Raw genomic sequence first — 56183 nt, 5'->3', positions numbered from 1 at the left:
AGCCGTGGCGCCAGGGTGCGGCCGATGACCGTGTCGGCGGTGCCCTGGAGCGTCACGGTGGGCGGCTCGGCGGGATGCGGCGGCAGGCTGGCGCAGGCGGCGCCCAGCATGGCCACGGTGGCCACCAGTGCCCGGCCGGCCAGCCGGCGCCACGCCACATGCGATACGAACCTGGCTTCCATCACACGACTCCCGAAAGGGCCCTGGCGGGGCCTGGACAGGGTCTGGAGCGCGCCAGTAGCGGCAGCAATTGTTCCAGAACGATCAATGCAGATGTACGGATTCGACGGTTAGCGATGTTACTCCCCGCTGCTATTCTTTCGATGCTTGCAAGTTGAAAGTCTCATAACCGCACCAAATATCTTTATGCCAACGCTATTTGATCCTCTCCAACTTGGCGATTTGCAACTGCCCAATCGCATCGTCATGGCACCGTTGACGCGCCTGCGCGCCGCCGACCCCGTTTCCGTGCCGAATGCCCTGATGGCCGAGTACTACGCGCAGCGCGCGCCCGCCGGCCTGCTGATCTCGGAAGGCGTGCCCGTCTCCGAAGACGGCGTCGGCTACCAGAACGTGCCAGGCCTGTGGTCCGACGAGCAAGTGGAAGGCTGGAAGATCGTCACGAATGCCGTCCGCAAGGCCGGTGGCCGCATCGTCGCGCAGCTGTGGCACGTCGGCCGCGTCTCGGACCCCAGCCTGCTGCAGGGCCGGTTGCCGGTAGCGCCGAGCCCGATCGCGGCCGGCGGCAATGTCAGCCTGCTGCGACCGCAGCGCCCGTTCGTGGTGCCGCGTGAACTGACGCGCGAGGAAATCCAGGGTGTCGTGGCCGACTTCGGCCGTGCCGCCGCCAATGCCAGGGCCGCGGGCTTCGACGGCGTGACGATCCACGCCGCCAATGGCTACCTGCTCGACCAGTTCCTGCAGGACGGCACCAATGTGCGCAGCGATGAATACGGCGGCTCGATCGAAAACCGGGCGCGCATCCTGCTGGAAGTGACCGATGCCGTGACCGCCACGTGGGACCCCAAGCGCGTAGGCGTACATCTGGCGCCCCGTTCGCCGAGCCATTCGATGGCGGAAAGCCAGCCTGCGCAAACCTTCGGCCATGTGGCGCGCGCATTGGGCCAGCGCGGCGTGGGTTTCCTGTTCATCCGCGAATCGCGCGGCGAAGGCGCATTGCTGCCGCTGCTCAAGCGCGAATTCGGCGGCGCGATCATCGCCAATGATGGCTTTGACCAGGACGCCGCCGCCGCGGTGCTGGCCGAGGGCGATGCCGACGCGGTGGCCTTTGGCCGCGCGTATATCGCCAACCCGGACCTGGTCGAACGTCTGCGCCTGCGTGCCGAACTGAACGCGGTGGACCCGGCCACGCTGTATGACACGACTGGCCTGGGCGCGCGCGGCTACACAGACTACCCGACGCTGGCCGCCTCGTAACACCAGCCGGCCAGAAAGGAGCGTGCCACGCACTTTTCCTGACCGATGAGGTGTTTGCGGTGTTTAGCGGGGTTATTCACCGCATAAAATGCGGTGAATAACTTGTCCTCGCGGGGAATGCGGACCATAATCTCCGCATGAATCGCGGCGAATACACCTATATCTGGCAGGCTCCCGACTGGCCCGTCTGGCGGTACGACCTGAGTGCGTTGGCCTCGCCCATGGCCGAGGTCAGCCGGGCCCAAGGCATGTTGATGGGCCGGTTGGCAGACCTCGGCGTGGGGCTGCGGGATCAGGCCTGCCTTGCGGCACTGACCGACGACGTCGTCAAGACCAGCGAGATCGAGGGCGAGCATCTCAACGTCTATTCGGTTCGCTCGTCTATCGCGCGGAGGCTGGGTGTCGACATTGGCGCGCTGGCGCCCGTGGACCGTCACGTTGAAGGGGTGGTCGAGATGGTGCTCGACGCAACCTCCAACAGCCAGGCGCCAGTCATGAAAGAGCGCCTGTTCGGCTGGCATGCGGCGCTGTTCCCCACCGGCTACTCTGGCCTGTCAAGAATCAACGTCGCCCAATGGCGTGACGATTCGGCCGGTCCCATGCAGGTGGTTTCCGGCCCGATCAGCCGGCAGCGCGTCCATTTTGAGGCGCCGCCCGCCGAACGTCTGGCGGCAGAGACCGCGCGATTCATCGAGTGGGTCAACGCTGCGCCCACCGAACCGCCCCTGATCCGCGCCGGGCTTGCACATCTCTGGTTCGTTACGCTTCACCCGTTTGACGACGGCAATGGCCGTATCGCGCGTGCCATCGGCGACCTGATGCTTGCGCGGGCGGATGGCAGTTCACAACGCTTCTACAGCCTGTCAGCACAGATCCAGCGCGAGCGCAGCGCGTACTACGAAATCCTCGAACGCACCCAGAAGGATTCGATGGACGTCACGCCGTGGTTGTCGTGGTTCTTCGAAACGCTGCACCGCGCGGTAGACCAGGCGCAGGTCACGCTCGACGACGTACTCGCCAAAGCGCGTTTCTGGCACCACTGGGGAATGAAGGCGCTCAATGCCCGGCAGGCGAAGGTGCTGAACCGGATGCTGGACGGTTTCGACGGGAAGCTCACGAGCAGCAAGTGGGCGGCCATCGCCAAGTGCTCCGGTGATACGGCACTGCGGGACATCAACGACCTGGTGGAGCGCGGCGTCCTACGCAAGGCGGCCGGGGGCGGGCGAAGCACCAGCTATGAGCTGAACAATGTGCTACCCGGCGCGGACGGGGACGAAAGGGGTTGAAATTTGAAGGCGCGGCGCACTGTTGTACCTCAGTGCTGACCGCGCCGGTGGATCGGGATCACGGTGCGGCCGCCGCACTCACGCAGCAGCTCGCGTAGTTCCTTGATGACCGGGAACACCTCGTGGTTCCAGTCCTCGCCCTGGCTGTCGTGCGCGGCCTGCTCCATTTCCACGATCTCGCGGTCTTCCTTGAAGATGCGCTCGGTGAACCAGACCAGCAGCGGCCAGGCCATGTCCAGCGCGAACGGCACGCCCGGCCGGCGAATGGACAGCATGCCGAACGTGCGATTGGTGCGCTGCGCCGCGTCCAGCGGCACGTAGGCGATCCACAGGTCCATGACCAGCGTGCCGCTGCCCGAGCGGATCTGCAGCGTCTGGTAGGGATACCCCGTCCGCACGGTCATCACGTCCTTGTTGTTCTGGCCGCCGTCCTTGCTGAACACCAGCGCCTCGCCCATCGGCTGCTTGCCGCCTTCGCGCGTGAAGGTGTAGTCGACCTCGACGAAGCCCTCGCCGCGCCGGCGACCGAGCGACCGCGCGCGCATCATGCCCATCTGGCGGCGATGCAGGAACTGATGGTTCATGTCCATCAGGTTCTCGTGCATGAACGAGTAATGGCACTTCACCTCGCGGCCGAAGCGGCGGGTCTTGTAGTGCTTGTCGGCGACGGAGGCAAACGCCGGCAACGGCTTCCCGTCCGCCAGCGCGGGATCGCCGGTGAACACGAAGATCAGGCCGGCGGTCTCGCGGCACGGATAGGCGCGCACGCCATTGGGCAGGCGCTCCTTGCCCAGGTAGGGCACATCGATGCAGTGACCCGAGCAATCGTAGGTCCAGCCGTGATAGCAGCAGCGAATCGACTCGCCCTCCACCACGCCGGCATGCAGCGGCACCTGACGGTGCGCGCAACGGTCTTCCAGCGCGAAGACCGAGCCCGATTCGGTGCGGACGAGGACGATCGGGTCCCCGGCAAAGGTCACGCCGTGCGCCTTGCCGCGCTTGACTTCGCGCGACCAGGCCAGCGGGTACCAGTGATCGGGATGGATGGGGACGCGACGCAGGTCGCGAACTGACGCATCGCCCCGGGAAACGGCGGGCGTGACGGGGGGCTCGGCGGCGGGCGTGACAGCGGGTGGATCGATGGTAGTGCGGTCAAGCGCAGACTCTGCATACATGCGGGGCGTCTCCTTGCGTCCTGGGACTCGGGTCATCGGCGCCAGTCGGGCATCGAATCCGGCGAGTCTACCCGATCACAGCGTCCCGGTCTGTCCGCGTTTCTCCGACCGGGGCCGCCACACTTCAAGCATAGGCCGACGGCAGACCCGATGCCGGAATCTCGGGATACCTCGATGCCCGGCACCACCGCACGCGTATTGTCTGCCTGACCAGTCAGGCACCGAAACGCCCGGCAGCGCGGTCAGCGAGCCGGCATCAGCTGGCGCAGGTCGTCCATCGAGACGGCGCCGGTCGATCGCGTGGCGGCGGCCATCGGTGCTGGCGCCACCGGCCGGGCGGCGACAGGAGCGACGGGGGCTACAGCGGCGGACACGGCCGGCGCTGCCTGCGACCGCGCGGATGCAGGCTGCACGGCTGGCGCCATCGTCATCGCCGGCGCGGGCGTGCTGGCGGCGGGCGCGGCGCCTGTGCGGAGTTCCGGTGCGCTGGCCAGCGCGGCCTGCAACTTCTTGAGCATGTTCTCGCTGGCGCGCTGGGCGGACAGCGCGAAGTTGTGGCGGAACTCGGCGAATTCGGCGTTGCCCTCGCCCGTCACCGTCTTCTTGAGCACGACCGTGCCGTTCAGGTCGGTCACGGTGCAGGTCAGGTTGACCGTGAACTGCGTGGGCGGCCAGGTGAAGCTGCTCGTCGACGACGAATCGGTCGTGATCTCCGGGGTGATGATGTAGCCGACCTGCCCCTTCTGGATCGCCGCGGTGTCGTTGGCCGCGCGCAGCTTAGTGGCATTGGCGAACACGCTCGAGAGCGTGGTGTAGAGCGGCAACTCGAGGTCGCGGTACGGCAGGTAGCTGACCTTGTCGCCGCCGCCGCCCGGCGTCACGACTTCCCTGGTCAGCAGCGCGTCCGGTATGACAAAGCCGACGTTCTTGTCGATCTTCTGGGCCGGCGGAGTGGCGGGCGCCGATTTCTCGGTAGCGATGAGAATCGGGTGGGCGCATCCGGCCAGCACCGCAGTGCCGATCAGGACGGTGGCGAGTTTGATCCATGCTCGCATGGTGGCGTCTCCAGGTCTGGGGTTATTTCAGGGCGTCGAGGAAAGCGGCATCGGCGTACAGCAAGGCCAGCAGCGCCTGCACGGTGTAGCCATACTCGGTGGCGGCCTTCGGAATGGCGACGGCGCCGGCAAACGACGATTCCCATTCGCGGTGGACCGACTTCACCTGGTCGTAGCGCACGGCACCGGCTTTGCGGACGACGAATCGCGCCGAAATATCGCCGGTGCCCGTGCCGATGGCCGCATCCAGTTCATTGCGCAGCAGGGTGCCGGAAACCTCCACGTCCGAGGTCGGCGACAGCCTGCCCGCCATCGCCAGTTCGCGGGTGACGGCCTCGGATAGGTAGGCGGAGAACGTGCCACCCGTGCCGCCATACGGCGAGCGCAGCGTGTTGGCGCGCAGTTGGATCGGGTTCGGCGTGGCGGGGCCCGGCGTGGTGGTAAACGTCCCGACCCGGGCCGGCGCGGAGCCGCTGGTGCGCAGCGCCTGGATGTTGTCGACGGAAGGGGAATAAGCCGGCGCAACCATGCTGCAGCCGGACACGGCGAAGCCCAGCGCGGCCAGCGCCAGGGAAGTGACGATGCGACCCACGAAAGTACCCTCGTTATTGTCTTGTTGTTTTGATGGCCTGCCCGCGGCATCGATGCGCCCCGCCTGGCGGCCGTGCCAGGGGGCAGCCACCCCGCCAGCGATCGCTGATTTTGCATCAGACGGAGCCATCCGGCGCACCCACATGAGCCCTGCCCCCGTGTCTGTTGCGGCACGCGGACACCCGCCTTCGGTAGGGTGTCCGCCGCATGGCATCGACCCGATCCACGCGGGGCTTGCGCCACATCCGGGCAGGCCCCGGCACCCTGGCGCGACAACACAGGTATGCTTGGCACAAACACGTGTTGTCACCCTCCATGCCCCGCTCCTCCCCTCCGCCAGACGCCCCACGTCCGGCCGCCGCTGCCGGACAGACCTTGTCCGAAGTGGAGCGCTATCGCACGCTGGTCGAATCCATCTCCGACTACGCAATCTTCACGCTGGACCCGCAGGGCCACGTGACCAGCTGGAACACCGGCGCGGCGCGCATCAAGGGCTACGCGAGAGAGGAAATACTGGGCGAGCATTTTTCCCGGTTCTATACGGACGAAGCTCGCGCGCGCAACTGGCCCGCCATCGAACTGGAGACGGCCGCGCGGCTGGGCCGGATCGAGGACGAGGGCTGGCGCGTACGCAAGGATGGCTCGCTGTTCTGGGCCAACGTCACGATCACCGCCCTCCACGGCCCGGACGGATCGCTGATCGGCTTCGGCAAGGTCACGCGGGACATGAGCCAGCAGCGCCGCACAGCGGAGGCGCTTCGCCAGAGCGAGGAAACCTTCCGGCTGCTGGTCGAGAGCGTCAAGGACTACGCTATCTTCATGCTCGACCCGACGGGCCACGTGGTCAGCTGGAACGCCGGGGCGTCCTACATCAAGGGTTATCGCCGCGACGAAATCATCGGCCGGCACTTCTCCGTGTTCTACCCGCCGAATGACATTGCCAGCGACAAGCCCGGCCGTGAACTGGCGACGGCCCGCCAACAGGGCCGGCTGGAAGACGAAGGCTGGCGCGTGCGCAAGGATGGCTCGCTGTTCTGGGCCAACGTCACGATCACCGCCGTCTATGACGCGGCGCACCAGTTGCACGGCTTTGCCAAGGTCACGCGCGACATGACCGAACGCAAGCGGCGCGAAGAGCTGGAACAGACGGAACGACGCATGAACGAGTTCCTCGCCACGCTATCGCACGAACTGCGCAACCCGCTCGCGCCGATACGCAACGCGCTGGCCGTGATGCAGCTGCGGCCCGACGATGCCGCGTCGACGGCCAAGAGCGTGAGCCTGATCGCCCGGCAGATGGCGCACCTCACGCGCCTGGTGGACGACCTGCTCGATATCGGGCGCATCGCGTCGGGCAAGATCGATCTGCGGCCCGAGCTGACCGATGCCAGCGAGATCATCGCGCTCGGCATCGAAGCCGCGGAACCCGCGCTCGCGGCCAAGGCGCAGACGGTCAACGTGACCACCGAAATGCCCCCCATGCCGCTGGTGGCCGACAAGACCCGGATGAGCCAGGTCATGCAAAACCTGCTGCTGAACGCGTCGAAGTTCTCCCCGCCGGCCGCGTCGATCGATATCGCCACCTCTGTCGTGCAGCGGACGCTGTCGATCCAGGTCGTCGACCACGGCCGTGGCATCTCGCGCGACGCGCTCGACGACATCTTCAATTTGTTCGTGCAGGAGGACCGGCCGGGCAGCATCGGGCTCTCGCTGTGCCGGTCGCTGGTGGAATTGCATGGCGGGTCCGTGACGGCAATCAGCGAGGGCCACGGGATGGGCGCGACATTCACGGTCCGGCTTCCGTTGGCGGCGATGCCCGACGCCAACGCCGGAGACGCGTCCTCCAACACCAAACCGGCGGTGCGCCGGCGCATCCTGCTGGTCGACGACAACCGCGACGCGGCGGACAGCATGGCCATCCTGCTGGAAATGTCCGGGCACGAGGTCACGATCGCCTACGACGGCATGGAAGCCATCCATGCCGCGGCGCGCATGCCCCCGGATGTAGCGTTGATCGACCTCGCCATGCCCGGCATGGACGGATTCTCGGTCATCCGCACGCTGCGCGGCATGCCCGCGCTGGCCGCCACGCGCTACGTGGCCCTGACCGGCTTCGGTCAGCCGTCAGACCGCGCCGAGACGCACGAAGCGGGATTCCATGACCACCTGGTCAAGCCGGTGGAGCTGGCAACGCTGCTGAAGGTGATCGCCGACGCGTGAGCGCGCGCCCGGGGACGGACGCCGCCGATCCGGCCGGCGCCTGCACGTGCCGGTGAGGGCAAGGATTCGACCTTCGAGGTGTCGATCCCGCTGCCGGACCCCGCCACACCGGAATGGAATCCGGCCTTCCGCAACGCCGCGCGATCCGCCACGGCCCGAAGTGCCGTTTGGGCCGCTTCGATTCGGGGAAATACCAGCCTCCCGTCCGCCATCGCCTGCCTGATGTCGCCCGCATATCCGTCGACGGGAATCACACCAAACTGTGTGAAATGGCATCACAAAGCGCGGCGAAGCCGGCCGCAATCGCAAAAACGCCACAATTCCTCGGGGTTTTCCTTGACGGTTCCAAGACTGGGTGGGCATTATTCGGCTTCTTAAACGTTAACACGAATTATTCGCATTAACGTTACCATTTTCATCCTCGAACCAACAAGAAAATGACTTCCAGCTTGTCCACCGCTGCGCGCCGGCAACACGCGCCCTCGCGTATCCGCCCTTTTGCCGCCCTTGCCCGCATGGCCGTCCTGACCGGCTTCCCGCTGTGCGGCGCGGCCTTCGCGCAGACGGCGACCGCACCCGCGACGCCCACCGAGCAGGCCCTGCCGGCGGTCACCGTCAGTGCCGCCGTCACGCCGGACGATCAGGGACAGCAGTTGGAAAAACGCGTCAGCAGTGGCGCGCTGGGATCGCGCTCGCAGCTGGACACACCGTTCTCGACGACGATCGTCAGCGGCGAGCAGCTTGCCGACCGCGCCGTCACCAAGCTTGGCGACGTGTTCGCGCTGGATGCATCGGTATCGGACAACAGCAATGCCAACAATAGCTGGTCGGCCTACCTGACCGTGCGCGGCATGCAGCTGGACTGGCAAAACGCCTTCAGGGTCAATGGCATGCCGTATGTCGGCTATGGCATCACCCTGCCCTACGAGCAACTGGAGCAAGTGGAACTGCTCAAGGGTTCCACGGCGTTCATGTATGGCTTTGCCACGCCCGGCGGCGCCATCAACTACGTGACCAAGAAGCCGACCGAGCAGTTCACGGCCAGCCTGGAACTGGGTTATCGCAGCGCCCACGTGTGGAGCGAGCACGTCGATATCGGCGGCCGTGCCGGTCCGGACAAGATGTTCGGCTATCGCCTGAACGTGACGCATGAAGAAGGCAAGCCGTCCAACGCGGTGGGCATGAACCGCGATTCGGTATCGCTGAGCCTGGATGCCCGCATCACGCGGGACCTGACCTGGACCTTCGACGGCCTCTATACGGATCGCCGCAACTACGGGCAGACGCCGACGTTCGCCACCTACTCGCTGCCCGCCGGCCAGCAGTTGCCCGGCGTGGTCAGCGGCCGCGGCGGGCTGTACGCCGGTCCGGACCAGCACATGTTCAACAACCTGCAGTTGTACAGCACGGGCCTGCGCTACAACCTCAACCCGGACTGGACCGTCAGCACCAACTACAGCTTCAGCAAGGTGTCCCGCAGCCGGAACGAGACGTCGCTGGTCCTGACCGACAGCCTTGGCAACTACGACGACTTCCGCTACGACGGCACCCAGGCGCACCAGTTCAGCCAGTGGACGACGATGGTCGAGGGCAAGTTCCGCACCGGTCCGTTCTCGCACCAGCTGGTCGGTGGCGTGAGCTGGCAGCAGCAGATCGACCGCTACAGCATCGGCACGGACAAGTACTTCCAGCTGGGCACCGGCAACCTGGCACTGCCGTACACGGGCGTCTACTACTCGCAGGGCGGCATGAGCGAATACCGTGCGAGCGACATCTCGCAGAAGGCGGTATTCCTGTCCGATACCGTGCAGCTCACCGAGAAGTGGTCGGTGCTGGGCGGCCTGCGCTACACCAACTTCGAGCAGAACAACTACGACCGCAGCGGCACCACGACCAGCACGTACAGCAAGAACGGCGTGCTGTCGCCGACCATCGCGGTCATGTTCAAGCCGATGCCGTCCACCACGCTCTACGCGAGCTACGTGGAATCGCTGGAACCTGGCCAGCAGGTCACCAATCCGGCCTACTCCAACTTTGGCCAGCAACTGAACCCGATCCGCAGCAAGCAGTATGAGATCGGCGCCAAGACCGACCAGGGCAAGTGGACCGGCACGGCCGCGCTGTTCCGCGTGGAGCGCGGCGCGCAGTACGCGTCCAACGGCTTCTTTGCGCAGGACGGCCTGGAGATCTACCAGGGTATCGAACTGGACAGCTACGCACGCCTGGGTCAGTTCGACCTGACCGGCAGTGCCATGTACCTCGACAGCTGGTATGCGCGCGGCGCCGCCAACAACGGCAACCGCGTGGCCGGCGCGCCGAACTTCGTGCTGGCCGGTAGCCTGGGCTACCGCATCCCGTTCGTGCCGGGCCTGCGCGTGGGCGTCGATGGCAAGTACACCAGCACCACCAAGCTGCGTCCGGCCGGCGACGTGACGCTGGGCGGCTACACGGTCTTCAACCTGGGTGCCACCTACAACACCCGTGTGGGCGGCAAGGACCTGACGCTGCGTGCCGCGTTGACCAACCTGACCAACAAGCGTTACTGGGGCTTCCAGTACGCCGACTACGTGCAGCCGGCCGATCCTCGCGCAATCAGCCTCAGCGCAAAGATCTCGTACTGATCCGGCGCACCACGAGACGCCCCGCCCGCCCGGCGGGGCGTTTTGCTTTTGGGGCCGGGGGACCCCAGCACCTCCATCGCCGTTCGTCTTTCCGCCGCCCATCCGCCGCGTATACAATCCCGGTCTTTATCCGTCCTTTATTCCCGAGCCGCCCCGCCATGACCACCCTTGGAACGCCCCTCTCCCCCTCCGCCACCAAAGTCATGCTGCTGGGCTCCGGCGAGCTCGGCAAGGAAGTGCTGATCGCGTTGCAGCGCCTGGGCGTGGAGACCATCGCGGTAGACCGCTACGAGAATGCACCGGGCCAGCAGGTGGCCCACCATGCCCGCACCATCACGATGAGCGATGGCGACCAACTGAAGGTGCTGATCGAGGCCGAGCGCCCCGACCTGGTCGTGCCCGAGATCGAGGCCATCGCCACACCCACCCTGGAAGCGCTGGAAGCTGCCGGCGTAGTCCGCGTGATCCCGACCGCCCGTGCGGCGCGCCTGACCATGGACCGCGAGGGCATCCGCCGCCTGGCCGCCGAGACGCTCGGCCTGCCCACCAGCCCGTACAAGTTCTGCGACTCGCTGGAAGAGCTGCAGGCCGCCATCGACGGCGGCATCGGCTATCCGTGCGTGGTGAAGCCAGTGATGAGCAGCTCGGGCAAGGGCCAGAGCAAGATCGACGGCCCGGAAGGTGTGAAGGCCGCCTGGGACTATGCAATGGCTGGTGGCCGCGTGAGCCACGGCCGCGTGATCGTGGAAGGTTTCATTGATTTCGACTACGAGATCACGCTGCTGACGGTGCGCGCCGTGGGCGACAAGGGCCAGGTGGAAACGCATTTCTGCGAGCCGATCGGCCACGTGCAGGTCAGCGGCGACTACGTGGAAAGCTGGCAGCCCCACCCGATGCACCCGAAGGCGCTGGAGACGGCGCAGCATATCGCCCGCGCGGTGACGGCGGACCTGGGCGGTCAGGGCCTGTTTGGCGTAGAGTTGTTCGTCAAGGGCGAACAGGTCTGGTTCAGCGAAGTCAGCCCGCGTCCGCACGACACCGGCATGGTGACGATGATCACGCAGTGGCAAAACGAATTCGAGCTGCATGCCCGCGCCATCCTGGGTCTGCCGGTCAGCACGGCGCTGAAGAGCCCCGGCGCGAGCGCCGTGATCTATGGCGGCGTGGATGCCGAGGGCATCGTGTTCGACGGCGTGGATGAAGCGCTGCGCGTGCCGCAGACCGAACTGCGCCTGTTCGGCAAGCCCGAGTCCTTCGTCAAACGCCGCATGGGCGTGGCGCTGGCCTACGCCGAAAACGTGGACACGGCCCGCGAGCGCGCCAAGGACGCCGCCGGTCGGGTCAAGCCGCGCAAGGCCTGAGAGGCCGAGCCGGCGGTAGCCGTGTGGCCGCCGGCAGTCGACATCCCGGGCCGCTATGCGGCCCGGTTTTCATTGCCGGGCGCGCGCTCCATGCCGGCGTCGGCCGCCGCCACCGCCATCGCGGCGTGCTGGCCACCCAGCACCGGATTCGCCCGCAAACCGCTCAGGTCCGCCCCCGACGGCGACTGGTAGAGCCTCAGCCCAAGCTCTGGCAGGATCGCCAGCAGGTGGTCGAAGATATCGCCCTGGATCCGCTCGTAGTCCGTCCACCCGGTCAGCGTGGTGAAGCAATAGACCTCGATGGGAATGCCCTGCGAATCCGGCTCCATCATGCGCAGGTTCAGCAACAAGTCGTGGTGGATCTCAAGATGTGCGCGCAGGTACGCGATGCCGTACGCGCGGAACGTTCCCACGTTGGTCAGGCGCCGGCGGTTGACGCGGTCGTTCTCCGATTCCGCCAAGCTGCGGTTGGCCTGCTCCACCTGCGCCTGCTTGATCTCCAGGTAGTCATGCAGCAGCCGGAAACGCATCAGTGCGTGGATCTCGTCGTCCTCCAGGAACCGTACGCTGGTGGCGTCGATCCGCAGCGTCCGCTTGATGCGCCGCGCGCCCGACTCGAACATGTGCCGGTAGTTGCGGTAGCTCTCCGAGAAGAGCTTGTAGGTCGGCACCGTGGTTACGGTGTTGTCCCAGTTCTTGACCTTGACCGTGTGCAGCGCGATGTCCACCACATAGCCGTCGGCGTTGGACTGCGGCATCTCGATCCAGTCGCCGATACGTAACATGTCGTTGGAGGTCAGCTGCGTGCTGGCCACCAGCGACAGCAGCGTGTCCTTGAACACGAGCAGCACCACCGCGGACAGCGCACCGATGCCGGAGAGCATCCACAGCGGCGAGCGGTCGATCAGGATCGACAGCACCAGCACGCCGCAGATCAGCCAGAGCGCCAGTTGCGCCACCTGGACATACCCCTTGATCGACCGCGTCTGCGCGCGCCGGCTGCCGGAAAACACCGTCTGCCACGCGCCCAGCAACCCGGACAGCATCAGGAAGACGCTGATCCACGTACCCGAATGCGCCAGCCGCTCGATCCCCTGCGAAAAGTGCCCGAGGTTGGGCACTTCGCTGATGCCCAGCGTGATCACGGCCAGGAAGATCGCGTAGCCCAGCCGGCGGTAAATCCGGTGGCGCATCAGCGCGGCAGCCCAGGTCCGGTTGCCTGACAGGCTCAGCACCCGATACACGATCCGGCCGACCACGCGCGCGACCAGCCATTGCGCGATGGCCGCGATGACCACCAGCGCCAGCACGTAGAGCGAAATCTGCGCCCACGGATGGGCAGGAATGCGTTGCTGGAACAGATCCAGCAGATCATCGAAATTCATCGGTCAGGCGTTTCCTCAGCGGACAGACGCCAAGTGTACTAGCCGCCCGCCATGATTTCCCCCCCCCGCGCCCCGACGATCCGCGCACTTTCAGATACGTCTCATGCAGGCAGCAGCTTCAGGCCGCCGATCCCGGCAAAGATCAGCGCAATGAGCATCAGCCGCAGCGGCGACGCGGACTCGCCCAGAAAGACGATGCCCGCCATCGTCACGCCGATCGCCCCGATGCCCGTCCAGACCGCGTAGGCGGTACCCACCGGCAGGTGCCGCAGCGCGCTGCTCAACAGAAAGATGCTGGCCAGCGCCGCGCCGATGCCCAGTGCGGTCGGCCCGGGCCGCGTCCAGCCGTCGGTGTATTTGAGAGCCAGGGCCATCACGATTTCGATCAGACCGGCGATGATCAGCAGTGTCCATGCCATATGCAGTTCCTTGCGAGTGGGACGGCGTCGCGTTTGCGCGCGCCTTGCCGACAATGTAGGCTCCGCACATTGGCATATCCATTCACCGTTTCTGCGGAAAGGCAATGCAAAAATGCATGAACCTGACTGGGACGACCTGAAGGTATTTCTTGCCGTCAGCCGTGGCGGATCGCTGGCGGCGGCCGCGCGGGCGCTGCAGGTCAATCACTCCACGGTGCTGCGGCGGCTGAACAAGCTCGAGGATGACCTCGGCACGCGGCTGTTTGCGCGCGACCTTGCCGGCTACGCGATGACGCCGGCCGGCGAGTTGCTGGCCGGGCAGCTCCATGGCGTCGGCGAACTGATCGAAGCCGCGCAGCGCCAGCTGGCGGGACGCGACGCGGAACTGAGCGGCCCGCTGCGCGTGACCACGACGGACACCCTCGCCTATGGCCTGCTGATGCCGGTGCTGGCGAATTTCCGCCTGCGCCACCCGCGCATCGAGCTTCAGGTGGTTATCAACAACTCGTTCCTGAGCCTGACCCGGCGCGAGGCCGACGTGGCCATCCGCCCCGCTGCCGAGCCGCCGGAGCACCTGGTGGGCCGGCGCGCGGGCCGGCTGCAGACCGCGCCCTATGCCGCGCGTGCGTACCTCGACCGGCTGGATGCCCCGCCGGAGGCTCACTGGCCTGGCCATGCCTGGGTGGTTCCCGACGAAAGCCTGTCGCACCTCGCGCAGGCGCGCTGGGCCGTCGCCAATGTGCCGGCGGACCGCTGTGCGGTGCGCGCCGACAGCCTGGTCGCAATGGCGCAGGCGGTTCGCTACGGGATGGGGGCCGGCATGCTGCTTTGCATGCTGGGCGATGCGGACGATTCGCTGGTCCGGCTGGCGGAACCCGATCCGGCGCTCGACACGCCGGTCTGGCTGCTGACGCACCCGGACCTGCGCCACAGCGGGCGGGTCCGGGCCTTCAACGATTTTGTGATGGAGGCGCTGCGGCAGTCGCCCTGGGTGCTTGCCGACTGACCGTGCCAACTCAGCAGGCCAACTGGGGCGGACCGACTGACTGCGGCGACCGACCGGATCAGCCGTGGGGAGCGTACATCGCCATGAGCTGTTCGTCGCTGTAGCCCCACTGCCTGGCATCCTCGAACGCCACCACCGTGTCCTCGCTGTGCGACAAGTCGATGAGCTGCGGCGGCAGCGCGGTGGACGCGGCGACCGAGTAGAACGTCATCACGCGCGGGCGCAGCGGCTCGTCGTCGTTTTGGCCACAGACCACGGCCAGCCGGTTGGAGCGCAGCCGCAGCACGGTGCCGAGCGGATAGATCCCGACGGTGCGTGTGAAAGCCTTGAAGACGCGGCGATCGAAGAGCGTATCCACGCGTACGGCGATGTACTCCACCGCCCGCGCCGGGGACCACGCCTGATGATTGGGCCGTGGCGACGTCAGCGAATCGTAGGTATCGCAGATGGCCGCGATTTTGGCGTGCACGCTGATCTCGTGCTCGACCAGCCCGAACGGGTAGCCGCGTCCGTCCACGCGCTCGTGATGGTGCACGCAGACATCCAGCGGTATGTTCGTATAGAGCCGTGCCTCGTTCAGGATGCGATAGCCGGCGGACGGGTGGCGGCGCATCTGTTCTTCCTCGGCCGGCGAGAGGTCGCTGGCCTTCAGCAGGATCGAATCGGGCAGCGTCAGCTTGCCGATATCATGCACCAGCCCGGCCAGCCCCAGTTCGCGGACTTCGCCATCGGGCAGCTTCAACGTGCGGCCCACCGCGATCATCAGCGCGCAGACGGAAAACGAATGGAGATAGGTGTAGTCATCCTTCTCCTTGAGCCGGGCCATCGCCAGCAGCGCCTGCGAATGGCGCGACAGCGACGTGGACGCGGAATCGACCAGCAACAGCGCGCCGTTGGTCTCCAGCGCCCGACCCATCCGTACGTCGCCAAACATGTTGCCGATCAGGGACCTGCCGGTCTTGATCAGCTCGCGCGCGCGCTCAAGTTCGTCCTCGAAATTCGACTCCAGCTCCTCCTCGGTTTCGATTTCGTCTTCCATCGCGTCCGGCGTCGCCGGCGTCGGCAGATTCCGCCCCTTGAGGATGTCGATCCAGACGTCCTGGACATTGGCCGCCTGGATCTGCTCGACCTGCTCGTCGCTGGTCACGAGGAAGCGCGAACGCCAGAACGGGTGGTTCATCCAGGGTCCGCCAAGCCTGGCCACGAACATGCCCACCTGCAGCTGCTCCGCTTTGATTCTTCTCAGCATGCTTGCCCCTATCAATTGGGCGCGAATTTGCTTCGCCGCCCCGGATATTTCAGGGCTCTTCAGGCCCCTTGTCGTGGAGCCCGGCATCGTTGACCGTGACTCCCGCTATTGTTCTTGCGACCCCATTTCGCCCGCGTTAACGGCAGTCGCGGCCAATTCTTTAGCGGAATCCGCGCGATCCGCCCGGCGGGCCGCCCAAACCAGCAGCCAGACGCCCAGCACCATCGCGTATACCATCAGGCCGACCCCCGCCATGCGCTGGTCATCGATCAGGTAGCTCGCGCACAGGCGCGATTCCGCATCGAGGAAGAGCATACCGAAGGTCAGCCCCATCCAGACCACGTTGCCTCCGAAGAACAACACTATTGGCCAGGCGCTGACCCGCAGCGCCACGCCGGTTGACAAGCCGGCCAACAGCACGGTGATGTATTTGGCGACATTGATCCACGGTGAAATCCGCGACAGGTCGAGCGCGATCGGCAGCATCCAGGCGCCATAGGCCACGGTAGCCACCACCAGCAGCGTCAGCGCGTAGGGGCGTGAGGCTCGGGCCAGCCGCCCTCGTCCACGCAGGGGCAGGAGCCGCGGCGAGAGGCAACCGGCAGCAAAGACCCACGGCAGCAGCACCAGCATCTGGCGCGCCATCGAGACTTCGAGCCATTCGCGCAACGGCGCGACAAGCGCGACCACCGCCAGCATGGCCAGCACCGCCAGTGCGGCCAGCCTACCGATGGTCGGGACGGTCGGTCGCGACGCGGCGGTCCGGCGCGTGAACGGGCGGGCCGCACTCATCTGGTGGCTCCGGTTGCTGCGGTGGCGCCGGGTGCTGCGATTGATGCGGTTGTTGCAGAGGTGGCACCGGTTACTGTGGTTGTCACAGTTGCTGCCGTTGCGCCGGTGCCTGCGCGCTTGCGGGCGAATGCGTAGGCCGCGCGGAAGTCTGCCAGCGGATAGACCGCGAGCACGTGGCCGCTGGCGTCCACCACATGCAGGCCGCCGTTGTGCTCGAAGCCGCCCAGGCCGTCCGGAATGGCGATGATGTCCGCGTCGCGCAGCAGCGTCTGCATGGACGTCATCGAGACCGCGCCGACCACCTGCCAGTCCGGCAGGCGGGCCTGATGCTCACGCGCGTAGCCGGCCAGGTCGGCGGTCACGTCGCGGGGGTCGAACGACATCGATAGCAGCCCGATCCGCCCGGCCATGCCGTCTGCGCCGATCTGGTGCGCCAGTTGCGTGAACTCGGCGCCCAGCGCGCGGCACACGGTCAGGCAGCGTGTGTAGATGAAATCGACGATGTAGATCGCGGGCGCGCTCCCCGGATCGGCGAACAACCGCAGCGGCTCGCCATGCTGGTTGCGCACGTCGATGGCCGGCAGTTGCAGCCCACCGGCGGCGATGCGTACCTCGCGGCGTTGGTCGAGCGTCCAGGATGTGAGGCCGTATGTCAGCTGCCAGATCGCCGCGCCGCCAAGCGCCAGCGCAAGCAACAAGGCCACCACCGGCCAGGGCCCGTGACGAGCGCGCCGGCCGGTATGTCGTGCCGTCAGCCCCTGGCTAGCCACCCGGGCTGCCGAGCGCCGCGTCGCCATCGAATGGCGCCTTCATCGCGGCAGTCTCGGCCCGTGCCGCGGCAACGGTTTCGGCCGTCACGGCGGGCGCAGTGTTTCCCCACTGGCTGCGAACGTGGGTCAGCACCGCGGCGATCTCGGCATCGCTCAACTGGTCAGCGAAGGCCGGCATGGCGCCGTTGTAGGCCGTGCCCTTCACGGTCAGCTTGCCGGTGACGCCGCGCAAGACGATGCTTGCCAGCTTCGCATCCTTGCCAGTGACCCATTCCGACCCGGCCAACGGCGGAAACACCCCCGGCAAACCCTGCCCCGTGGCCTGGTGGCATGCCACGCAACGCCCCTGGAATACGGCAGCCCCGTCCACGGCGCCACCGGCCGCCTGGGGCTTGCCTCGCAGGTCCGCCATGGTGCGCCGATCACCCAGCGCCGATGGCTCGTTGATTGGCGCGCTGACGATATACCAGGCGCCCCAGGCCACCAGCGCCACGACCAGGGCCAGCACAACCTTTGGCATGGGCGTCCGGTTTTCGTGCGGGTCCGGATTTTCGCGCGCCCGCGCGGCGGCGGCCTGGCGTTTTTCCGATGGATTTTCCATCTCTGTTCTCTCCGGATGCGCTTATTTGGTGGTCGTGGTGCCTTCCGGCGCCGGCAGCACGGCGCCGGTGCGGTTCAGCGACTGCAGGTAGGCCACCAGGTCCAGCGCGGCCGCCGTGGGGACCACCACCTTGCCCGGCGGCGCGTAGCCGGGCGGCAGCGCCACGGCCTTTTCGCCCGGGTCTGGCGCATCCTTGACGTCGAACAGGTACGGGTAGCTTGGCATGATGCTGGCGCTGACGTAGGCGCGCGGCTGGTACAAGTGACCCAGATGCCAGTCTGCGCTTGGCTGGCGCACGCCGATATTCATCAGGTCCGGTCCCGTGCGCATGGTGCCCAGCAGGTGCGGATTGTCGTAGTAGTAGTCGCCGGCCACGGCCACCCGGCCCCAGCCGCGCTTGTCGTCCGGTGCGAACGCGCTGTCACGGGGTTGTTGCGAGTGGCAGTAGATGCAGCCGTTGGCGATATAGACCTCACGCCCGCGCAACTGCGCGGCCGTGTAGGGCTTGACGCCCTCGGTGGGCTTGACGTCCTTCAGTTGCAGGTACGGAATCACGACCAGGGCGCTGGTGGCCAGCGCCAGCATGGTCATGCCCCCGGCCAGCAGGGCGCTTTCATTGTTCACGGTTCAGACTCCCTGCACGCGCTTGCGGCCCTGGTGGAACAACGCCGGACGATCGCGGTTGGGGCCCAGCCCGAAGATCGCGCAGACAAAGTTGGCAACAAAAAAGAGATGGCTCGTCAGCATCATCAGCCCGCCGAGCGAACGGGCCTTCAGGTACGGGATGGTGACCGTCACCGAATCCATGAACGGCTTTGCCGCATCGAGCATGTCCAGGCCTTGCAGCCAGCCGCCGATGCTCAGACCGATGAAGTACACGCCGATGCCGCCCGCCGCCAGCCAGAAGTGGAAATAGATCATCCAGCGGTACGGCCATTCGCGGCCCGTCACGCGCGGGACGATGAAATAGATGGCGCCAAAGAACGCAAAGCTGACGAACGCGTAGAGGCCCAGGTGCGCGTGCGCTACCGTGTAGTGGGTGAAGTGGGTGACGCGGTTGACGGCGCGCAATGCCTCGAACGAGCCCTGGATCGAGCTCAGCGTGTACATCATCCCGCCGAACGTGACAAAGCGCAGTGTGGGCGAATCGATCAGGCGGCGGAAGTTGCCGCGCAGCGTCTGGTGCTGATTGATCGAGAACGCGATCACCGGGATCAGCATCATCATGCTCTGCACGATCGACAGCGTAATCAGCCAGCCCGGCACCGGCCCACCCACCAGGTGGTGTCCTCCGACCTGGCCGTAGAAGAACGCCAGCGCCCAGAATCCCAGCAGCGACAGCCCGTATGACCTGACCGGCTGACCGATGACCTTGGGCAGGAAGTAGTAGATCGATGCCAGCGCCAGCGGCGTATAGAACAGCCCCAGCACGTTATGGCCAAACCACCAGTTCATGGTGGCCTGCTCCACGCCGAAGTGCAGCCCCGGGAAATTGGCCACCAGGAACAGCACCGGGAACCAGAACAGCGCGCAACCCATGTACCAGACCGACACGTACAGGTGATCCACATTGCGGTTGACCAGCGTCAGCACCAGCGGCACGCCGACGAAGGCACCGCCGACGACGAACAGGATGTCCACCTGCCAGGGAATCTCCAGCCATTCCATGCCATCGGAGATACCGGCCGCGATGCTGCCGATGCCCGCGATCAGGCCGGCATTCCACAGCGCGGCGCCCAGCACGGCCCAGCGCGCGCCCACCAGCGGTGTCTTGAGCAGGCGTGGCAACAGGAACAGCGCGATGCCCAGCCCTGCCATCGGCGCCCAGCCGTAGGCCACCGCGTTCAGATGCATGGTGCGGATGCGGCCGAACGACAGCCACGGCACGGAAGCCAGCAAGTCCGGCTCATGCAGCTTGACGGAGGCAGTGAGCCCGGCCAGCGACGCCACCACCAGCCACACCATCGCGCAGCAGATGAACAGGAACACCACGGGCGACGACGACTCGTCAGCCGCATCGCGGGACGGGTCATCGATCCCCTGGTCGCCGTGACGGGACGCCGGGTCCTCCGGGTGCCCCGCCTCCCCATCGCCAAAGATGACGCGCGCGGCGGCGGGCGAGGTATCGAACAGGCCGCGCTGCATGCTCCAGATAAACGCCGCGAGCGCGACCACGGATAGCAGGAAGGCCGACAGCAGAATGGCAACGGTATTCATGGCTGGGTTGGAGACATGGGGCGGACGGACATGGGGCGGACGGACATGGCGCGGGGCGCGGGGGCGAGATCGGAACGGGGGCTCAGGACAAGGGCGGAAAGCAGCGTCGGCTTCCCACAGTGCGCAGATTACGCATCGGGTGGAATGTGGCACATAGCCACTTTCCCGGTTTTTTGGGTAGCCACCATACGAGCGTTTGGAACCTTGTCGCCGCTGCCAATAACAACCCTGCCGCCGGTGCAAAACGTCCCTGCTCGACGCAGGCCTATAAGTTGCAAATAAAATGCAACTTTAATAGAATCGGTGCACCGCCCGGGCAACCATCAACGACAACGACTCGCGCACAACGCGATCCCAACCCGCGATCACAACAAGGATCTCAGCCCATGACCGCCCTCATCGACACCATGCTTGCCGAACATAAACAGATCTTCGCCATGCTCGACGCGCTGCATGTCCAGGGCATCGGCACGGAGGCCGGCCGCAAGACGCTGGGCCAGCTCCGCCAACTGGTTCTTGCGCACCTGGCGCGCGAAGACCACAAACTCTATCCGCCGATGCACCGCCACGACGCCACCCGCAAGCTTGCCGAAGACTACGAGGCCGAGATGCATGTGATATCGCGCGAGGTGCTGGATTTCTTCGACCACTATCGCCATGGCGGCGACAAGCTGGAATTCGCCCGCGCGCTGGGCCGGACCATCGCCCGGCTGCGCGCCCGCATGACGCGCGAGGAGATCCGCCTCTACCCCGCTTTTCGTTCGCACTGCGACACCCCCGTTTCTGCCTGAGCCGCGCCCCGTGGCGTGATGCCCGCCTTGTCATCCCCCCGGGCGATGACGGGGCTGGCATAACGTCCTGCTATATCTCGCCGCAATACGCGATATGTCGCGGCAACATGTCGCGGGAGCCGAACTGGCGTACATGGCCACTGGTTCGTAGAATCAAGCAGCCCGAGCCAGAATCGGGTGGCCAGTCGCGCAGCGCCGGGTAGACCGCTCACCAGACGTCCCCATCACCATGAACGTGCATTTGACCATTCACGGCCGCCAGGGTCTGGCCGGCCAGATTTATCGCCAGCTGCGTGCCGGCGTTGTCGACGGGCGGCTGGCGCCGGGAGAGCGCCTGCCCTCCACGCGCGAACTGGCCACCCAGCTTGGCGTGTCCCGCAAGACCACCCTTGATGTGTTCGAGCGCCTGATCGCCGAAGGCTATCTGCGATCGCGCACCGGCGACGGGACCTTCGTGGCCGAGGAAATGACCCGGCTGGCCCCCGCCCCACCGCGCGCCGCGGCATTGCAGCGCGCGGACTCCCTGTGGGACAACCTGCCCGACGTGCTGCCGATGATGCGCACCGACTCGCCGCCTGACTACGACTTCCTCGGCGGCGTGACGGACAAGAGCCAGTTTCCGTTCGACCAGTGGCGCCGTTGTGTCAGCCATGCGCTGCGCGTGCAGGCGCGCGGCCGTGGCGCGTACCGGGACCCGGCCGGCGAGCAGGAATTGCGGCTGGCGGTATCGCGCTACCTGGCCTTCAGCCGTGCCGTGGTCAGCAACTGGCAGGACGTGATCATGACCCAGGGTGCCCAGCAGGCCCTGGACCTGCTGGCGCGCGTCACCCTGCGCCCCGGCGACGTGGTGGCCGTGGAAGACCCGGGCTATCCGCCCGCACGCACGATCTTCGCGGCGCTTGGCGCAAAAGTCGTCCACGTGCCGGTGGACGCCGACGGCATCGTGGTCGACTCGCTGCCAGCCGACGCACGCCTCATCTACGTCACGCCATCGCACCAGTTCCCGCTGGGCATGCCGATGAGCCTGGAGCGCCGGCTGGCGCTGCTCGACTGGGCCCAGCGGCACGGCGCCCTGGTGATCGAGGACGACTACGACGGCGAGTTCCGCTTCGAGGGCCGGCCCATGGAGTCGCTCAAGAGCCTGGACAACGCGGGCGTTGTGGCCTATGTGGGCACGTTCTCCAAGACGATCTTCCCGGAGTTGCGCGTGGGCTATGTGATTCCACCCGCGCCGCTGGCCGCGGGGATCCGCAAGGCCAAGCAGGTGGGCGACTGGCACAGCTGCACCATGACGCAGACCGCGCTGGCCAAATTCATGCTCGATGGCTACTTCGCCAAGCACCTGCGCCGCATGCACAAGGAATACGCGGCCCGCCGCGCCGTGCTGTTGCGCTACCTGGAGAATGAGCTCTCGCCGTGGCTGACCGCGCTGCCTTCCGCGGCCGGCATCCACCTCGTCGCCGAAGTCAAGGCGCACGGCGACGCTGCACACGATGAAGCCACGCTTATCGCGCAGGCCGGTGCCGCATCAATCGGGCTCTACGGCATTACGGGCATGTACGCCGGCAGCCGCCCACGGCCAGGCATCCTGCTCGGCTACGGCGGGATTGGCGTCGCGGATATCGAAGCGGCCATGACCCGCCTGAGCGTGGTGCTCGACGGCAAGCAGGCAAAGAACTGACAGCGCTGCAGTGGAAGGCGAGGCAATCCGGAGGCCAGGAAATCGGGCTCCAGATCGGACCGCAGATTGGGCGGTCGGCGAGATTTGTTGCGGCGCCACGTCATCGCCGCTTTCTGTTGGATAGGCCGCATACGACACCACCCCACCGCATCAAAACTTGAGGATATTCGTAATCTGCCGTTAATCGTTGTCGGCCTCCGCTATTGCGTCCTGATTGCCTGATGCATACCCATTACGACAACCTCAAGGTTTCCCGCGACGCGCCCCCGGAAGTCATCCGGGCCGCATACAAATCGCTTAGCCAGAAATATCACCCTGACCGGCATGCGGACGGGGAGGAAGCCAATCGCATCATGCGGCTGCTGAACGTGGCCTATGACGTGCTGAGCGACCCGGCTCGCCGTGCCGAACACGACCAGTGGATCTCCACCCAGGAAAAGATCGAGGCCGAGCAGCGGCGGCGGCGCGCCCAGGCGGCCCGGCCAGATTTCGGATCGCATCCCGGGCCGCATCCGGCGCGTGCCGGTGCGACCGGCCAGGCGCGGCCCCAAGGCGCCGCGCCCAGGCAGCCCCAGCCTTCGCCACAACCCGAGACCGCCAGGCCATCCCGCAAGGAAAAGGCCAGGAGCAAGTCGGCATCCAGACGGGCGGCGGCGGGCAAACCCGGTGCGCCACTGCCCAGGTCGTGGTCCTTCCTGCTCTATGCGGGGATTGGCGCGGCCATCGTGGTGTTGCTGGGTGAGTGGTCTCCCCCGGGCGAATCCGCGACCGAGCGGCGTTCTCCCCAGATCGTCAGGCCCGTGCAGGCGGCGCCCGTCGCCAGGTCGTCCGCATCGTCCACGTCTTTGCAGGAAGCGAAGTACGTACGCCCCGGCACAACGCCGCGCGGGCTGCCCTGGCCGGCCCGGTCGGGCTATCTGGTGGGCTACCCGGTGCTCAATTCGGATGGGCTGTCGTCGCTGACGGTCGACAATACGCGTAGCGAGTCAGACGTCTTCCTGAAGCTGGTGGCGATCGATGGTGGCACGCCGGTTCCCGTGCGCACCAGTTTCGTACGCAGCGGGTCGTCGTTCACGATGGAGAACATTGCGCCGGGCAGCTATGACGTCCGCTACCGGAGCCTGGACACAGGCGAGATTTTCCGGTCGGAGCGCTTCCATATTGAAGAAATCAACGAAACCGACGGCACGAGCTTCGCCAACAACATCCTGACGCTCTACAGCGTGCCGGGCAAATCGCGTAGCGTCACGATCCCCGAGCGCGAATTTCCGTAGGCGGCGCAGGTCCCCTTATATCTGGCGTCATTACGCGGCCTGGCCGGAGCGCCAAAAGAAAAAGTCCGGTACGACAGGCTCGTCGTCCGGACTTCGCCGTTTCAGTACGGCTTCGGCTGCGTCTGGCCGTTGGGCGCCTTGGGGGGCTCCGGTCTGGGTGCCGGCGGAGGGACCGCGCCGTAGAGTTTTTGCCAGCGGGACTTCAGCCCATCGGCAATTTCCTTCTGGTTGTATTGGTCGGCAAAGTCGATCACCGTCATGCCCTGCTGGTTCTTGAGGCGCAGGTCGGCGCCCTCGTCCAGCAACAGCTTCACGGTCTCGATATGCCCGCCGCGCGCGGCCATCATCAGCGGCGTGGTCCCATTTGGACTTTCCGCGTCGATGTAGGCCGCGTGGTCCACCAGATACTTCACGACGTCGTTGTGGCCGTTGGTAGCGGCATAGTGCAACGGCGCCCAGCCCTTCTTGTTGATTTCGGCTTCCATGCCGTCGACCATCAGCTTGACCATATCCAGTTCCCCCTGGAGGCTGGCCATCATCAGCGCGTTCTCGCCGGCCGGATTGGTCTTGTCGAAGTCGATGTTCTTCGCCTTGATCAGCGCCGTGGCAGCCTTGAGCGATTTCTCGCGCAGCGCCACCACCAGCATCGGATTGCCACGGTTGTCGACGATGTTCGGGTCCACGCCACGCGCCAGCAGCTTCTGCACGGTGTTCCCGTCGTCGAATTCCACCGCCTTGCGCATGTCGTCGGCCGGCGCGGCCCACGCCAGCGACGCGGCACCCAGCAAGGTGACCGCGGCCGCCCCGCGGATCTTCTTCATATCAAACATTAGCATTCCGATCTATATGCTTGAACAGGCGGAAGAAATTGTCCGTCGTCCGTTCGGCGATTTCTGCTACGGACACGCCGCGCAGATTGGCGATGAACTCGCCCACATGGCGCACCCACGCCGGCTCGTTGGTCTTGCCGCGATACGGCACCGGGGCCAGGTACGGCGAGTCCGTCTCGATCAGCATGCGGTCAAGCGGCACCTTCCTCGCCGTTTCCTGCAGGTCCGCCGCGCTCTTGAACGTGACGATGCCGGAGAACGAGATATGGAACCCCTCGTCCAGCGCCTGCCTGGCAACATCCCAGGTTTCCGTGAAGCAGTGCATCACGCCGCCCGCCTCGCGGGCGTTTTCCTCACGCATCAGCCGCAGCGTATCGTCCGCCGAGGACCGCGTATGGATGATCAGCGGCTTGCCGGTCTGCTTTGCGGCGCGGATATGGGTGCGAAACCTTTCGCGTTGCCATTCCATGTCGTCGATGCTGCGGCCGTTGAGCCGGTAGTAGTCCAGCCCCGTCTCGCCGGTCCCCACCACGCGCGGATGGGCGGACAGGGCCAGCAGGCGTTCCAGCGTCGGCTCTTCGCCTTCCTCGTAATCGGGATGCACGCCGACGGACGCGTACAGGTTCGGATGCTGTTCGGCCAGCGCCAGCACGCGCGGAAAATCTTCCAGCGTGACGGAAATGCAGAGCGCATGGGAGACCTGGTTGGTCTTCATGTTCTCCAGCAACTGGGGCAGGCGCTCGGCCAGTTCGGGAAAATCGATGTGGCAGTGGGAATCGACAAACATATGAAATCTCGGAAAACGGCGACGTCACAGCGGCGCCGTCAGTCCAGCCGGCGGCCGAGGATGACCAGGTCTCGCTCCACCCCGTCCAGCACGGCCACGCGGGGCAGATCGCCCCAACGCGTGAAGCCATGCTTCTCGAACAGCGCCAGACTGGGGCCGTTGTGGCCAAAGATGAAGCCTAGCAGTGTATTGACGCCGACCTTGGGGGCATGAGCGATGGCCTGCTCCAGCAGGTAGCGGCCCAGACCTTGTCCACGGCGTTCCTCGTGCAGATAGATCGACACCTCCGCCGTGGCGCCATAGGCAGGACGGCCATAGAAATCCGAGAAGCTGACCCAGCCCGCCATGCGGCCATCGGCATCCTCGCAAACCCAGAGCGGACGTCGCTCGGGCTGGTGTGCATCGAACCACGTCTGGCGGGATGCCACGGAGACGGGCTCCGTGTCGGCGGTCACCATGCGCGACGCCACGGTGCTGTTGTAGATCTCGACGATGCCGGGCAGGTCGCGACGCTCGGCGATGCGCAGGGTAAAGCCAGAAATGCTCATATCTAACAACCACTTGCGAACCGAAGTTCGCGTATTTTATAACGTCTGAGTAGGCCGGCCGGATTCGATGGCCTTGCCCAGGATTTCTTCCACGGCCCGTTTCAGGCTGCGGCCATTATCGTCGTCCGGCAGATGCACGCCCACACCGGGGGTCTTCATCGGGGTGCCGGCTGGGGTGATCCATGCCACGGTGCCCTGCACCTGATACTTCTGCGGCCGGTCCAGCAGCGACAGTACCAGGAACACCTGCTCGCCCAGCCGGAACGGGCGATTGGACGGCACGAAGATGCCTCCGCGCGACAGGAACGGCATGTAGGCCGCGTAGAGCCCCGCCTGGTCCTTGATCGACAACGACAACACGTTCGGACGCTGTGCCGCGCCGCCCGTGGCCTGCCCGCCAGGTACGCCGGTATTGGCGCCGGCTGGATTGGGATTGGCTGGTGCGACCGCAGGACGCGGCGGAACCCCCGTGACTGGTGCATTCATGCTCGACCCTAGTTTTGGTTGCCCGCTTTGCGCGGGCTATTGGAAATGATTGCTGCGAACGACTTGTACCACGTGTGCTGCCTGATTCCTACCGGTCAGCGGAACAATTGCCGGTAATCCAGGAATACCGACTCCATAACGAGGCGTGCGGCCAACGGATGGTTCTCGTTGCGGCGATGGCTGACCAGCCGCGCGGCAAAGGCCTGCAGCCGGTGCGCATCGGTGGCGCCCGCGCAACGCCCGAGCGCAGCCATTTCCTTGGGGAAGTAGCGCACGGCACTGCCACCCAGGCACAGCGCCAGCAGATCGTAAGTCCAGCGTTGCAGGATGCCAAGGACGGCCGGCACGGGCAGCTTCTGCAGTTGCTCGGCCGCCGCCAGGGCGTCGAACGCGGCGCCGGCGCCCAACTGGCCAACCAGCCAGCGTTGCAGCGGCTGCTCTTCGGCTTCGGCCGCGTGCAAGGCCGTCAGCGGCGAGCCGCCAGCCAGCGCCAGTTGCGCCTCGGCATCGGCCACGCCCTGGCTGCGCAGCCAGGCCAGCGCATCAACCGGCGTCGGGCGCTCCACGGAAAACTGCCGGCAGCGCGACAGGATCGTCGGCAAGACTCGGTCCAACCGGTCGGTGACCAACAGGAATACCGTCGACGGCGGCGGCTCCTCCAGCGTCTTCAACAGCGCGTTGGCGCCCTCGGTCTGCAAGGCGTCGAGCGGATACACCACCACCATGCGCAGACCAGCCCGGTGCGTGCCCACGCCGACGGCCTCGATCAGCGCGCGCACCTGCTCCATGCGGATGATCTTGCTGGGCGCGCGCTTCTTGCCGCCACCGCCATCGGCATCGCCTTCGACCTCGGCGCCGGCATCCAGCACCTCCGGTCGTACCACCGTGAAGTCGGGGTGGTTGCCCTGGCTGAACCAATGACAGGCGCCGCAGGTATTGCACGGCTGGCCATCAGCCAGCGGCGATTCACACAACAGGCCCTGCGCGAACTGCAGCGCCAGATCGCGCTTGCCGATGCCTTGCTGGCCGTGGAGGAGCAGCGCATGCGGCAGCCGCTCGCGCAGGGCCGTCAGTCGTTGCCAGTCTTCTCGTTGCCAGGGATAAAGCATGCGGGTTCAATGAGTTAGCGATGATGTTTCATGTACTGTCCGAGAACTGCACCCGAACATCATCATGCGGATATAAACGCAAATAATCAGAGACTTGCGAGGATTTCCTCGAGCGTCACCCGAATCTCTTCGATCGACCGTGTGGCGTCGATCACGCGGAACCGCTCCGGGGCTGCCTTGGCCCTGCGCAGGTATTCCGCGCGCGTGCGCTGGAAGAACGCGCGCGATTCGGCCTCGAACTTGTCAGGGGACCGGGCACCGGCCAGCCGCTCGCTGGCGGTTTCCAGCGGCACGTCGAACAGGAGCGTCAGGTCCGGCTGCAGGTCGCCCTGCACCCATTGCTCCAGCGCATCCAGCCGGTCCAGGGACAGGCCACGGCCGCCGCCTTGATAGGCAAACGTGGCATCGGTGAAGCGATCCGAGATCACCCAGTCGCCGCGTACCAGGGCCGGCTCGATGACCTCGGCGATGTGCTCGCGCCGTGCGGCGAACATCAGCAGCGCCTCGGTTTCCAGGTGCATGGGCCGGTGCAGCAGCAACTGGCGCAGGTCCTCGCCCAGCGGGGTGCCGCCGGGCTCGCGGGTGGTGACGACCTGGCCGGTATCGGGCCGTGCGCGCAGGCGCTCGGCGACCCACTCGATGTGGGTGCTCTTGCCCGCGCCGTCGATGCCTTCGAAGGTAATGAATTTTCCGCGCATGAAAGACTTATTTGCCGCGCTGGTACTTGTCGACCGCGCGATTGTGTTCGGGAAGCGAATTGGAGAAATGACTGCTGCCGTCGCCGCGCGCCACGAAATACAGCGCGTCGGACGGCGCCGGCGCGGTTGCCGCGGCCAGCGAGGCCAGCCCCGGCAGCGCGATGGGCGTCGGCGGCAGGCCGGTGCGCGTGTACGTATTGTACGGGGTGTCGGTCAGCAGATCGCGCTTGCGCAGGTTGCCGTCAAAACCCTCGCCGATACCGTAGATCACGGTCGGGTCGGTCTGCAGCATCATGTTCTTGCGCAGGCGGTTGACGAAGACCGCCGCGATCATCGGCCGCTCCACGGCCTGCCCGGTTTCTTTCTCCACGATCGATGCCATCACCAGCGCCTCGTACGGGGTCTTGTACGGCAGGTCGGGCGAACGCGCGCTCCAGGCGTCGTTGAGCCGCTTCTGCATCGCGCGATAGGCGTGGCGATACAGTTCGATGTCGCTGCTGCCACGGGCAAACAGGTAGGTGTCCGGAAAAAACAGGCCCTCGGGCGACGGTTCGCCGGCGCCGATCGCGCGCATCAGGTCCGCATCGGACATGCCCTGGGTGTCATGCTTGAGCGCCGGGCTGGCATCCACGGCAGCCCGCATCTTGCGGAACTCCCAGCCTTCGATCACGGTGACCACGTAGTGCGTGACCTCGCCCCGGGCAATCTTCTCGATGACGTCCAGCGGCGTGACGCCGGTCTCGAACTGGTAGCCCCCGGCCTTGAGATCGGCCCCATGGCCGGTGATCCGGACCAGCAGCTGGAACAGGCGCGGATCCATGGACACACCGCCGCGCTGGATCTGGCGGCCGACGCTGGCCACGCTGGAGTTGGGCTTGATGATGACTTCGACAGGCGACGTCGGCAGGCCGAGCGGTTGGTTGGCCCACCAGGCAAGGCCGCCCGCGGCGGCAATCGCGAAAACCAGCAGGACCCCGACCAGACGCAGGAAGAGACGTTTCATGTAGTGAGTGTGATGGCGCCGCCATGCCCCCAACGGCAGGTCGAGATCGGGGCGGCGGCCGGCCGGAATGGCGACAGCCCCATATAATACCGGGAGCCCCGTGCCGCCACGAGTCCGCGTCTCCACTTTGCGCGATCCGCAACCGACGCCGATACCGGCGTTGCAGCGGCGGCACCCGCCCCCATATGCGCTGTCGAACCGCTTCGATCCCGCCACCGCTGGCTGAACCGAACCCAGTACGGAACCCGGCACCGATCGCGCATTCGAAGCGCCCTATTACCGTACCGCCAACCCTGGCCCGACTGCATGCCTGCCACCGAATTCCCGCCCCTTGCCTCCAGCCTCGAGTCCCTGCACCGCGACGGTATCGTCGCCGCGCCTGCCGGTCTCGGCCTGATCCGGGTTGCCGGCGACGATGCCGCTACCTTCCTCCACACCCAGCTGACCAATGCTGTCGAGGATCTCTCCGCCGATGATGGCGCCCGGCTGGCGGGCTACTGCTCGCCCAAGGGGCGGCTGCAGGCCAGCTTCCTGATGTGGCGCGATGCCGAGGGCATCGTCTTGCAGATCTCGGCCGACATCCAGCCGGCGATCCAGAAACGACTGGCGATGTTCGTGCTGCGCGCCAAGGCGAAGCTGTCGGACCTGTCCGCCACGCATCGCATCCTGGGCGTGGCCGGTGCGGGTGCCGAAGCCGCCCTGGCGGCCACCGGGCTCCCCGCGCCGCAGGGTCCGCTGGCCACGGCCGGCGCCGCCGGCGTGACCGTGATCCGTCTGGCCGATGCGGACGGCGAGCCGCGCTGGCAGCTCGTCGCCCCGGCCGAGCAGGCCGATAGCCTGGAGCAGGCGCTGGCGGGCCGGCTGGCCCCGGCCTCCGCCGGTTTCTGGGACTGGCTGGAAATCCGCTCCGGCGTGCCGCGTATCGCCGCCGCCACGCAGGAACAATTCGTGCCGCAGATGATCAATTTCGAACTGATTGGCGGCGTGAATTTCCGCAAGGGCTGCTACCCGGGCCAGGAAGTGGTGGCGCGCAGCCAGTATCGCGGCACGCTGAAGCGCCGCATGTGGCTGGTCCATGGCGAAGGCGATGTGCCTGCCGCGGCCGCCGAGATCTTCCGCCCGGAAGATCCCGAGCAACCCTGCGGCATGATCGTCAACGCCGCGGCGGCGCCGGAAGGTGGCTGGGATGGCCTGGCCGAACTGAAGATCGATGCCGCCACGGGCGCGCTGCGCCTGGGTGCCGCCGACGGCCCGGCCGTGGCCACGCGTGCGCTGCCGTACGAAGTGCCACTGCCCAACGAGGCGCAGGCCGCCGGCTGACCGACACGGGAATCCCGCCATGAGCGATCATCTCTACGTCTATTTCAAGGTGCCGGACGCGCGGGCCACGGAGGCCCTGCCGCACTGGCATCGCTGGATGGAAACGGTCGCCGAGGCGACCGGGATTGGTGGTACGCTGATGCGCAGGCCCGAGACCCGCGCCGGCATGCAGACCTGGATGGAGAGCTACGCGGACGTACCTCCCGCCTTCGATGCCACCCTGGACGGTCTGTGGCGGCAAAGCGGGCTCGCGCAGTGGATCAGCGGCGAGCGGCAAGCCGAGCGGTTTGTCGACCTGGACGTGCTCTGAGCCGCTCCGGCAGTTGGTAGGAAAGGAAGGAATATGTGCCTGATATTGGTGGCCTGGCAATCACACCCGGACTATGCCCTGGTGGTCGCTGGCAACCGCGACGAGTTCTACGCCCGCCCCGCGGCGGCGGCACAATGGTGGCAGGACGCACCAGAGGTGCTGGGTGGCCGCGACATGGCGGAAGTGATCGGCGAGCCCGGCACCTGGATGGGCGTCGCCACCGCCAATGCGCAGCGCGGCCATGCCGGTGCGCGCTTTGCCGCGCTGACCAATTACCGCGCGCCATCCGAGAAGCGGACCGATGCGCGCTCGCGCGGCGAACTTGTCTCGCATTTCCTGCGCGGCGATCAATCGCCTGACGAGTATCTGCATGCCCTGGCGTCCGACCACGGCGCCTACAACGGCTTCAACCTGCTGGCAAGCGACCTGCACGATCTCTGGTGGTACAGCAACCGTTCGCCGTCACGCCAGCCGCAACGGCTGAAACCCGGACTGTATGGCTTGTCGAACGCGCTGCTGGATACGCCCTGGCCCAAGGTGCGCAGCCGCGTGGGCGCGATGTGCGAAGTGCTGGCGGCGGACAGCGGCCAGGTGACGGCGAGCGTCGAACCCTACCTCCAGTTGCTGGCCGACGAGCGCCAGGCGGCTGACTGGGAGCTGCCCAGCACGGGCGTGGCGCCTGAATGGGAAAAGCTGCTGTCCTCCGCCTTCATCCGATCGCCAAACTACGGCACGCGCGCCAGCACGCTGCTGCGCGTGCGGCATGACGGGCGCTTCGACTTCTGYGAGCGCAGCTTCGATGCCAACGGCCAGACCGGCGAGGTGTCCTATCGCGGCCACCTGAAGGTCGCGCGCGATACGGGCACGGTGCCCGCTCCGCGCTGACCGCTGACGGCGCCTGATCGCGCCGTCGGCGCCATTCGCCTGTTAGCGCGCCATTCACACCGCTTTCGCCCGAATAGCCGTTCAGCGTAGCCGCTTCCGCATCTCCAGATGCGGGATGCCCGCTTCCTCGAATTCCTCGCCAACCGGCTCGAACCCCACCCGCGCGTAGAACGGCGCGGCGTGCGTCTGCGCATTCAGGATCAGTTCCGGATAGCCCAGATCAGCGGCCTTGGCCATCAGGGCGTCGAGCACCTTTGCCCCCATCCCCGTGCCGCGCGCTTCCTTGAGCACCGCCATGCGCCCGATATGGCCGTCCGGCAGCAGCCGGCCCGTGGCCACGGGTGTGCCATCCGCCGCAAACGCCAGCGCGTGCCAGCTCGGCTCGTCCATATCGTCCCATTCCAGTTCCACCGGAACGCCCTGCTCCTCCACAAAGACGTTGTAGCGGATGGCGCGGGCGCGCTCGCGGGCTTCGGCCCAGGCGCAGACGAGTACGGAGTCGGACATGATCGGATGACGCGGAAAGTCTGAAGAGAGGCGCAATCATACTCCAGCCGATATGGCTGGCCGGGGCGGATTGGCGCCAATTTCAATGCAGAGTGACTCACTCTCCTAAGGGTTTGCCCCCGTCGGCAATCGGCAGCAAAATTTGTATGATGACCTGACTACCCGATAACATGAGTACGCCGTGTTCCAGAAGATTCCCGCCCGTGCCCTGACTGACAGCGTTGCCGAGCAATTGCTGGAAAAGATCGAGGGCGGCGCCTTTCCGCGTGGCGCCAAGCTGCCGACCGAGGCCGTGCTCTCCGAGGAATTCGGCGTCAGCCGCACCGTCATTCGCGAGGCCATCGCCCGCCTGAAATACGAAGGCCTGGTGGAATCGCGCCAGGGCAGCGGCGTCTTCGTGACCGACCAGGCGGGCCTGCGGCCGCTGCGTATCGACTACAGCGAAACCGGCACGCTCGAATCCGTGCTGCAGATCGTGGAACTGCGCCGGTCGATCGAGGCCGAGGTGGCCGCACAGGCCGCCCGCCGCCGCTCCGACGCCGCCATGGTCGCCATCGACGCCGCACTGGCCCGCCTCGACGCCGCGGTGGCCGAAGGCGGCGACGGCGTGGAAGCCGACGTGGCCTTCCACCGCGCGATCGCCGAGGCCACCGGCAACCCCTTTTTCCTCAAGACGCTCGCCTTCCTGAGCCAGTACCTGGAAGCTGCGACGCGCGTGACCCGGACCAACGAAGCCCGCCGCGAAGACTTCTCGCGCCAGGTGCGTGAAGAACACCAGGCGATCGTCGCGGCCATCCGCGCCGGCGACCCCGATGCCGCCCGCAACGCGGCCCAGAACCACATGTACAACGCAGCGCGCCGCCTCTCGCAGCTTGGCGATGACGGCACGCCTGCCGATGGTGACGCGGACGTACCCCACGGCCCGTCGCACTGATCCATCCCTTTCCCGCAGGAGTTAGCTATGTCCCGGAATGTCGGCGTCATCGGTTTGGGCGCAATGGGCAATGGTGTCGCGCAGTCTCTGCTGCGCGCCGGTTTCAACGTGCATGCCTGCGATCTGCGGCCTGAGGTGCTGCAGCGCTTTGCCGATGCCGGCGGCGTGCCGTGCGCCAGCCCGGCCGAACTGGGCCGCCGTTGCGACGTGGTGATCACGCTGGTCGTCAACGCCCAGCAGACCGAGGCGGTGCTGTTCGGTGCCGACGGCGCCGTGCCGGCGATGGAAGCCGGCAAGCTGGTGATCGCCAGCGCCACGGTGCCTCCCGGCTTTGCCGAAGCGCTGGGCAAGCGCCTGGCCGAGCGCGGCCTGCTGCTGCTCGACGCGCCCGTCTCTGGCGGTGCCGCGCGGGCCGCCAGCGGCGAAATGACGATGATGACGTCGGGCCCGGCCGAAGCCTACGCGCTGGCCGAGGACGTGCTGGCCGCGATCTCGGGCAAGGTCTACCGCCTGGGCGATGCGCACGGCGCCGGCTCCAAGGTCAAGATCATCAACCAGTTGCTGGCGGGCGTGCATATCGCCGCCGCGGCGGAAGCGATGGCGCTGGGCCTGCGCGAAGGCGTGAATCCCGATGCGCTCTACGACGTCATCACGCACAGCGCGGGCAACTCGTGGATGTTCGAGAACCGCGTGCCGCATATCCTGTCCGGCGACTACACGCCGCTCTCCGCCGTGGACATCTTCGTCAAGGATCTCGGCATGGTGCTGGACACCGCGCGCACCAGCAAATTCCCGCTGCCGCTATCGGCCGCCGCCCACCAGATGTTCATGATGGCCTCCACGGCCGGCCATGGTGGCGAGGACGACTCCGCCGTCATCAAGATCTTCCCGGGCATCGAGTTGCCGGCAGGCAAGGCGAAGTAAGGAGCCGGCCATGACAGCACCCGCCCAACCTTCCACGATATTGCCTTCCACGACATCGCCAGCCACGCATGCGCCGCTGCTCGGCTGCATCGCCGACGATTTCACCGGCGCCACCGACCTCGCTAACACGCTCGTGCGCAATGGCATGCGCACCGTGCAGACCATCGGCGTGCCCGCTGCCGGCAGCGCCGACGCCGCCACGCAGTCCGATGCCATCGTCGTGGCGCTGAAGTCGCGCACCATTCCGGCCGCCGAGGCCGTGGCGCAATCGCTGGCCGCGCTCGCATGGCTGCGGGCGCAGGGTTGCCGCCAGTTCGTATTCAAGTATTGCTCGACGTTCGATTCGACCGATGCCGGCAATATCGGCCCGGTCGCCGAAGCCCTCCTCGATGCGCTGGGCAGTGACTTCACCATCGCCTGCCCGGCTTTCCCGGAAAATGGCCGCACCATCTTCCGCGGCCACCTGTTCGTGGCGGATACGCTGCTCAATGAATCCGGCATGGAGCATCACCCGCTCACGCCGATGACCGATGCCAATCTGGTGCGCGTGCTGCAACGCCAGAGCCAGGGCAAGGCGGGCCTGCTGCGCTACGACGCCGTGGCGCGCGGCCCGGAAGCCACGCGTGCCCGCATCGACGCGTTGCGTGGCGAAGGCGTGCGCCTGGCCATCGCCGATGCCATCTCCGACGCCGATCTCTTCGTGCTGGGCGAGGCCTGCGCCAACCTGCCGCTGATTACCGGCGGCTCGGGCATCGCCCTGGGCCTACCCGAGAACTTCCGCCGCGCCGGCCTGCTGCCGCAGCGCACCGATGCGGCCGCCGTGCCGGCCGTGGACGGTCACGGCGTGGTGCTGGCCGGCAGCGCATCGCGCGCGACCAATGGCCAGGTGGCGCACTGGATCGCCCAAAAGCGTCCGGCCCTGCGGATCGATCCGCTCCGGCTGGCCCGTGGCGAGCCGGTGGTGGAACAGGCCCTGGCCTTTGCGGCCGATCATGCCGAACCGGTGCTGATCTACGCGACGGCGACGCCCGACGAAGTCAAGCGCGTGCAGGCCGAACTGGGCGTATCGCGCGCCGGCCATCTCGTCGAAGAGGCCCTGGCCGGTATCGCGGCGGGCCTCAAGGCGCGCGGGACGCGACGCTTTGTCGTGGCCGGCGGGGAAACCTCGGGCGCCGTGGTCCAGTCGCTCGACGTCCAGGCCTTGCGCATCGGCACCCAGATTGCCCCGGGCGTGCCGGCCACGGTGACGCTCGATGCCGCGCCGCTCGCGCTGGCGCTGAAATCCGGCAACTTTGGCGGCGAGAATTTCTTCGATGAAGCCCTGCGGCAACTCGGAGGCGCGCAATGAGCGATCACAAGGAAAGCGCGCTGCGCGAAGAGATCTGCCGTGTTGGCGCCAGCCTGTTCCAGCGTGGCTACACGGTTGGCACGGCCGGCAACATCAGCGCGCGGCTCGAAGACGGCTGGCTCATCACGCCGACCGACGCCTGCCTGGGCACGCTCGATCCCGCGAAGGTCGCCAAGGTCGGCCTGGATGGCAGCTGGGTATCCGGCGACAAGCCGTCCAAGACGCTGACCCTGCATCGCGCCGTCTACGACAACAATCCGAATGCGCATGGCGTGGTCCATACGCACTCCACTCACCTCGTGGCACTGACGCTGGCCGGCGTCTGGCGCCCCGACGATGTCCTGCCGCCGATCACGCCCTACTACGTGATGAAGGTCGGCCATATCCCGCTGATTCCCTATCACCGTCCCGGCGATCCGGCCGTGGCCGCGCGCGTGGCGACGCTTGCCAACGACGTGCGCGGCGTGCTGCTTGCGCGCCTGGGCCCGGTAGTGTGGGAAGACAGTGTGTCGCGCGCGGCGTACGCGCTGGAAGAACTGGAGGAGACCGCCAAACTATGGCTGATGCTCAAGGACCAGGCCGGCTTTGCCGACCACGCGAGCCTGGATGAAGCGGCACTGACCGAGCTGCGCGATGCCTTCAAGGCGCGCTGGTAGCCCGGCCCCCGTCGATCAGAAGAAAGCCCTCATAACGACAAACGCGACGATTCCCGGCGCGGCGCCTTGCGGCGACCGCGCGGGGCACGCTCGCGCCCACGATTACCGGCTATCGCCCGATAGCCACGCGTCAGGAGACCCAACGTGAATGCATTGCAATCGGCGGCCAGCACGTCCGCCATCCCCGCCGACGGCCGGCTCGACACCGATGCCGTGATTGAAAAACGCGCCTACAACAAGGTGTTCTGGCGCATCATGCCATTCCTGATGCTCTGCTACGTGATCGCGTACCTCGATCGCGTCAACGTGGGCTTCGCCAAGTTGCAGATGGCGCAGGACCTGCAGTTCTCGGAAACCGTGTTCGGCCTTGGCGCCGGATTGTTCTTCATCGGCTACTTCCTGTTCGAGGTGCCCAGCAACCTGCTGATGCACCGCATCGGCGCGCGCATCTGGATCGCGCGGATCATGATCACGTGGGGCATCATCTCGGCGTTGTTCGTGTTCGTGAAGACGCCGACCTCGTTCTATGCCATGCGCTTCCTGCTCGGCCTGGCCGAGGCGGGCTTCTATCCCGGCGTGATCCTGTACCTGACCTACTGGTACCCGTCACACCGCCGCGCCAAGATGATCGCGCTGTTCATGTCCGGCATTCCCGTGGCCGGCATGTTCGGCAACCCGCTGTCGGGCTGGATCATGGACGCGTTCCACGAGACCCACGGCTGGGCCGGCTGGCAATGGATGTTCCTGATCGAGGCCATTCCCGCGCTGCTGATCGGCATCGTGACGATCTTCGTGCTGCGTGATGGCATCGAGAAAGCGCCGTGGCTTTCCGCCGACGAAAAGCGCGTGCTCAAGCGCAATATCGAGGAAGACCAGCGCGGCGCCGGTGCGGCCGCCACCACGGGTGGCCAGCGCAGCGTCCATTCCCTGGGCGCCGTGTTCAGCGACCGCCGCGTCTGGTGGATGTGCCTGATCTACTTCTGCTTCGTGACCGGCCAGTACGCGCTGACGTTCTGGATGCCCACGCTGGTCAAGGCCAGCGGCGTGACCGGCAACCTCAAGATCGGCCTGCTGTCCGCCATTCCGTTCATCTGCGCGATCGTCGTCATGAACATCCTGGGCCACAGTGCCGACGCGCGCCGCGAGCGCCGCTGGCACCTGATCGTGCCCGCGCTGATGGGGGCCGTGGGCTTTGCCATTGCGGCATCGTTCACCCACAATACCGTGGTGGCCATCGCCGCGCTGTCGCTGGCCGCGGCCGGGGTGCTGACCTGCGCACCGCTGTTCTGGTCGCTGCCGACGTCGTTCCTGTCGGGCATTGCCGCCGCATCGGGCATTGCCGTGGTCAACTCGGTGGGCAACCTGGCCGGCTTTGTGTCGCCGTATATGGTCGGCACGCTCAAGGACCTGACGCAGAGCACGCAGTTGCCGATGTACGTGCTGGCCGGCATCCTGGTCGTGGGCGCGGCGCTGGTCTGGCTGACGCCGGCGAAGCTGGTCAACCGCTGATCCCAACCCTGTGCGAGGCGGGCCACGCCGTGGGCCGCCCCGCCGCCTAGTAGCTGAAGGAGTTCTCCATGCCGCGCTTTGCCGCGAACCTGTCGATGATGTACACCGAGCACGACTTTCTTGACCGCTTTGCCGCCGCCGCGGCGGACGGCTTCCAGGCGGTCGAGTACCTGTTCCCGTACGACCATCCGGCCGCGGAGATCCGCAAGCGGCTGGTCGACAATGGCCTGACGCAGGCGCTGTTCAACGCCCCGCCGGGCGACTGGGCCGCCGGTGACCGGGGCATGGCCGCCCTGCCCGGCCGCGAGACCGAATTCCGCAACGCCGTTGCCCGCGCACTGGAATACGCCGCCGTCATCGGCAACGACCGGGTCCACGTGATGGCCGGCCTCGTGCCTGCCGACGCCGACCGCGCCCGGTGCCGCGCCACCTATCTGGAGAACCTGGCCTACGCGGCGGCGTCCGCTGCCGCGCATGGCATCACCGTGCTGATCGAGCCGATCAACACGCGCGACATGCCAGGTTACTTCCTGAACCGGCAGGACGATGGCCAGACCATCTGCAAGCAGGTCGGCGCCGCCAACCTCAAGGTGCAGTTTGACTGCTACCACTGCCAGATCGTCGAAGGCGACCTGGCCGTCAAGCTCAAGCGCGACTTCGACGGCATCGGCCATATCCAGATCGCGGGCGTGCCGGACCGGCACGAGCCGGACCTGGGCGAGCTGAACTACCCGTACCTGTTCGATGTGATCGACGCGCTGGGCTACAAGGGCTGGATCGGCTGCGAGTATCGGCCGCGCGCCGGCACCTCGGCCGGCCTGGGCTGGCTCAAGCCGTATCTGAATCGCTGAGCTGAATCGCTGAATCCTGAACCGAACCTCGCTGCAACCATGAACGTACTCATTACTGGCGGCGCCGGCTTCCTCGGCCTGCAACTCGCCCGCCTGCTGCTCAAGCGCGGCACGCTGAACCTGGACGGCCGTGCCGTCACCATCGACCGCCTCACGCTGCTGGACGTGGTGGCGCCGCAGATCGACGATGCGCGCGTGCGCGTGGTCACGGGCGACCTGTCCGACCCGGCCGTGCTGGCCCGCGCGATGGACACCGATACCGGCGCCGTATTTCATCTGGCGGCCGTGGTCAGCGGCCAGGCCGAGGCCGATTTCGACCTGGGCATGCGCGTCAACCTGGACGCGTCGCGCGCGCTGCTGGAAACCTGCCGCCAGCTCGGCCATCGCCCCCGCGTGGTCTTTACGAGTTCCGTCGCCGTCTATGGCGGCAAGCTGCCGCCGGTCGTACAGGACGACACCGCGCTGAATCCGCAATCGTCGTATGGCGCGCAGAAGGCGATCGGCGAGCTGCTGCTGTCCGACTACAGCCGTCGCGGCTTCGTCGATGGCCGCGTGCTGCGCCTGCCGACCATCAGCGTGCGGCCGGGCAAACCCAATGCCGCCGCGTCGTCGTTCGCCAGCGGGATCATCCGCGAGCCGCTGTCCGGCGTGGCGGCCAACTGCCCGGTAGCACCGGAGACGTCACTGTGGCTGCTGTCGCCGCGCGGCGCCATCACGGCGCTGGTGAACGGCATCGAGCTCGATGGCGCGCGCTTTGGCAACCGCCGCGTGGTGAACCTGCCGGGGTTGTCGGTGACGGCGGCGCAGATGGTGGAAGCGTTGCGACGGGTCGCGGGCGATGCGGTTGCGGATCGCGTCACGTGGGAACGTGAGGATCGCGTGGAGAAGATCGTCGGCACATGGCCGGCGGCATGGGATGTTTCTCGTGCCGTGGAACTTGGCTTCGAGAGCGATGCCAGCTTCGACGATGTGATTCGGGGATATATGGAGGATGCGGGCATCACGCGCTGATCTGGCGCGCCCGCAGGCCCTGGCGGGCGCTTCGGTTCGCCGAAGCTCCGGTCGTAGTCCGGTCAGTGACCGGGCTTCAATACCTCAAACGCTTCGATGGTTTCCCGCACCGGCCCTGGAATCGCCGCCGACTTCTGCGTAGCCGGGTCCGCACAGACGTAGACGACCTCGCCAGTAATCAGGTGCTCGTCGCCGCGGTACATTTCCACGCGGAACAGCATGCTCGACCGCCCCAGCCGCGCCATGCGGCCCCGGATCTCCAGCATGTCGTCGAATCGCGCCGACGCGTGGTACTCCAGCGTCGACTTGACCACGAAGATATCCACGCCGTGCGCGTGCAGCACATCTTCGGGATAGCGAATCCCCAGCGCGCGCCAGTACTCCGTCACGCAAATATCGCAATAGGTCAGGTAATGCGCATTGAAGACGATCGACTGCGGATCGACTTCGGCCCAGCGCACGCGCAACGGCACGCTGTGGCGAAAATCCGGTTTGGCCATGCTGCAAGGCTCCCATCGTGAACGCGGGCGCCCGGACTGTTCCGGGCGCCCGCATGTCTTGCCATCCCATCGGCGGCTGGCGGCTGAGGCCACCAGGTCTGACTTGGTGAGGCTGACTTGCCGAGGCCGGTTTACTGCGCCTTGGCAAGGCCCAGCTTCTCGATAATCGCCTTTTCCTTCTTGACCGTATCGGCAGCAAACGCCGCATATTGCGTGCTGCTCATGTAATACGGCTCCATGTCGAACTTGGCCAGCGATTCGCGGTAGTTCGGCATTTCCATCGCTTGCTTGAAGGCGTCATGCAGCTTCTGCACGATCTTCGGGTCCGTGCCCTTGGGCGCGACCACGCCGAACGGCGACGTCTGGACGATGCCTATGCCCAACTCCTTCAGCGTCGGCACATTCGGGAAGCGCGCCGAACGCTTTTCGCCCCAGGTGGACAGCAGGCGCAGCTTGCCCGACTCCACATACGGGGCCCATGCCGGGGTGTCCGCCACGGACATCACGTGGCCACCGAGCAGCGCCTGCATCGACTCTGAATTGCCCTTGTACGGAATATGCGACAGTTGGACGTTCTGGCGCATCGCCAGTTCTTCCATGGTCAGGTGCAGCGTGGTCATCGACCCCGGCGAGCCATAGGTCAGCTTGCCGGGATTGGCCTTGGCGTAGGCGATGTACTCCTGCATCGTCTTGATCGGCGAATCGGCCGGCACGACCAGCCCGAACGAATAGCCGGCCAGGTTGATGACGTACGACAGGTCCTTGACCGGATCCCAGTTGATCTTGGTGGTGTACGGCAGGCGATAGACCGGCATGGCCACCTGGGCCAGCGTGTAGCCGTCCGGCGCGGTCGACTGCATCAGCTGCGCCGGCAGCACGCCGCCGGCACCCGGCTTGTTTTCCACGATCACGGGCTGACCCAGGATCTTGGAAGCGTTATCCGCCAGCACGCGGAACGGGATGTCGGTCGAGCCGCCGGCCGTATAGCCGATGATCAGGCGGATCGGCCGCTGAGGGAACTTGTCTGCCTGCGCGTGCGCCGGCAATGCGGCAAATCCGATCGCTGCCGTGGCGGCGAGCATGCCCGCGCGGGCAATGAAATGGCGGCGTTGCATGATGCTGTGTCTCCTTCTGCTGCAATAAAGCGCTGGTTGCGACTTCGATAAAAGCGTTGCATGGCCGCCCCTGATTCTGTGCAGGGGTCGGAACGGATCTGGGGCTACGCGCCGAATGCCGCGCGCAATGCGGCAACCGCATCGGCCTGCGCCGGCGCGACGGCGGGCACGAAGCGTCCCAGCTTGAAAAAATCGTGAATCATCGTTGCGTAGTCGACCAGCGTCGTCCTGACACCGGCCGCCTGGAGCTTGGCCGCATAGGCCACGCCCTCGTCGTGCAGCGGGTCATAGCCCGCCACGGCAATCCATGCCGGGCAGCAACCCCGCACATCGGCACCCGTGCCGCCACCGTCGAGCGGCGCGAAGCGCCAGTCGTCGCGGCTCGATTCCTGGTCCAGGTACTGCCCAAAAAACCACTGGATCATGTCCGCCGTCAACAGATAGCCATCGGCCAGCGCGCGGTGCGACGGCGTGTCCTGGCGCGCGCTGGTGCCCGGGTAGATCAGCATCTGCAAGACGGGCGCGAGTCCGGCACGCTTCGCCTCGACGGCGCACGCCGTCGCCAGCGTGCCGCCCGCGCTGTCGCCGCCCAGCGCGATCCGCGCGGGATCCGCGCCCATCCGGGAGGCTTCCCCGAACACCCAGTGCAACACGTCGAACGCGTCATTGGCGGCGGTCGGAAAGCGCCAGTCCGGTCCGAGGCGATAGTCCACCGACAGCACGAGGCATTCGGCGCTGGCGCAATACAGCCGGCACAGCGCGTCATGTGAATTAACGCTACCAACCGTGAAACCGCCACCGTGGAAGTAGACCAGCAGCGGCAACGGATCGGCCCAACTAGCCTCGCGCGGCGCGTAGAGCCGCACCGGAATGGCATGGCCATCGCGTGCGGTGACGTGCAGGTTTTCCACGCCGTGAACGGGCGGCGGCGAGATATCGAGGATCGGCGCGCTTTTCTCGTAGGCGATCTTGGCGTCAGCGGGATCCAACACGTGGATGGGCGGACGCTTGGCGCGCGCAATCAGATCCAGCAGCTGGGCGATTTGTGGGTCGAGCGGCTGCGTGGGCATGCCGGGGTGGACGCCGGGCACATCAGCGGACAGCGAAGGCTTGGCGGACATGATGCAAAGTCAGGACTGCAACAGAAACTTGAATTGTGCCGGCCAGGCCAGCAAGACGATCATGGTAGACCGCCACCCCGTGAAAGTGCGTATCCGTTCTAAGAGGTTGTTTCAAAATGAAGCGAAGCGGTCCTGACTAGACGCGCGGCCGCAGGCAGTACAACTGGTACGACAAGGCCGCGCAACGACGCCAGGTTCTTTTTGAAACGGACTCCAATTGTGAACGGTCGTTCGTTTTCCGTATCATGCCAGCGTTTGGGGCGGTCAGCATTACGAAATAACCCTTGAAAACGCCGTTGACGTCGCTTTTGCGCGGTGATCGGCCAGGCGCCGGGTTTCGTCTGCCCTGCAGAATGCGGCCCGTTGCGCGGCGTAAATTGACGCGCCGACCGAGGCCGTCCGGCGCCATCGCCGCAACGCGCCGGCCTGAAGATTTTCGATCCGTGTCGCAAAGCACGCAGCAGAGTCCGATGTCGGCGTATGCTGGGAGCGCGTTCCGGACCAGCCGCCCGCAGCCGTCGGCGCCGGACGCTGCCGGGCGTGTGGCCGCCGGCCCTCGCCCTAACCATAGCGGGAGACACTATGACAGGCGAACATTTGCAGGTTGTGCACGGGGATATCACGCGGTTGGCAGTCGACGCCATCGTCAATGCCGCCAACAGCGGCCTGTTGGGCGGCGGCGGCGTGGATGGTGCCATCCACGGCGCGGGGGGGCCAGCCATCATGACGGCCTGCCGTGCGATTCGCGATGCCCAGGGCGGCTGCCCCACGGGCGAGGCAGTGATCACGACCGGTGGCCTGCTGCCGGCGCCGTATGTCATCCACGCGGTGGGGCCGGTCTGGCGTGGCGGTGGCGAAAACGAAGACGCGCTGCTTGCCAATGCGTACCGCAACAGCATCCGGCTGGCAGCGGAACATAACCTGCGCACAGTCGCGTTCCCGAATATCAGCACCGGCATCTACGGCTTTCCGCGCGAGCGCGCCGTGGACATCGCCATTGGCGCCGTGCGCGAGGCCATGGCAAAGGCGCCTTCCATCGAGCAAGTCACGTTCGTCTGTTTCGATGATGAGAACTATCGGCTGTATCGGCAACGGTTGAGCTAGGGCGACTACGAGGGCCGGGAGGCATCGTGCCCCGGCCCCGCCCTATCGGCTATTGAAAGGTGAGAGTGATCGTGGCCTGCGCTTCCACCACTCCAATTTTATCTTTTAGAATCAGAAATCAATATTCACAATGAAAATATCGGAGTCGATTGCGACCAAAAAATGGCGCCCGCAGGCGCCATGGATGACGAAAAAAATTGCGACTCAGGGGAGTGCACTCCGAATCAGCTGATTGATCCGTTCCGGTTGTTCGTGAATCACCCAATGCGTGCCGTCGGGGATTCGCTCCAGACGCATGTCGGGCACATGGTCTTCGAGCCCGTCGACCAGCGACTTCGGCAACGCGCGATCGTTCTCTCCCCAGATCACCAGCGTGGGCACGCGCACGACGAACGCGGACGGGTCAAGGCGCGATATGTCCGGCGCCGCTTCACCGGGCCCCGGTGGATGCATCGGTGACGCGCGGTAGTAATTGATGCTGCCGGTCAGCGGATGCGATGCGTCCTCCCCCGGTTGCGACCAGGCCGCGTGATACTTCGCACGGACGTCGCCGGCAAACCAGGCGGGCAGCTTCTCCGCATTGCCCGTCAGCAGCTTTTCCAGCAACGCGAAGTCATTCGCCGCCAGCGTCTGCTCCGAGCCCGGTTTGCGCAGCCAGTTCATGTAGGCCGATGCCTGTTGCTGGGCCGGATCGGCAGCGAGCGCGCGCGCGAACACATAGGGATGCGGCGAGTTGATGATCACCAGCCGCTCGACGATGTCCGGAAACTGGACGGCCAGGTTCCAGCAGACCGCCCCGCCCCAGTCGTGCGCCACGATCACGCACCGCTCATAGCCCAGTGACCGGATGAACTGCACGAGATCCTCGACCAGCCGCTTGGGCTTGTAGGCCTCCACGGCGGCGGGCTTGCTCGACAGGTTGAACCCGCGCAGGTCCGGCGCCACCGCGAAATGCGTCTGGCCGAACTGCGCGAGCTGTTTCTCCCAGGCGTACCAGAACTCCGGAAAGCCGTGGACGAACAGGACCAGCGGCCTGCCCTGCTCCCCGGCACTGGCGTAGTGTAGCCGCGTGCCGTTGGGCAGGTTGGCAAACTGAAGATGGTGAATCACGGCGGGTGTGGTCATGACGGTCTCCATCGCCATATCTTCTTTTCCTTTTTCCGGTCGGTCTGTGCCGGCGGGCCGGCTCAACCGCGCAGGGCAGCGATCAGGCCGGCGCGCACTTCCTTCTTGTCGCCGAACGGATCCCCGGGGTTGCGCTGGCTGACGATGTCTTCCATGCGCTGGCGCACCGTTTCCAGTGCCTGCGGGTGGGAGTAAATATAGAAGCTTTCGTCGCGAATCGCGTCGAAGGTGATCGTCGCGACGTCCGCCGCCGTGACCTTGCCTGAACTGACGGCCTTGTCCGACAACGCCTGCGACACCAGTTGCGAGCGCGTCGGCGGCGCATCGTTGCTCATCCCCGCCGGACGGTTGCGGTGCGACTGGCTGATACCCGTCGGCACGAAATACGGGCACAGTACCGAGCAATGTACCTGCTCGGTCACCAGGCTCAGGTCCTGGTACAGCGATTCGGATAGCGACACCACCGCGTGCTTGGAAACGTTGTAGACGCCCATGGCCGGCGGGTTGAGCAGGCCGGCCATCGACGCCGTGTTGATGATGTGGCCCCGGTAGGCGGGATCCTTTTCCGCCGCTGCCAGCATCAGCGGCGTGAAGATGCGCACGCCGTGGATCACGCCGTACAGGTTGACACCGAGCACCCAGTCCCAGTCCTTTTCAGTGTTTTCCCAGAGCAGACCGCCCGCGCCCACGCCCGCGTTGTTGAACAGCAGGTTGACTTCACCGAACGCGGCAATGGCCGCATCGGCCAGCGCCTGCACCTCTTCGGCGCGCGACACATCCGTACGCAGGCCGATGACCTGCGCGCCCTGCGCCTTGAACTCGGCCACGGTGGCGTCGAGCGCGTCTTCCTGCACATCGGCCAGCACGAGCTTCATGCCGAGCGAAGCACCGATCCGGGCGAACTCCTTGCCGAAACCGGACGCGCCGCCCGTAATCACCGCCACCTTGCTTTCGAACTGCTTCATTGTTGTCTCCTCCGGGCAATGATTGGTTGAATGGTCAAAAACGTTCGCGACAGATGCCCACGACAGGCTGCAGGTGTCAGCCCGCCGCCTGCACGTGGTACCCCTGGCGCGGGAAATGGACGTTTACCGCTCCCGCACGTGGGTCCTGCCGGCGGATCGTCACGTGATGCTCTGTCAGCGACAGCAAAACCCCTGCCACCGGATCCTTTGCATAGTCGGTCGGCGTCACGGTCACGGCATCGCCGCCAGCCAGGCTGCTGCCGGGCAGGATCGTCGGATCGTGCGACAGCGGATCGTTGTTCTGGGCATCGCCGATGGCGGCTTCGCCCGGAATCACGCGCAGCTTGCCGTGTCCGTAGGCCTGCATCCGCGCGAACCAGGTCTTGACCAGCGGATAGGCGTCGATCAGCGCCGCCAGCGGCGTGGCGCGGCGAATAAACCAGAGGTTGTGGAACAGCGAGAAATCGGCGATCGACAATTCCATCCCCGCCACATGGGCCACGCCGGCGGCGAATTGCGCTTGCAGTCGGCCCAGGGTCTCGTGCAGCATCGCCGCCGCTTCCGGCAATGGCATGCGCAGCGCGTTGGTGTCGCCGCGCATGGCCTTGCGGTCGGCCATGAAGGCCTGGATCTGCCCCGGCGAAAGATGGGCCAGCATGACCTGCACGCCCGCGGGTTGCATGGTGTAGGTCACCGACGCGGTGAACAGCACGCTGTCCAGCCACGCCGCCATGATGCGCGACTGCGCCGACTGCGCGACCGGATACAGCGGCGGGTTCGGCGCCATGCGGTCCAGCACGTCGCAGATCAGCGCCGTATCGCAGTAGATGTCGGCACCGATCTGCATGACCGGCGTGCGCCGGTAGCCGCCGGTCAGCGCGATCAGGTCGGGCTTGGGCAGGATCGGCGGGATTTCCACCGCATTCCAGGACAATCCCTTGGCGCCCAGCACAAGGCGGATCTTCTCGGAGAACGGTGAGGTGGCGTATTGGTGAAGAATGATGTCAGGCATGCGTCCCGGCTCCCTGGTTGCGGACGTTGCGTTATCGTCGGCGGCCGCCCGGCATCAGCGGCCCGCCTGCTTGAGCGCCTTGAGCGCCATGCGGTCGACCAGCGCCGGTGCCAGCAGCTTCAGCCACAGCCCGAGTCGTCCCTTGGCGGTCATCACGAGTTCACGCTTGCGGGCGGCCATCGCGGCCACCATCTGGCGCGCGCACTCGTGTGCGCTCATCGCATCATCCTCGCGCAGGCGGCTTTCGCCAAGGGGGCGGCCATCGGGTCCGAAACCGTTGACCCGCGTTGCCGTCGCCACCACGCCCGGAAACACCACGCAGACATCCACGCCGCTGCCCTGCAGTTCGCACCGCAAGGCCTCGCAGAAGCCGGCCAGCGCGAACTTGCTGGCCGAGTAGGCCGTCCGCCCCGGCACCCCGACCTTGCCCGCCAGGCTGGACACCGCCACCATCACCCCCCGGCGCGCGCGCAGGTGCGGCAGCGCCTCCCGCGTGCACCACATCGCGCCGAAGTAATTCACGCGCATGACGTGCTCGTAGTAGTGGTAGTCCGATACCTGCTCGAAGTAGCCATGCGCGGACACGCCTGCGTTATTGACGAGCACGTCCAGCCCGCCGTAGTGCGCCACCACGTCGCGGATCAGGCCGCCGCAGGCCGCCTCGTCGGCTACGTCGACGGTCCAGACCGCGGCATCGGCGGCCGGGAATTCGGTGCGAATGCGGGCGGCCAGCGCTTCCAGCAGGTCGCGGCGGCGCGCGGCCAGCGCCAGCCGCGCGCCCTGCTGGGCGAGCTGCAACGCCAGTTCCGCGCCGATGCCGTCCGAGGCGCCCGTGATCAGTACCACCTTTCCGGTGAACGGGGCCATGTGTCAGTCCAGCAGGTCCGGCTGTTCCTTGACGATGCGGGCGTACAGCGGCTGGAACTGGAACCAGCCCGCCTGCGCCGTCCCCACGATCGAATAAGCCTGGCGCGCGGCCGCGTCGCTGATGACCTTAAGCGGCGCATTGGTGCGCGCCGCGGCGGCTTCCGCCAGCAGCTGGACCTGGCAGGAGCGCTCCATGGTGATGAACCACCACGCCGCTTCGTCTACCGTCTTGCCGACCGTCAGCAAGCCGTGGTTCTGCAGGATCGCCGCCTTGTTGTCGCCCAGCGCGTTGGCGATGCGCTGGCCCTCGTCGAGTTCCACCACCACCCCGCCAAAATCGTCATAGAGGGCGTGGTCGTTGTAGAACGCGCAGACGTCCTGCGTCAGAGGATCGAGCAGGCGGCCCAGCGTGGACCATGCGCGGCCGTGGGTGCTGTGCGAGTGCGCGGCAGCCACGGCATCGGAGCGGGTCTGGTGCACGCGCGAATGGATGGCGAACGCGGCCGCATTGACCGGGTAGTCGCCCTCGACCACGTTGCCATGGTGATCGCAGCGGATCAGGTTGGACACCTTGACCTGGCTGAAGTGGACGCCGAACGGATTCACCCAGAAGGTGTCCGTGAATTCGGGATCGCGCGCGGTGATGTGGCCGGCCACGCCTTCATCGAAACCGAATTTCGAGAACAGGCGGAAGGCCGCCGCCAGCCGTTGCTTGCGGTGCAGGCGCTCCTGCGCCGGGGTATCGAACTGCGGCGGGCGCGGCAGGTTGCGATAGCGGGCCTTGACCTCTTCGGACAGGCCGGCGGCCATCTCGTCCGGGCGTGCAGCCGTGGATTGCGGGGCATTCATGGGGCGTGTCTCCTTGTGTCTTTCGCCGCGTCGTGGTGTTCGCGCGGCGTTGTCAGACGGTGGCCCGGCCAGCATGCGGGAGGCCAGCCGGGGCGCTGGTTCAGACCAGCTTCACCAGTTGCTTGCCGAAGTTCTTGCCCTTGAGCAGGCCCATGAAGGCCTCCGGCGCGCTGGCCAGGCCGTCGGCGATGCTCTCGCGGAACTTGATCTTGCCCTGGGCCACGTAGCCGCCCAGCTCCCTGAGCGCCTGCGGCCAGACTTCCATGTGTTCGGAGACAATGAAGCCTTCGATCTTCGCGCGCGACACCAGGATCGCACGCGGGTTCTTCAACGGCATGTCCTGGCCGTCATAGCCCGCGATCAGGCCGCACATGGCGATCCGGCCAAAGGGGTTCAGGCGAGCCAGCACCACGTCCAGGATGTCGCCGCCGACGTTCTCGAAGTAGCCGTCGATGCCATCCGGCGTGACTTCCTTGACCATGGCGTAGAGCTCCTTCGAATCCTTCGCGGCCTTGTAATCCACGCAGGCGTCGAAACCCAGTTCCTTGACCACGTAGTCGCACTTGTCCTTGCCGCCGGCCACACCGACCACGCGGCAGCCCGCCAGTTTGGCCAGCTGGCCGACCACGCTGCCCACCGCACCGGACGCGGCGCTGACCACGACGGTTTCGCCCGCCTTCGGCGCGATGATCTTGTTCAGGCCATACCAGGCGGTCACGCCGGGCATGCCCACCGCCCCCAGGTACGCGGACAACGGAATGTGCGTGGTGTCGACCTTCTGCATGCCGCTGCCGTCCGTCACGCCCATTTCCTGCCAGCCGAACATGCCGACGACCTTGTCGCCAACGTTCCACTTCGGGTTCTTGCTGGCGATGACCTCGCCCACGGTGCCGCCGATCATCACCTCATTGAGCGGCTGCGGATTGGCGTAGGACTTGCCCTCGCCCATGCGGCCGCGCATGTAAGGGTCCAGCGACAGGAAATGGTTGCGCACCAGCACCTGGCCGTCGGCCAGATCGGGCACGGGCACCTCTTCCAGGCGGAAGTTGTCCGGCGTGACGGCCGCTTCAGGGCGCGAGGCCAGGACGATGCGCTTGTAGGTTGGGTTCGACATGGTGAGTTCCTTCGCTCGGTAAGGTAAGGCTATGGTTGTCAACAACCGGTGCGGCGGGATCAGCCGTCCGCGCCCGAATCGGCCGCCCCGGCTTCGCGCCTGGGTGGCATGCGCTTGATGTACTTGAACGTGCCGGATGCCTTGGACACGGTCTTGCCGTCGGCGTCCACGATCTCCCCTTCGCAGAAAACCATCGTAGTGGTACGGTGCACCATCACGCCGCGTGCGGTCAGCTTGCCGCGGCCCGGCGCCATGAAGCTCGTCTTCATTTCGATGGTCACCACGCCGCGCCCTTCGGTGTCGGACGAGCGGCCGGCGATGGCCATCGCCACGTCCAGCAGCGTCATCAGCACGCCGCCGTGGGCCATGTCCCAGCTGTTCTGGTGGCGCTCCAGGAGATCGAGTTCGATCTCGCTGCGGCCGCCTTCCATGAAGTTGCACCGTACGCCGAGGTCGGCAAGGAAAGGGATCTTGTGTTGGAAACCGTTGTGTTGCGTCATGATCGTGGCTACGGATGAAAACTGGCGAGCGGCCGGCCCCTGCCGGCGCGCCCGACATTAGAGCACGCGCTCAGACCGCGCTCACGCCGCCATCCACGGCCAGCACCTGGCCGGTGATGTGCTTGCCGGCAGCGGTGGCAAACAGCAGCGCGGCGCCCTTGAGGTCTTCGTCGTCGCCCAGGCGGTGCAGCGGCACGCCGGCACACATCGCGTCGACGCCCAGCCGATCCAGCGAACCCTTGGTCATTTTCGACGGGAAGAAACCCGGGGCCAGCGCGTTGACGGTGATGTTGTGCTCGCCCCATTCGGCCGCCAGTGTGCGCGTGAAGTTGATCACGGCACCCTTGGAGGTGTTGTAGGCGATGGTCTCCATCGACCCCGGCGGGTTGCCCGCCAGCCCGGCGATCGACGCCACGTTGATCACGCGGCCGTGGCGGCGCGGGATCATCGATAGCTTGCCGATGCGCTGCGTCAGCAGGAACAACCCGCGGATGTTCAGGTTCATCACCTTGTCCCACGCCTCGATCGGATGATCCTCGGCGGGGGCGCCCCAGGTGGCGCCCGCGTTGTTGACGAGAATGTCGACGTGGCCCAGCTTCGCCAGCGCCTCGTCCGCCAGACGAGCGATATCGTCGTCGCGCGCGCCGTCGGCGGCGATCCAGTCGGCTTCGATGCCACGCGCCTTCAGGTGCGCCTGCGCGCTCTGCAGCTCATCGGCCTTGCGTGCCGACAGCACCAGCCGGGCGCCCTGCTCGCCGAGCGCCTCGGCGATCTGCAGCCCCAGGCCGCGCGAGCCGCCGGTAATCAGGGCCGTACGGCCCTTGAGGTCGAATAGTTGCTGGATGGTATGCATTGTTGTCTCCCAATGTTTGTTGTCAGCAGGCCGCCACGCGGAATCGTTTCGCGATGTCAGCGGCTTGCCTGCGTCAGAACCACGCGTCCTGCATGTCCAGCGTGGTCCGGTCGAGCGTGGCCAGCAGGTCGAGCTGTGGGTGGATCTTCGGCAGTTCGAAGCGGTAGAAATACGCCGTGGCGGCCAGCTTGCCACGATAGAAATCGGCATCCTCGCCCTGCGCGCCCGGCAACGCCGCGTGCGCGACCAGCGCCTGCTCCAGCCAGATCCACGCCACGACGGTATGCCCGAACGCCTCGAGGTAGATCGATGCATTGGCGAGCGTCACGCTCGGATCGCCAGCGGACCACAGGGTCCGGGTCACGTCCGAGAGGCGGGCCACGGCGGCACCCAGCGCGCGGGCCTGCTCGCCCAGCGACGGGTCTCCGCTGACCAGTGCCTGTCGGCACGTCGCCTGCACACGTTCGCCCAGCAGTCGAAACGCCGCGCCGTCCTGCATCACGACCTTGCGGCCCAGCAGGTCCAGGCCCTGGATGCCGTGCGTGCCTTCGTGGATCGGGTTCAGGCGGTTGTCACGATAGAACTGCTCGACGTTGTATTCGCGTGTGTAGCCGTAGCCGCCGTGCACCTGGATCGCCAGGTTGTTGGCCTCCAGGCACCATTGCGACGGCCAGCTCTTGGCGATCGGCGTCAGGATGTCCAGCAGCAGCGACAGCTCGCGATGCTTGTCGGTCTCTCCCGCCGCACTGGCCGCGTGCTCCTCGTCGACCAGCCGCGCACAATACAGGTTCAGCGCGAGGCCGCCTTCGACATAGCTCTTCTGCGCCAGCAGCATGCGGCGGATGTCGGCGTGTTCCACCAGCCTGACCTGCGGGCTGGACGGGTCCTTGCCGCCAGGACCCACCGGGCGGCCTTGCGGTCGATTGCGCGCGTAGTCGAGCGCATGCAGGTAGCCCGTATATCCGAGCGTCACCGCGCCAAGGCCCACGCCGATCCGGGCCTCGTTCATCATGTGGAACATGCACGCCAGGCCCTTGTGGGGCTCGCCGACCAGATAGCCGATGGCGCCGGCCTTGCCGTCGGGACGGTACTTCATGCCTTCGCCGAAGTTCAGCAGGCAGTTCGTGGTGCCGCGATAGCCCATCTTGTGGTTCAGGCCGGCCAGCACCACGTCGTTGTGCTCGCCCAGCGAGCCATCGTCGTTCACCAGATACTTCGGCACGATGAACAGCGAAATGCCCTTCACGCCCGGAATCGGCTTGCCATCCGGGCCCGGAGTCTTCGCCAGCACCAGATGGACGATGTTGTCCGTCAGTTCGTGCTCGCCGGCGGAAATCCACATCTTGTTGCCGCGCAGACGATACTGCGCGCCCAGCGGGGACTCGCCCTCGTAGTCGGCACGCGTGGTGATGTCGGACAGCGACGACCCCGCCTGCGGCTCCGAGAGGCACATCGTGCCGAAGAAGCGGCCTTCCAGCTCCGGGCGCACGAACGTATCGATCTGCGCCTGCGTGCCGTGCGTGAGCAGCAGGTTGGCGTTGCCGATGGTCAGGAACGGATAGGAGCTCGTGCCGACGTTGGCGGCCTTGAAGTATGCGAAGGCGGCCTTTTCCAGCGTCACCGGCAGCTGCATGCCGCCGTACTCGTAGTCCTGGCCGGCGGCCATCAGCCCGGCCTCGCAGAACGCGCGCAACGCGGCCTTGACTTCCGGAATGATGGTGACCGTCTCGCCGTCGAAGTGCGGCTCGTTGGCGTCGCTCTTCTTATTGTGCGGCGCAAACAGGTCGGTGGCGATCTTCTCGCAGGTGTCGAGCGCGGCGTCGAAGGTCTCGCGCGAATGATCGGCGTAGCGCGGAATGCGGGCCAGCTCCTCGGCCTTGAGCCATTCGTACAGGACGAAATTCAGGTCACGACGGGAAAGAATCAGCGACATGGCAGGAAAGCTCTCAGGGGCATGCGTTGAAAGTCCGGCAAGGCAAATGCGCGCGATGCGGCCGACGCGCGGCGAAAGAAAAAGGGCGCCGATGCGCCCTTGCCCTTCGTGCGGTGTCAGCCGCCTTCGCCAAGGCGGGCGATGGTGCCCTGCGCCACCGCGCAGAGCTTTTCCTCGCCATCCCTGACCACGAAGACGTCGCAACGGACCACCGCCTGCTGGCGGCCGCTGGTCACGCACTCTGCCCGCGCGATCAGCGTGTCGCCAATCGCCGGACGGACGTAGTTGATCTTGTACTCGGACGTCACGACCGGTGCAGCCATGGCCGCACCGCCCGCGTAGGTCAACGCGTTGTCCGCCAGGTAGCTCACCACGCCGCCATGGACGAAGCCATGCTGCTGTAGCAGCGCGTGCTGCGTCGGCAGGCGCAGTTCGGCCTTGCCGGGCGACAGCGCGGCAAGCTCCGCGCCAATCAGGACCGAAAAGGGCTGGCTGGCCAGCACCTTCCGGCCCATCGCGAGCAGATCGACGGACATCGCGTCAGGCCTTGCCGGTCAGAGCACTTCGAACAGGCCGGCCGCGCCCTGGCCACCGCCGATGCACATCGTCACCACGACGTACTTCACGCCACGGCGCTTGCCCTCGATCAGCGCATGGCCGACCAGGCGAGCACCGGACACGCCGTACGGGTGGCCCACGGCGATGGCGCCACCGTTGACGTTCAGGCGGTCCATCGGGATGCCCAGCTTGTCGGCGCAGTACAGCACCTGCACGGCGAAGGCCTCGTTCAGCTCCCACAGGCCGATGTCCTCGACCTTCAGGCCGGTCTTCTTCAGCAGCTTGGGCACCGCGAACACCGGGCCGATGCCCATTTCGTCGGGCTCACAACCGGCCACGGCAAAGCCGCGGAACACACCCAGCGGCTGCAGGCCCTTCGCGGCCGCCACGCGGGCGTTCATGACCACGGCCGCCGAGGCGCCGTCCGAGAACTGCGACGCGTTGCCCGCCGTGACCACGCCGCCGGGCATGGCCGTGCGGATCTTCGCCACGCCTTCCAGCGTGGTGTCGGCGCGGATGCCTTCGTCCGAGTCGATCGTGACTTCCTTCGTCATCAGCTGACCGGTGGCCTTGTCGGCCACGCCGGCCAGGACCGTCATCGGCACGATTTCGTCCTTGAACTTGCCGGCTTCCTGGGCGGCGGCGGCACGCAGCTGGCTCTGCACGCCGTACTCGTCCTGGCGCTCCTTCGAGATGTTGTAGCGCTTGGCCACGTTCTCGGCGGTCTGCAGCATGCTCCAGTAGATTTCCGGCTTGTTCTTGTTCAGCCAGCTTTCCTGCAGCATGTGGCGGTTCATCTCCTGCTGTACGCACGAGATGGATTCCACGCCGCCGGCCACGAAGATGTCGCCTTCATCGGCGATCACGCGCTGCGCGGCCATGGCGATGGTCTGCAGGCCGGACGAGCAGAAGCGGTTCACGGTGGCGCCGGGCACGGTGACCGGGCAGCCTGCGCGCAGGGCGATCTGGCGCGCGATGTTGGCGCCGGTGGCGCCTTCCGGGTTGGCACAGCCCATCAGCACGTCTTCCACCTCGCCGGCGTCGATCTTGGCGCGCGCGATGGCGTGCTGGACCGCGTGACCGCCCAGGGTCGCGCCGTGGGTCATGTTGAAAGCGCCCTTCCAGCTCTTGGCCAGCCCGGTGCGGGCCGTGGATACGATGACTGCCTCGTTCATGTCTTGCTCCTCGGTATCTTGGTGTCTCTTGCGAGAAATATTCAGTGTGTTCGGCGTGAAGCGTCAGGATTCAGGAAGCCAGGGATTGTGGCTTGCGGCCCCGGCCAGCAGCGCGTCGGAGGTCGTGCGCCGGACGCCGGCCGCGGCCAGGTCCTGCCAGGCCTTGTCGAGCGATCCGCTCAGGTCGATCGCGCGGCAGGCGTCCTCGACCATCACCGCCTCGAAGCCCGCGGCGCGCGCGTCGAGCGCGCTCCAGGCGACGCAGTAGTCCGTGGCCAGGCCGACGCAGAAGACCCGCGCAACGCCCTGCTCGCGCAGGTAGCCCGCCAGGCCCGTCTTCGTGGTGCGGTCCGCCTCCAGGAAGGCGGAGTAGCTGTCCACGCCAGCATGGTGGCCCTTGCGGATCACCAGCCGGGCATGCGGCACGTGCAGGTCCGCATGCAGCGCGGCGCCCGGCGTGTCCTGCACGCAGTGGTCCGGCCACAGCACCTGCTCGCCATACTGCAACGTGGCGGTCTGGAACGGCGCGGCACCGGCGTGGCTGGTAGCAAACGACGCGTGACCGGCCGGATGCCAGTCCTGCGTCAGCACCACGTGGCCAAACGCCTGCGCCAGCCGGTTGATGACGGGCACGACTTCGTCGCCATGCGGCACGGCCAGCGCGCCGCCCGGCATGAAGTCGTTCTGTACGTCGATCACCAGCAGGCAATCCTGCGCGCCGTAGGTCATGGTCGCCCCTGCTTCCTCACGCGATGGTCATCAGCCGTTGAAGCCCTTGCCCTCGTCGGCCAGCTTCTGCAGCAGCGGCGCGACGGCCCAGGCTTCGCCGTGGTAACCCTTGGCGTAGCGCTTCATCGACTGCGCCACGTTGAACAGGCCCACCTGGTCCGCGTACAGCATCGGGCCACCGCGGAACAGCGGGAAGCCGTAGCCGGTCAGGTAGACCATGTCGATGTCCGATGCCTTCGAGGCAATGCCTTCCTGCAGGATCTTGGCGCCTTCGTTCACCAGCGCGAACACCAGGCGTTCCACGATCTCTTCATCCGAGATCTTGCGGCGCGCGATGCCGAGCTCCTTCGAGTGCTCGACGATCATGTCGTTGACCTGCTGGTTCGGGTACGGCTTGCGGTCGCCCGCCTTGTAGTCGTACCAGCCGGCGCCCGTCTTCTGGCCGAAGCGGCCCAGCTCGCACAGTTTGTCGGCGGTCTTCGAATACTGGATGTCCGGCTTGTCCACGGCGCGGCGCTTGCGGATGGCCCAGCCGATGTCGTTGCCGGCCAGGTCGCCCATGCGGAACGGGCCCATGGCGAAACCGAACTTCTCGATTGCCTTGTCGACTTGCTCCGGCAGCGCGCCTTCGTCCAGCAGGTAGCCAGCCTGGCGGCTGTATTGCTCGATCATGCGGTTGCCGATGAAGCCATCGCACACGCCCGACACCACGGCGGTCTTCTTGATCTTCTTGGCAATCTGCATCACGGTGGCCAGCACGTCCTTGCCGGTCTTCTCGCCACGCACCACTTCCAGCAGCTTCATCACGTTGGCCGGGCTGAAGAAGTGCATGCCGACCACGTCCTGCGGACGCTTGGTGAACGAGGCAATCTTGTTCACGTCTAGCGTGGAGGTGTTGGAGGCCAGGATCGCGCCGTCCTTCATCACTTCGTCCAGCTTCTTGAAGACGACTTCCTTGACGCCCATTTCCTCGAACACGGCTTCGATCACCATGTCCGCGTCCTTGATGTCGTCAT

56 protein-coding genes (2 of these 56 running past the window's edge) are annotated in these 56183 nt (G+C 66.3%); 20 read left to right on the top strand and 36 right to left on the bottom strand.

Translation table 11 applies throughout. The features are described from left to right. Positions 1-182 carry the start of a phospholipase D family protein gene (locus tag AC1DOX_RS07615; RefSeq protein WP_441614325.1) on the bottom strand. The gene continues 1426 nt to the left of window position 1, outside the view, so only the first 182 of its 1608 coding nucleotides appear in the window; it begins with the start codon at positions 180-182; its stop codon lies beyond the left edge, outside the window. Positions 183-366: 184 nt separating this feature from the next. On the opposite strand from AC1DOX_RS07615, the gene AC1DOX_RS07610 reads away from it, so the two are divergent. Together AC1DOX_RS07610 and AC1DOX_RS07605 are read left to right on the top strand one after the other, a co-directional pair. Next, positions 367-1437 (top strand): alkene reductase, encoded by a 1071-nt coding sequence (locus tag AC1DOX_RS07610; RefSeq protein WP_441614327.1) that lies wholly within the window; start codon positions 367-369, stop codon positions 1435-1437. A gap of 137 nt (positions 1438-1574) precedes the next feature. After that, positions 1575-2723: a Fic family protein gene (locus tag AC1DOX_RS07605; protein ID WP_441614329.1), complete on the top strand. Its 1149-nt coding sequence runs from the start codon at positions 1575-1577 to the stop codon at positions 2721-2723. Between the two features lie 29 nt (positions 2724-2752). Here the strand turns inward: AC1DOX_RS07605 and AC1DOX_RS07600 are convergent, their stop codons facing one another. From AC1DOX_RS07600 to AC1DOX_RS07590, 3 genes are all read right to left on the bottom strand, one after another. Beyond that, positions 2753-3898 (bottom strand): Rieske 2Fe-2S domain-containing protein, encoded by a 1146-nt coding sequence (locus tag AC1DOX_RS07600; protein WP_441614331.1) that lies wholly within the window; start codon positions 3896-3898, stop codon positions 2753-2755. 242 nt (positions 3899-4140) lie between these two features. Then, complete coding sequence (locus AC1DOX_RS07595) at positions 4141-4953, bottom strand: hypothetical protein (RefSeq protein WP_441614333.1); 813 nt, start codon at positions 4951-4953, stop codon at positions 4141-4143. 22 nt (positions 4954-4975) lie between these two features. Beyond that, positions 4976-5545, bottom strand: coding sequence for a hypothetical protein (locus AC1DOX_RS07590; RefSeq protein WP_441614335.1), 570 nt, complete (start codon positions 5543-5545; stop codon positions 4976-4978). A 314-nt stretch (positions 5546-5859) separates the two neighbouring features. On the opposite strand from AC1DOX_RS07590, the gene AC1DOX_RS07585 reads away from it, so the two are divergent. From AC1DOX_RS07585 to purT, 3 genes are all read left to right on the top strand, one after another. Continuing rightward, on the top strand, positions 5860-7764 hold the full coding sequence (locus AC1DOX_RS07585) for a PAS domain-containing hybrid sensor histidine kinase/response regulator (RefSeq protein ID WP_441614337.1): 1905 nt from the start codon (positions 5860-5862) through the stop codon (positions 7762-7764). Between the two features lie 437 nt (positions 7765-8201). Continuing rightward, positions 8202-10385 carry a TonB-dependent siderophore receptor gene (locus AC1DOX_RS07580; RefSeq protein ID WP_441614339.1) on the top strand — a complete coding sequence of 728 codons (2184 nt, stop codon included), beginning with the start codon at positions 8202-8204 and terminating at the stop codon, positions 10383-10385. Between the two features lie 158 nt (positions 10386-10543). Beyond that, positions 10544-11746 carry a formate-dependent phosphoribosylglycinamide formyltransferase gene (gene purT, locus AC1DOX_RS07575; protein ID WP_441614341.1) on the top strand — a complete coding sequence of 401 codons (1203 nt, stop codon included), beginning with the start codon at positions 10544-10546 and terminating at the stop codon, positions 11744-11746. 53 nt (positions 11747-11799) lie between these two features. On the opposite strand, the gene AC1DOX_RS07570 is transcribed toward purT, so the two are convergent. Beyond that, positions 11800-13131, bottom strand: a complete 1332-nt coding sequence (locus AC1DOX_RS07570; protein ID WP_441614343.1) for a mechanosensitive ion channel family protein — start codon at positions 13129-13131, stop codon at positions 11800-11802. A 101-nt stretch (positions 13132-13232) separates the two neighbouring features. Beyond that, complete coding sequence (locus AC1DOX_RS07565) at positions 13233-13550, bottom strand: DMT family transporter (protein ID WP_441614345.1); 318 nt, start codon at positions 13548-13550, stop codon at positions 13233-13235. 112 nt (positions 13551-13662) lie between these two features. Here AC1DOX_RS07565 and AC1DOX_RS07560 point away from each other — a divergent pair, with 112 nt between their 5' ends. Further along, positions 13663-14556 (top strand): LysR family transcriptional regulator, encoded by an 894-nt coding sequence (locus AC1DOX_RS07560; RefSeq protein WP_441614347.1) that lies wholly within the window; start codon positions 13663-13665, stop codon positions 14554-14556. Positions 14557-14614: 58 nt separating this feature from the next. On the opposite strand, the gene AC1DOX_RS07555 is transcribed toward AC1DOX_RS07560, so the two are convergent. From AC1DOX_RS07555 to AC1DOX_RS07530, 6 genes are all read right to left on the bottom strand, one after another. Then, a complete protein-coding gene (locus tag AC1DOX_RS07555; protein ID WP_441614349.1) occupies positions 14615-15805 on the bottom strand; it encodes an HD-GYP domain-containing protein in 1191 nt (396 codons plus the stop codon). A gap of 105 nt (positions 15806-15910) precedes the next feature. Beyond that, positions 15911-16597 carry a hypothetical protein gene (locus AC1DOX_RS07550; protein ID WP_441614351.1) on the bottom strand — a complete coding sequence of 229 codons (687 nt, stop codon included), beginning with the start codon at positions 16595-16597 and terminating at the stop codon, positions 15911-15913. Further along, the gene (locus AC1DOX_RS07545; RefSeq protein ID WP_441614353.1) at positions 16594-17394 is read right to left on the bottom strand and encodes an SCO family protein; all 801 of its coding nucleotides are present in this window, start codon (positions 17392-17394) and stop codon (positions 16594-16596) included. Before AC1DOX_RS07545 ends, AC1DOX_RS07550 begins: the two co-directional genes overlap by 4 nt. After that, the gene (locus tag AC1DOX_RS07540) at positions 17360-17968 is read right to left on the bottom strand and encodes a c-type cytochrome (protein WP_441614355.1); all 609 of its coding nucleotides are present in this window, start codon (positions 17966-17968) and stop codon (positions 17360-17362) included. Before AC1DOX_RS07540 ends, AC1DOX_RS07545 begins: the two co-directional genes overlap by 35 nt. Before the next feature lie 21 nt (positions 17969-17989). After that, positions 17990-18592: a cbb3-type cytochrome c oxidase subunit II gene (locus AC1DOX_RS07535; protein WP_441614357.1), complete on the bottom strand. Its 603-nt coding sequence runs from the start codon at positions 18590-18592 to the stop codon at positions 17990-17992. A gap of 3 nt (positions 18593-18595) precedes the next feature. Beyond that, positions 18596-20185 (bottom strand): cbb3-type cytochrome c oxidase subunit I, encoded by a 1590-nt coding sequence (locus tag AC1DOX_RS07530; protein ID WP_441614359.1) that lies wholly within the window; start codon positions 20183-20185, stop codon positions 18596-18598. A 386-nt stretch (positions 20186-20571) separates the two neighbouring features. Here AC1DOX_RS07530 and AC1DOX_RS07525 point away from each other — a divergent pair, with 386 nt between their 5' ends. The 3 genes from AC1DOX_RS07525 (at position 20572) to AC1DOX_RS07515 (ending at position 23931) form a co-directional block, all read left to right on the top strand. Then, positions 20572-20976: a hemerythrin domain-containing protein gene (locus AC1DOX_RS07525; RefSeq protein ID WP_441614361.1), complete on the top strand. Its 405-nt coding sequence runs from the start codon at positions 20572-20574 to the stop codon at positions 20974-20976. A gap of 229 nt (positions 20977-21205) precedes the next feature. Further along, positions 21206-22657: a MocR-like pyridoxine biosynthesis transcription factor PdxR gene (gene pdxR / locus AC1DOX_RS07520; protein ID WP_441614363.1), complete on the top strand. Its 1452-nt coding sequence runs from the start codon at positions 21206-21208 to the stop codon at positions 22655-22657. Positions 22658-22878: 221 nt separating this feature from the next. Then, positions 22879-23931 (top strand): J domain-containing protein, encoded by a 1053-nt coding sequence (locus AC1DOX_RS07515; RefSeq protein ID WP_441614365.1) that lies wholly within the window; start codon positions 22879-22881, stop codon positions 23929-23931. Between the two features lie 101 nt (positions 23932-24032). Here the strand turns inward: AC1DOX_RS07515 and AC1DOX_RS07510 are convergent, their stop codons facing one another. The 7 genes from AC1DOX_RS07510 to mltG form a co-directional block, all read right to left on the bottom strand. Beyond that, complete coding sequence (locus AC1DOX_RS07510) at positions 24033-24761, bottom strand: ankyrin repeat domain-containing protein (protein WP_441614367.1); 729 nt, start codon at positions 24759-24761, stop codon at positions 24033-24035. After that, entirely contained in the window at positions 24754-25548 is a 795-nt protein-coding gene (locus AC1DOX_RS07505; protein WP_441614368.1) for a TatD family hydrolase, read from the bottom strand. The genes AC1DOX_RS07510 and AC1DOX_RS07505 overlap by 8 nt, the downstream gene beginning before the upstream one ends. Positions 25549-25586: 38 nt before the next feature. Beyond that, positions 25587-26096 carry a GNAT family N-acetyltransferase gene (locus AC1DOX_RS07500; RefSeq protein ID WP_441614369.1) on the bottom strand — a complete coding sequence of 170 codons (510 nt, stop codon included), beginning with the start codon at positions 26094-26096 and terminating at the stop codon, positions 25587-25589. 36 nt (positions 26097-26132) lie between these two features. Next, positions 26133-26582 carry a PilZ domain-containing protein gene (locus tag AC1DOX_RS07495; protein WP_092133747.1) on the bottom strand — a complete coding sequence of 150 codons (450 nt, stop codon included), beginning with the start codon at positions 26580-26582 and terminating at the stop codon, positions 26133-26135. Between the two features lie 95 nt (positions 26583-26677). Next, positions 26678-27691, bottom strand: a complete 1014-nt coding sequence (locus tag AC1DOX_RS07490) for a DNA polymerase III subunit delta' (RefSeq protein WP_441614371.1) — start codon at positions 27689-27691, stop codon at positions 26678-26680. A gap of 86 nt (positions 27692-27777) precedes the next feature. Further along, positions 27778-28389, bottom strand: a complete 612-nt coding sequence (gene tmk, locus AC1DOX_RS07485; RefSeq protein WP_441614373.1) for a dTMP kinase — start codon at positions 28387-28389, stop codon at positions 27778-27780. A 7-nt stretch (positions 28390-28396) separates the two neighbouring features. After that, on the bottom strand, positions 28397-29392 hold the full coding sequence (mltG, locus tag AC1DOX_RS07480; RefSeq protein WP_441614375.1) for an endolytic transglycosylase MltG: 996 nt from the start codon (positions 29390-29392) through the stop codon (positions 28397-28399). Between the two features lie 306 nt (positions 29393-29698). Here mltG and ygfZ point away from each other — a divergent pair, with 306 nt between their 5' ends. From ygfZ to AC1DOX_RS07465, 3 genes are read left to right on the top strand one after another with little or no spacing between them, the layout of a single operon-like run. Further along, positions 29699-30712 (top strand): CAF17-like 4Fe-4S cluster assembly/insertion protein YgfZ, encoded by a 1014-nt coding sequence (gene ygfZ, locus AC1DOX_RS07475; protein WP_441614377.1) that lies wholly within the window; start codon positions 29699-29701, stop codon positions 30710-30712. 19 nt (positions 30713-30731) lie between these two features. Further along, positions 30732-31022: a DUF4936 family protein gene (locus tag AC1DOX_RS07470; RefSeq protein WP_441614379.1), complete on the top strand. Its 291-nt coding sequence runs from the start codon at positions 30732-30734 to the stop codon at positions 31020-31022. Between the two features lie 33 nt (positions 31023-31055). Next, a complete protein-coding gene (locus tag AC1DOX_RS07465) occupies positions 31056-31907 on the top strand; it encodes an NRDE family protein (protein ID WP_441614381.1) in 852 nt (283 codons plus the stop codon). Positions 31908-31988: 81 nt separating this feature from the next. On the opposite strand, the gene AC1DOX_RS07460 is transcribed toward AC1DOX_RS07465, so the two are convergent. Continuing rightward, positions 31989-32414, bottom strand: coding sequence for a GNAT family N-acetyltransferase (locus tag AC1DOX_RS07460; protein ID WP_441614383.1), 426 nt, complete (start codon positions 32412-32414; stop codon positions 31989-31991). Positions 32415-32595: 181 nt separating this feature from the next. On the opposite strand from AC1DOX_RS07460, the gene AC1DOX_RS07455 reads away from it, so the two are divergent. The 7 genes from AC1DOX_RS07455 to denD all read left to right on the top strand — a co-directional run bounded on the left by AC1DOX_RS07455 (position 32596) and on the right by denD (position 39647). After that, entirely contained in the window at positions 32596-33348 is a 753-nt protein-coding gene (locus AC1DOX_RS07455; protein WP_441614385.1) for a FadR/GntR family transcriptional regulator, read from the top strand. A gap of 27 nt (positions 33349-33375) precedes the next feature. Next, on the top strand, positions 33376-34272 hold the full coding sequence (ltnD, locus tag AC1DOX_RS07450; protein ID WP_092133761.1) for an L-threonate dehydrogenase: 897 nt from the start codon (positions 33376-33378) through the stop codon (positions 34270-34272). Between the two features lie 10 nt (positions 34273-34282). Beyond that, positions 34283-35620, top strand: a complete 1338-nt coding sequence (gene otnK / locus AC1DOX_RS07445) for a 3-oxo-tetronate kinase (protein ID WP_477101222.1) — start codon at positions 34283-34285, stop codon at positions 35618-35620. Further along, the gene (otnC, locus tag AC1DOX_RS07440) at positions 35617-36276 is read left to right on the top strand and encodes a 3-oxo-tetronate 4-phosphate decarboxylase (RefSeq protein ID WP_441614390.1); all 660 of its coding nucleotides are present in this window, start codon (positions 35617-35619) and stop codon (positions 36274-36276) included. Before otnK ends, otnC begins: the two co-directional genes overlap by 4 nt. A 180-nt stretch (positions 36277-36456) precedes the next feature. Further along, positions 36457-37785, top strand: a complete 1329-nt coding sequence (locus tag AC1DOX_RS07435) for an MFS transporter (RefSeq protein ID WP_441615047.1) — start codon at positions 36457-36459, stop codon at positions 37783-37785. 68 nt (positions 37786-37853) lie between these two features. Continuing rightward, complete coding sequence (gene otnI / locus AC1DOX_RS07430; RefSeq protein ID WP_441614392.1) at positions 37854-38636, top strand: 2-oxo-tetronate isomerase; 783 nt, start codon at positions 37854-37856, stop codon at positions 38634-38636. A 39-nt stretch (positions 38637-38675) separates the two neighbouring features. Next, positions 38676-39647, top strand: coding sequence for a D-erythronate dehydrogenase (gene denD, locus AC1DOX_RS07425; RefSeq protein ID WP_441614394.1), 972 nt, complete (start codon positions 38676-38678; stop codon positions 39645-39647). 62 nt (positions 39648-39709) lie between these two features. Here the strand turns inward: denD and AC1DOX_RS07420 are convergent, their stop codons facing one another. The 3 genes from AC1DOX_RS07420 to AC1DOX_RS07410 form a co-directional block, all read right to left on the bottom strand. Beyond that, positions 39710-40147 carry a YbgC/FadM family acyl-CoA thioesterase gene (locus AC1DOX_RS07420; protein ID WP_441614396.1) on the bottom strand — a complete coding sequence of 146 codons (438 nt, stop codon included), beginning with the start codon at positions 40145-40147 and terminating at the stop codon, positions 39710-39712. Between the two features lie 131 nt (positions 40148-40278). Next, positions 40279-41262, bottom strand: coding sequence for a tripartite tricarboxylate transporter substrate binding protein (locus tag AC1DOX_RS07415; protein ID WP_441614398.1), 984 nt, complete (start codon positions 41260-41262; stop codon positions 40279-40281). A 104-nt stretch (positions 41263-41366) separates the two neighbouring features. Beyond that, positions 41367-42332: an alpha/beta hydrolase gene (locus AC1DOX_RS07410; protein ID WP_441615049.1), complete on the bottom strand. Its 966-nt coding sequence runs from the start codon at positions 42330-42332 to the stop codon at positions 41367-41369. A 633-nt stretch (positions 42333-42965) separates the two neighbouring features. Between AC1DOX_RS07410 and AC1DOX_RS07405 the strand changes: the two genes are divergently transcribed. Next, positions 42966-43487, top strand: a complete 522-nt coding sequence (locus AC1DOX_RS07405) for an O-acetyl-ADP-ribose deacetylase (protein ID WP_441614400.1) — start codon at positions 42966-42968, stop codon at positions 43485-43487. A gap of 204 nt (positions 43488-43691) precedes the next feature. Here AC1DOX_RS07405 and AC1DOX_RS07400 read toward each other — a convergent pair whose 3' ends face one another. The 13 genes from AC1DOX_RS07400 to AC1DOX_RS07340 form a co-directional block, all read right to left on the bottom strand. Next, positions 43692-44612, bottom strand: coding sequence for an alpha/beta fold hydrolase (locus tag AC1DOX_RS07400; RefSeq protein ID WP_441614402.1), 921 nt, complete (start codon positions 44610-44612; stop codon positions 43692-43694). A gap of 62 nt (positions 44613-44674) precedes the next feature. Further along, complete coding sequence (locus AC1DOX_RS07395; protein ID WP_092133786.1) at positions 44675-45577, bottom strand: SDR family oxidoreductase; 903 nt, start codon at positions 45575-45577, stop codon at positions 44675-44677. Between the two features lie 76 nt (positions 45578-45653). Further along, entirely contained in the window at positions 45654-46589 is a 936-nt protein-coding gene (locus tag AC1DOX_RS07390) for a glutathione S-transferase family protein (RefSeq protein WP_441614405.1), read from the bottom strand. 54 nt (positions 46590-46643) lie between these two features. Further along, complete coding sequence (locus AC1DOX_RS07385) at positions 46644-47456, bottom strand: SDR family oxidoreductase (protein ID WP_441614407.1); 813 nt, start codon at positions 47454-47456, stop codon at positions 46644-46646. Between the two features lie 3 nt (positions 47457-47459). Next, positions 47460-48305: a class II aldolase/adducin family protein gene (locus tag AC1DOX_RS07380; RefSeq protein ID WP_477101225.1), complete on the bottom strand. Its 846-nt coding sequence runs from the start codon at positions 48303-48305 to the stop codon at positions 47460-47462. A 100-nt stretch (positions 48306-48405) separates the two neighbouring features. Further along, entirely contained in the window at positions 48406-49419 is a 1014-nt protein-coding gene (locus tag AC1DOX_RS07375; protein WP_441614411.1) for an NADP-dependent oxidoreductase, read from the bottom strand. 59 nt (positions 49420-49478) lie between these two features. Next, the gene (locus tag AC1DOX_RS07370) at positions 49479-49919 is read right to left on the bottom strand and encodes a PaaI family thioesterase (RefSeq protein ID WP_441614413.1); all 441 of its coding nucleotides are present in this window, start codon (positions 49917-49919) and stop codon (positions 49479-49481) included. Between the two features lie 70 nt (positions 49920-49989). Beyond that, entirely contained in the window at positions 49990-50772 is a 783-nt protein-coding gene (locus AC1DOX_RS07365) for an SDR family oxidoreductase (protein WP_441614415.1), read from the bottom strand. 73 nt (positions 50773-50845) lie between these two features. Continuing rightward, entirely contained in the window at positions 50846-52705 is a 1860-nt protein-coding gene (locus AC1DOX_RS07360; RefSeq protein ID WP_441614417.1) for an acyl-CoA dehydrogenase, read from the bottom strand. A gap of 116 nt (positions 52706-52821) precedes the next feature. Further along, entirely contained in the window at positions 52822-53241 is a 420-nt protein-coding gene (locus AC1DOX_RS07355; RefSeq protein ID WP_092133802.1) for a PaaI family thioesterase, read from the bottom strand. Positions 53242-53259: 18 nt separating this feature from the next. Further along, positions 53260-54438, bottom strand: a complete 1179-nt coding sequence (locus AC1DOX_RS07350) for an acetyl-CoA C-acyltransferase (protein WP_441614419.1) — start codon at positions 54436-54438, stop codon at positions 53260-53262. 63 nt (positions 54439-54501) lie between these two features. Then, positions 54502-55167 carry a bifunctional nicotinamidase/pyrazinamidase gene (gene pncA / locus AC1DOX_RS07345; RefSeq protein ID WP_441614421.1) on the bottom strand — a complete coding sequence of 222 codons (666 nt, stop codon included), beginning with the start codon at positions 55165-55167 and terminating at the stop codon, positions 54502-54504. Between the two features lie 30 nt (positions 55168-55197). Next, positions 55198-56183: the 3' end of a 3-hydroxyacyl-CoA dehydrogenase NAD-binding domain-containing protein gene (locus tag AC1DOX_RS07340; RefSeq protein ID WP_441614423.1), read on the bottom strand. Its footprint extends 1096 nt past the window's final position; only the last 986 of its 2082 coding nucleotides appear in the window; its start codon lies off the right edge, out of view; the stop codon is at positions 55198-55200.

The sequence above is a fragment of the Cupriavidus sp. 01L415 genome, assembly GCF_056400065.1.
Note: the sequence above shows the minus strand (reverse complement) of the source record. Positions and strands in the feature narration are given on the sequence as shown.

Bases quoted from the DNA above. Each gene is read 5' to 3' on its own strand.
- otnC (WP_441614390.1), top strand. From the start codon at position 35,617: ATGAGCGATCACAAGGAAAGCGCGCTGCGCGAAGAGATCTGCCGTGTT.
- AC1DOX_RS07500 (WP_441614369.1), bottom strand. From the start codon at position 26,096: ATGAGCATTTCTGGCTTTACCCTGCGCATCGCCGAGCGTCGCGACCTG.
- AC1DOX_RS07490 (WP_441614371.1), bottom strand. From the start codon at position 27,691: ATGCTTTATCCCTGGCAACGAGAAGACTGGCAACGACTGACGGCCCTG.
- tmk (WP_441614373.1), bottom strand. From the start codon at position 28,389: ATGCGCGGAAAATTCATTACCTTCGAAGGCATCGACGGCGCGGGCAAG.
- AC1DOX_RS07505 (WP_441614368.1), bottom strand. From the start codon at position 25,548: ATGTTTGTCGATTCCCACTGCCACATCGATTTTCCCGAACTGGCCGAG.
- AC1DOX_RS07370 (WP_441614413.1), bottom strand. From the start codon at position 49,919: ATGACGCAACACAACGGTTTCCAACACAAGATCCCTTTCCTTGCCGAC.
- AC1DOX_RS07510 (WP_441614367.1), bottom strand. From the start codon at position 24,761: ATGTTTGATATGAAGAAGATCCGCGGGGCGGCCGCGGTCACCTTGCTG.
- AC1DOX_RS07460 (WP_441614383.1), bottom strand. From the start codon at position 32,414: ATGTCCGACTCCGTACTCGTCTGCGCCTGGGCCGAAGCCCGCGAGCGC.
- otnI (WP_441614392.1), top strand. From the start codon at position 37,854: ATGCCGCGCTTTGCCGCGAACCTGTCGATGATGTACACCGAGCACGAC.
- AC1DOX_RS07395 (WP_092133786.1), bottom strand. From the start codon at position 45,577: ATGAAGCAGTTCGAAAGCAAGGTGGCGGTGATTACGGGCGGCGCGTCC.
- AC1DOX_RS07580 (WP_441614339.1), top strand. From the start codon at position 8,202: ATGACTTCCAGCTTGTCCACCGCTGCGCGCCGGCAACACGCGCCCTCG.
- AC1DOX_RS07375 (WP_441614411.1), bottom strand. From the start codon at position 49,419: ATGTCGAACCCAACCTACAAGCGCATCGTCCTGGCCTCGCGCCCTGAA.
- AC1DOX_RS07545 (WP_441614353.1), bottom strand. From the start codon at position 17,394: ATGGCGACGCGGCGCTCGGCAGCCCGGGTGGCTAGCCAGGGGCTGACG.
- AC1DOX_RS07515 (WP_441614365.1), top strand. From the start codon at position 22,879: ATGCATACCCATTACGACAACCTCAAGGTTTCCCGCGACGCGCCCCCG.
- otnK (WP_477101222.1), top strand. From the start codon at position 34,283: ATGACAGCACCCGCCCAACCTTCCACGATATTGCCTTCCACGACATCG.
- AC1DOX_RS07555 (WP_441614349.1), bottom strand. From the start codon at position 15,805: ATGCTGAGAAGAATCAAAGCGGAGCAGCTGCAGGTGGGCATGTTCGTG.
- ltnD (WP_092133761.1), top strand. From the start codon at position 33,376: ATGTCCCGGAATGTCGGCGTCATCGGTTTGGGCGCAATGGGCAATGGT.
- AC1DOX_RS07565 (WP_441614345.1), bottom strand. From the start codon at position 13,550: ATGGCATGGACACTGCTGATCATCGCCGGTCTGATCGAAATCGTGATG.
- pdxR (WP_441614363.1), top strand. From the start codon at position 21,206: ATGAACGTGCATTTGACCATTCACGGCCGCCAGGGTCTGGCCGGCCAG.
- denD (WP_441614394.1), top strand. From the start codon at position 38,676: ATGAACGTACTCATTACTGGCGGCGCCGGCTTCCTCGGCCTGCAACTC.
- AC1DOX_RS07385 (WP_441614407.1), bottom strand. From the start codon at position 47,456: ATGGCCCCGTTCACCGGAAAGGTGGTACTGATCACGGGCGCCTCGGAC.
- AC1DOX_RS07360 (WP_441614417.1), bottom strand. From the start codon at position 52,705: ATGTCGCTGATTCTTTCCCGTCGTGACCTGAATTTCGTCCTGTACGAA.
- AC1DOX_RS07495 (WP_092133747.1), bottom strand. From the start codon at position 26,582: ATGAATGCACCAGTCACGGGGGTTCCGCCGCGTCCTGCGGTCGCACCA.
- AC1DOX_RS07415 (WP_441614398.1), bottom strand. From the start codon at position 41,262: ATGCAACGCCGCCATTTCATTGCCCGCGCGGGCATGCTCGCCGCCACG.
- AC1DOX_RS07585 (WP_441614337.1), top strand. From the start codon at position 5,860: ATGCCCCGCTCCTCCCCTCCGCCAGACGCCCCACGTCCGGCCGCCGCT.
- AC1DOX_RS07355 (WP_092133802.1), bottom strand. From the start codon at position 53,241: ATGTCCGTCGATCTGCTCGCGATGGGCCGGAAGGTGCTGGCCAGCCAG.
- AC1DOX_RS07365 (WP_441614415.1), bottom strand. From the start codon at position 50,772: ATGCATACCATCCAGCAACTATTCGACCTCAAGGGCCGTACGGCCCTG.
- AC1DOX_RS07530 (WP_441614359.1), bottom strand. From the start codon at position 20,185: ATGAATACCGTTGCCATTCTGCTGTCGGCCTTCCTGCTATCCGTGGTC.
- ygfZ (WP_441614377.1), top strand. From the start codon at position 29,699: ATGCCTGCCACCGAATTCCCGCCCCTTGCCTCCAGCCTCGAGTCCCTG.
- AC1DOX_RS07550 (WP_441614351.1), bottom strand. From the start codon at position 16,597: ATGAGTGCGGCCCGCCCGTTCACGCGCCGGACCGCCGCGTCGCGACCG.
- AC1DOX_RS07470 (WP_441614379.1), top strand. From the start codon at position 30,732: ATGAGCGATCATCTCTACGTCTATTTCAAGGTGCCGGACGCGCGGGCC.
- purT (WP_441614341.1), top strand. From the start codon at position 10,544: ATGACCACCCTTGGAACGCCCCTCTCCCCCTCCGCCACCAAAGTCATG.
- AC1DOX_RS07605 (WP_441614329.1), top strand. From the start codon at position 1,575: ATGAATCGCGGCGAATACACCTATATCTGGCAGGCTCCCGACTGGCCC.
- AC1DOX_RS07380 (WP_477101225.1), bottom strand. From the start codon at position 48,305: ATGAATGCCCCGCAATCCACGGCTGCACGCCCGGACGAGATGGCCGCC.
- AC1DOX_RS07420 (WP_441614396.1), bottom strand. From the start codon at position 40,147: ATGGCCAAACCGGATTTTCGCCACAGCGTGCCGTTGCGCGTGCGCTGG.
- AC1DOX_RS07570 (WP_441614343.1), bottom strand. From the start codon at position 13,131: ATGAATTTCGATGATCTGCTGGATCTGTTCCAGCAACGCATTCCTGCC.
- AC1DOX_RS07350 (WP_441614419.1), bottom strand. From the start codon at position 54,438: ATGAACGAGGCAGTCATCGTATCCACGGCCCGCACCGGGCTGGCCAAG.
- pncA (WP_441614421.1), bottom strand. From the start codon at position 55,167: ATGACCTACGGCGCGCAGGATTGCCTGCTGGTGATCGACGTACAGAAC.
- AC1DOX_RS07600 (WP_441614331.1), bottom strand. From the start codon at position 3,898: ATGTATGCAGAGTCTGCGCTTGACCGCACTACCATCGATCCACCCGCT.
- AC1DOX_RS07405 (WP_441614400.1), top strand. From the start codon at position 42,966: ATGACAGGCGAACATTTGCAGGTTGTGCACGGGGATATCACGCGGTTG.
- AC1DOX_RS07540 (WP_441614355.1), bottom strand. From the start codon at position 17,968: ATGGAAAATCCATCGGAAAAACGCCAGGCCGCCGCCGCGCGGGCGCGC.
- AC1DOX_RS07400 (WP_441614402.1), bottom strand. From the start codon at position 44,612: ATGACCACACCCGCCGTGATTCACCATCTTCAGTTTGCCAACCTGCCC.
- AC1DOX_RS07410 (WP_441615049.1), bottom strand. From the start codon at position 42,332: ATGCCCACGCAGCCGCTCGACCCACAAATCGCCCAGCTGCTGGATCTG.
- AC1DOX_RS07595 (WP_441614333.1), bottom strand. From the start codon at position 4,953: ATGCGAGCATGGATCAAACTCGCCACCGTCCTGATCGGCACTGCGGTG.
- AC1DOX_RS07525 (WP_441614361.1), top strand. From the start codon at position 20,572: ATGACCGCCCTCATCGACACCATGCTTGCCGAACATAAACAGATCTTC.
- AC1DOX_RS07560 (WP_441614347.1), top strand. From the start codon at position 13,663: ATGCATGAACCTGACTGGGACGACCTGAAGGTATTTCTTGCCGTCAGC.
- mltG (WP_441614375.1), bottom strand. From the start codon at position 29,392: ATGAAACGTCTCTTCCTGCGTCTGGTCGGGGTCCTGCTGGTTTTCGCG.
- AC1DOX_RS07610 (WP_441614327.1), top strand. From the start codon at position 367: ATGCCAACGCTATTTGATCCTCTCCAACTTGGCGATTTGCAACTGCCC.
- AC1DOX_RS07390 (WP_441614405.1), bottom strand. From the start codon at position 46,589: ATGCCTGACATCATTCTTCACCAATACGCCACCTCACCGTTCTCCGAG.